Origin of the sequence: Solitalea agri, from assembly GCF_023914155.1 — a bacterium.
Taxonomy (GTDB): Bacteria; Bacteroidota; Bacteroidia; order Sphingobacteriales; family Sphingobacteriaceae; genus Solitalea; species Solitalea agri.
Genome location: NZ_JAMWYS010000028.1, coordinates 57672 through 115083 on the forward strand (window position 1 = coordinate 57672; position 57412 = coordinate 115083).

The window sequence follows — 57412 nt, forward strand, 5'->3', positions numbered from 1 at the left end:
TATACTGAGCCTGTTGCGACGAAGGGAACCATTAAGCTGCGTGTGTTTGATGCGAGGGGAAGAGGTGGAAGAACTGTAGAAGTTCAAAATAAATAATGGATTGTATTGGTTTATTATATTGAGGGCCCGCAAGGGCCTTTGTTCGTTTTAAAACTTTATATAAAATTATGTGTTTAAACAATAAATCTGTCAAATTGGCGATGGTATTATAATTGTCTAAACAATAAGTAAAATAATAAGATATGAAGGTAGAGATCTGGTCGGATATAGCTTGTCCTTTTTGTTATATAGGAAAAAGGCGCTTGGAGAATGCATTGGAGCAGTTTCCGAATAAAGAACATGTTGAAATTGTATGGCATAGTTTTGAGCTCGACCCCAATGCTAAATACGAACAGGGGAAAGATATCCATGACATTTTAGCTGAGAAATATGGAAGAGACCGCGAATGGGCAATTCAAATGAGCGAGCAAGTTGCTGCTTTAGCGGGTGAGGAAGGCTTATCATTTGATTTCAGTAAGAACGTGCCTGCCAATACATTTGATGCACATCGTTTAATTCACCTTGCTGATAAACAGGGCTTGCAAGATGCAGCTAAGGAGCGCTTATTAAAAGCTTACTTTACAGAAGGAAGAGACGTTGCGGATCACCAAACATTGGTTGAGTTAGGAGCTGAAATTGGGCTTAATTCTGAAGAAATTAAGAATATGTTAAGTTCTGATGAGTTTGGCTATGATGTCAGGGTTGATGAGCAGGAAGCAAATCATATCGGTGTTCGGGGCGTTCCTTTTTTTGTGATAAATCGTAAATACGGAATTTCGGGTGCTCAGCCTTTGGAGGTTTTTACCGATACACTGAATAAAGCCTGGAGCGAAGAACATCCTCTTGAAGTTGTTAATGATAATGGAGCAGGAATGTGCTCTCCGGATGGGAATTGTGAAGTATAATACTAGTTAATATACAGCCCGACTTGGTTCGGGCTTTTTTACAATAATTATTTTCTAAACTTTCAATAATATTTGAAAGTTTAGAAAATTATTTTACATTTGGATCATGAACTTAGTTGAAGGTAAAGAACAATTTATACAAGCATGGGGCACATTAGGCTCTAAATGGGGGATTAATCGTACAATGGCTCAAGTTCATGCTTTGTTAATGATCTCCCCTGATCCGTTAAGTACAGAAGATATTATGCAGGAGTTAAATATTTCCCGGGGAAACGCGAATATGAATGTTCGTGATTTGATCGATTGGGGTTTAGTTGAAAAGGTGCATAAATCGGGCGATCGCAAGGAATATTTTTGGGCCGAAAAGGATATTTGGAAGGTAACTACTCAAGTGGCTAAAGAGCGCAAGAAACGTGAGTTGGAACCGGTTCTTAAAGTGCTGGATCAGCTAAGTAATGTAAAAGGTGATCGAAATGATAAAAATGTGAAAGCATTTGTTGAAGGTATTTCCGGAATTAAACGTATGGCCACCAATGCCGACAAAACCTTAGAAACAATGATAAAAGCTGAAGAAAACTGGTTTTTTGGAGCAATTCTTAAACTATTTAAATAGCGAGAGCTATTTTTTTTAAATATATATTTCAATAAATATTGAAAGTTCTGAATATAAAATAAAAATGAAAACACTTTTAAATAAGATAATCGTATATGACAGCAACTGTAGAATATGTACAGGACTAAAAGACAAGTTGCTGCAGTTTACCAGCATTGAAGAAGAACGGGTGGTAGCGTTTGCTCTTCTTAACGATGAGTTAATAAGGAAAATTGATTCGGATCGATTTAAAAATGCAATGGCTTTAATAGATGTTCAGAATGGTGATACCATTTATGGAAGTCAGGCGATAGCTTACATCTTTTCAACTCAAAATCAACTAATTGAAAAGCTGCTATCGCTCAAACAGGCTTATCGATTGTTTAATTTTCTTTATCAAACACTGGCCTACAATCGTTACATCATTGCAACACCTAAAAGCCAATTTGCATGCGATTGTTTTCCGGACAAAGTAATCCGTTTTCGAATCGCTTACATTTTACAAGCAACCAGCCTCTCCGTTTTTCTTACTTGCATATTTGGCATTTCACTAAAAGGCTTCTTCCCTGCCCTTTCGAATGGACAAGCTGCTATGCAGATGTTACTGATGGCAGGAACCGGTTGGGTTATTCAAATTGCCCTTGCAGCAATATGCTTAAGAGATAAAGCCATTGATTATATCGGTCATCTGGCAAGTATAATGGTAGTTGGTTTATTGATACTGGTTCCCTGGATGCTGATTCATTTTATTGCAGGCGTCAATCTTTATTACCTGCCTTTAATAAGTGTTTTATTCAGTAGTTGGTATATGTTGAAAATGCACCTCCATCGAATTAATTACTTACAACTGCCTAAATGGCTTTCTGTTAGCTGGTTCATTTTGCTTCAGATTACGGCTGTGTGTTGGGTTTACTATTTCCACTTTAATAACTAAAACCATGAACATATTAAAAAGAATACCGATCAAGTACCATGGAGAATTGCACGACATCCGTTTGATAAACTTCACGGTTGATATAGATGAAGTAAAGGAGCTTGTTCCCCATCAGATTAGGATCCGTGATTTTGATGGAAGAGCAATGATATCAATGGTTGATGTAAAGCTTAAGAATATGCGACCTGCTTTCGCACCAAAGTTTTGCACGTTTTCTTATCGGCACATTGCTTTCCGCTTATTGGTGGAAGATGAACACCTTAATGCGGGAAGTAACAAGGGCATCTTTTTCTGCAAGGCTTTTACTAATAATCCAATAATGGTTATCGGAGGAAAAGCATTAACCGAATATCGTTTAGAAAATGCTAGAATAATGGAGAATGGAGACACAGTTAAGGTTAATAATGGTAAACATAAAGTTGAGTATACATTGAGCAATAAGCTATGTGAAAGCACTTTTTTTGAGAATCAAGAATTAAGAAAAATGATTGGAGCAATTGATCGAGCCTATTCAACACTTGATAACAATGTTAGGGTTACTCAAATTCAACGCGAGAAATGGCCTATTCAACAAGTGGAATGTTCGTCTTTTTCAACCAACTTTTTTAAGTCGGCAAAGTTTATTGGCGCTTTCAGAGTTTTTGAGACGATTTATTATCAATGGCTTCCACCTAAATCAATCTGATATGAAAATTGTAATACTTGGAGCAAGCGGGCAAATTGGCAGCTTAATTTTTGAAAAGTTGAAGGTGGATTTTGATGTAATGGGTACGGCGAGAAGAGGGACAGATGTCCTTTATCAATTTGATCCATTTACGGATGATTGGGAGAAGCTCGGGAAATGTGATGTGTTGATCAATTGCATCGGGCAAATTGAAGAAAAACGGTCGAGTTCTTTTCTAAGGATACATTACGACCTAATCAATATCATTATTAAGAATAGAGAGCTGATTGGAAACCCCAGAATTATTCAACTTTCTGCCTTGGGCGCTTCAACGAATCATACTATTGAATTCTTCAGAACCAAAGGACTCGCTGACGATTACTTAATTCAGTTGGATAACACGGTGATAGTGCGTCCGTCAATTGTTTGTACACATCTTACCACCTTGGTCCGAAAGTTAAAAATACTTCAAGCCATAGCACGAGTAACTAATGGGCTATTAGTTCTGCCTCGTGGATTCAAAGAACACCTAATACAGCCAATTATTCCTTCGGATCTGGCTGAGCTGGTGAAACAGTTGTGTGCGATTAAAGAATTACCACAATTAGTGGATGCCGTTGGACCTGATCGAATAGCGTTTAACACATTGATCAGCATTGCTCTTAAGAATAAGATCAGAATGGTTGAGGTTCCTAAACTGGTTTTTGATGGATTGGTTAACGGAATCATTGCAAGGGTTTTTCCGAAGCTCATTAATAAACAAGAGTATCAATTGCTATTTACGGATAACCTTGCAAATCCAACAGGTATTCAGGAACTACTGAACAAACCGTTGAGTTCTACTTTAAATTTCTGGGAAACAGAGTTAAACTAAAATTAAAATGCCAATTATACATCTCAGCACCGAAATAAAAGCTCCAATTCAAATCTGTTTTAATCTGGCCCGAAGTATTGATCTGCACCAATTATCGATGAGGCATACCAATGAAAAGGCCATTGCAGGAAGAACCTCCGGGCTACTTGAATGGGGAGAAAGCGTTACCTGGCAAGCAAAACACTTCGGTATTAAACAACAACTAACCTCAAAAATCACCGGATTTACGTATCCAATTTTCTTTAGAGACGAAATGACCAAAGGGGTTTTCAAACGGATTAATCACGAACACTGGTTCATAACTGAAAATGGACATACTGTTATGACCGATGTTTTTGAGTTTGAATCTCCTTTTGGGGTCTTCGGTAAAGTATTCAACAGCCTTATTCTTTATGATTATTTAAAGCAATTGCTCGAGAACCGAAACGCCCTTATTAAACTGATTGCTGAAGGCGGTCAATGGAAAAGTATTTTGAAGTATGAACAAAACAAGGTTTACTATGAACACTGAAAAATTTTATCGCCAATTATTTGCATGTGCAGCTATCTATAATATTGCCTGGGGAGTTATAGTCATTCTATTCCCAGATCTATTGTTTGAACTGCTCGAGATTCCTCCTTTAAACTACCCTTTTTTAATGAGCGGCATCGGTATGTTCGTTGGAGTATATGGCTACGGTTATTGGGTGGTCTCTAGAGAACCGCTGAAATATCCACAACTCGTTTTTATTGGGTTATTAGGAAAAGTTCTTGGTCCGATTGGGTGGTTCTACCACGTTTATTTAGGAGATATTCCGTTACGCAGCATGTGGATCAATGTGTTCAATGACCTCTTTTGGATTCCTTTTTTTATAGCATATCTGATTTGGGTAAGAAAGAATAGTATTAGCTCTTCAAAAATCTCAAACTAATTTCTATTGCTTCTTTAGTATGTTCTGGTAATTGCTTGTCAGTCCAGGGATGCTTACCGCCAAAGGTATGATTGGCCCCCTCAATAATTTTGAGGTCACTCGCAGGCATTCTGTTTTGGAGCAACTCAACTTCTGAAAGACTGACTGCCTCATCGTTGCTGCCATGGATAAATTGAACCGGAACATTGACTTGCTGAGCGTTTGCCAATAAATCAAGTCGATGTCGGTTAGCGTAGAAATCAGTATAGAGTTGATAGTACTGAGGCAGCTGTTGTTTGGTGCGGGCATTTAAGATATATTCAACCCCTTCCTTACGCCAATGTTCTTCATTAAATGCAGTTACTCTTTTTTCAAAATCGCCAACAGAAGCCCAGGCCAATACCTTTTTAACGCGTGCATCTTCTGCAGCTTTAAGAAGGGAGATCCCTCCTCCCATACTGTGTCCCCAGAGATACAATTGGCCGCTGTCAATCTCATCTGCAAAAGTGTTTTCGTTAAGTATAAAATCGATTATAGCTCCTAAATCATCTAACTGGATAGAATAATTGTTGTTTCCAAAAGCGTCTAAGTCCACAAAATCGGTTTGCTTATCAGGAGTAGTGCCGTTATGAGAGTAATTGAAGGCTACAACAAAAAATCCTTCGTTAGCAAATCGTTTAGCTAATTGAGGAAAATTTCCCCAATCTTTAAAACCCTTAAATCCGTGTGAAAAGATTAAAATGGGTTTTGGCTGCTGGCTGCTAACAAAATGGATATTAGTTGCCATTTGTTTACCCGATGAATGAATTAAGAGCGAAAGTTCTTTCATTTATTTTAAGGTTGAGATAAGCATTTTGCTATGATGATGCTCCACATGATAAATCGTAAAGTAGAGCATTTCTCGCAAAGTTAGTTTTCCCAATATCGGATGAGGTAGTAAGTATGAATCCAGTTGGTCCTCATCATAACTGTTGATCCCCTTTTCTAGTTTATCTAATGCTGATATTAAACTATTTATCAAACGTACTTTTTCGGCCAGAGGCACTGCTTTAGGAATGAATTTAGAAGGTGCCTTAGCTCCATTTGAAAGTTTTAACTGGTATCGATTAACCAATTCGGGATAGGGACGCGAAGTGCGATCAGGCTTTCCGAATAATAATCTAAGCAAAAACTTCGGAAGCAGAAAAGCCGGGGTAACCGCTGAAACAGATATTAAAATATGATCCAGCTGTTGCCCTGCAGTCCATTTTTCGTTTACTGAAAGCATGAAAGCATAATCATCTAAACCGTGTAAAGTCTCAATAAACTTTTGATGGTTTACCTGTAATGCTTCTATAATTTCATTCCGAGTAAGAATGGTAATAGTTGATGTTGAATTATTCATTGACAAATTTTATAGCTCCCCATTTTTCAGGAATATGCATATTGACTACACCCATTGGGCTCCAAACCCAATTGTATTCGGGTAATGAATGCCCGGTTTTTGGATCTTTACGTTTTAAATAGCTCCCATCTACAGTATCAAAACGCCACTGTACTCTGGAGAAGTTCATCTTCCATGATTCACCCAACTGCGGAGCCTGGTTTTCCTTAAATGAATTCCAAGGGATAAACATTTCTACTGACCAGCCATTATCCACATCTGTTGGATTGTTTAAGCTACCCATTAACGCAACGGCAGTTTCTAACCCGGCTGCAGTCCAGTTATTGTCAGGTCGGCCTCCCTTGCTATAGGCCTTATCAAGCTTCAAATCCCAAACGGTATTTAATGCATTAACCTCAATTTCATAATAATTTAAGCCATCATTTCCAGGATCTATAAAAACTTCAAAATCATTATCGTGAAAAATGATAGCATCATGTTTGGTTAATGAAGCCTGAAGCTGAGGTTCTTCAAGCTGAGCATAAATATAGAGTCCTTGGTCACTCCAAAGCATTTTAAATCGTGTGGTATAAAATGGAGCTGGTTTATTTTTCCCTTCTATGTCGGTGAAATAATCGCTCCAATCTGCATTTTCCCAAGCAGATTCATCGGCTTTTCCGTCAACTGTAATTGCACTATTTGTCTTTTTGCAATTGAAATAGGATGATTTAGCCGGAGTCTGGGTTTGTGCTGACGAAGTATGAGAGGAGGCGCAGAAGGAACAAAACAGGCAAATTGTAAGAACAAGGGAATTATAGGGAAACATCGATAAAATCTAAATAATTGATGCTTAAATATACTCAGAACTTGCAAAAGCGATCATATAATCTTCAAATTCCTGATAGTGAATTGTAAAATCAACCGGGCAGTTTTGCTCAAGTATATTTGCCTGCATTTGCCCTTTAGGCTTATAGTCGAAAGGCTTTAATCGGATATGTTCCTGCAGACTTACTGATTTTTTTCCAAACAATTTATATAATGCTTCTTTGCCAGCCCAACAGGCATATAAATGTTTCGTTCTTTGTTCTGGATTAATAAAGGCCTGCTCATTTTTGCTCAGAAACTTATCTTCAATTCTCAGAATTTTGTCCTTAATCAACTCAATATCAATGCCCACTTTTTTGCTTTTGCTAATCATTACAGCGGCATAATCAAAAGAATGGCTCAATGAAAAATGGTGAGGCAGGTTAACCAGGTAAGGCTTGTGATGTTCGTCAAGCGCCGTTTTTATAAAATCGGGTGTATTGATTAAACTTCTTAGAAGAACGCGACTGCTGAGCCAATGCAATTCTCGTTTACCCTTGCTTAAACTTTCATAAACCTCTTTTTCTGATTGATCTAATTGAAGTTTTGAATAAAGTAACTCGGCCGGTTCTTCAATTTTCCAAACGGCGTATTCGGTATCAGTATCAATAATTTTATGGAGCACAATGGCCATTACTGTAGATTTATGTAATGAGTATCTTGTTATTACTAGTTAATATAGTTTACTTAGCTAGCAGCTAAAATAACAGTAAACTGAGCTCAAAGATCGCTCATAAAACGACTTATAAAAATTATATTTTTGGTCCTTAAATTAACATAGATGATTCTTTCCGATAAACTTATTTTGCAAGAGATTGAAAAAGGAACAATAGTAATTGAACCATATGATCGAAAATATTTAGGCACAAATTCTTACGATGTGCATCTTGGGAAGTATTTGGCCACTTATAAAGATCGCGAACTTGATGCGCGCAAGCATAACGAAGTGGTGCATTTCGAAATTCCGGAGGAGGGTTTTTTACTTCAGCCTAATACACTATATCTTGGGGTAACGGAAGAATATACCGAAACGCATGCACACGTGCCTTTTTTAGAAGGTAAATCAAGCACGGGTCGTTTGGGTATCGATATTCACGCAACAGCAGGAAAAGGCGATGTTGGTTTTTGTAACACCTGGACGCTTGAAATTTCATGTGCGCAGCCGGTTCGTATTTATGCAGGTATGCCAATTGGCCAGCTAATTTATTTTGTGGTTGAAGGTGAAGTAGAAAACCTTTATAATCATAAACAAAATGCTAAATATACAGGCAGAACAGCAAAACCTGTAGAGTCTATGATGTGGAAAAATAGCTTTTAGTGAGAATTCGCTAAAAGCTACTTTGTTTCTTTACTAAACTTATAAAACTTTGACAGCAAAGTCTTTATATTGTTTTTTTTACACTTACCTTTCTCTTTCTCTTCTCCTTTTTCGTAAATTATATTTAAGTGATTTAACTAAGGGTTGCTATTAACCCAATCTGAAACTAAAGACCTTTCAGTACGCGCTTTTTTTTGCATAGTTTATTCCTAATCTAATCTTGCGACTATGAAAAAGTCTCTCTTCGCTATCGTTACCATTATAGGTTTGGCTGCCATAGCCTTATCAGCACGCTTTCCGAGTGATGGAAGCCCTTTAATAAAAAAAATCTCAAAGAATCTTGAAGAGCTTTACCTTAAAGTCCCCCAAGAAAAGGTATATGTTCAGTTTGATAAGCCTTATTACGCGGCAGGGGACAATATATTTTTTAAAGCCTATGTGGTAAACGCGAACGATCACACTCCTTCCCAGTTAAGTAAATTGGTTTATATCGATATTTTAAATGGGGATGAACAGATTGTTAAGCAGCTGATGCTAAAGAAAGACCATGGTGAATACAATGGAACCATTGGATTGACAGATTCAATGCCTGAAGGTACTTACCGTTTAAGGGCGTATACCAATTGGATGAGAAATTTCGATGAGGACTATTTTTTCACCAAGGAGTTAAAGATCGGAAACTCGAGGCTTACCAATGTTTATAGTTCTATTGACTACGAGTACGATAAAGCGCAAAAAAATGACGAAGTAATGGCGGTAATTAAGTTTCAGGATGAGAAAGGCCAGCCGATTAAAAGCAAGAATGTAAGTTATGAGGTGATTATGGTAGGCAGAAGCGGCACTAAAGGCAAAGCCGAAACCACTGAACAAGGAGAAATCAAGATACCGGTGGAGAATATTAACAATGCCAACTACGCTCACAAACGGATTATTACCTCAATTAACTATGATGGACTGCCATTTGTAAAATCATTCTATCTGCCATATTTCTCTTCGGATATTGATCTTCAGTTCTTTCCTGAAGGTGGCTACCTGGTGGAAACAATCCCCAATATTGTTGCATTTAAGGCCGTTGATGTTCATGGAAAAGGTGTAGATATACAAGGATATATTACCGATCAGAATAATAATAACATAACTGATTTCAATACAAAATATTTGGGAATGGGTAAGCTAGCCCTGATTCCCGAACCCGGCAAGAAATACACCGCTCACTTCAAAAATCGTGGAGGAACAGAACAAACAGTTGCCCTGCCCGGAGCTGTTTCTGATGGCATTGTGTTAAATCTGCGTACACAAACCAAAGATCGGATTCAGGGAATGCTAATAGCTTCAAAAGCTTTTCAGCAGACCAGTAAAGAAGTGGTGGTAATTGGGCAGTCGCATGGTGTAATTTATTATACAGCTAGTGAAAAACTAGAAGATAAGGCCTATCAAATTGCTATCCCTAAGGATAATTTTCCTAGCGGGGTTGCACAAATTACTGTGTTTACAATTGATGGAACTCCGTTAGTGGAACGATTGGTATTTATTAATAAAAATGACGGACTGAATATTGAAGTAATCAGCGATAAGCAAGTGTACGGTCAGCGAGATAAAGTTGACATGTCTGTAGCGGTTAAAGACAAATACGGAAATCCTGTTGAGGGCGACTTTTCAATTGCTGTTACGGATGATCAGTCTGTAACAATCGATCCGCACTCCAACAACATACTTTCCAATTTATTGCTTACATCAGATTTAAAAGGAACCATTGAGCAACCCGGATATTACTTTGATTCAAAGAATACCGATGCTGATGCCAATTTAGATTTATTAATGTTAACTCAGGGCTGGAGAAGGTTTGAATGGAATGATATAATTGCTGGGAAAACTCCCGAAACCAACCATCCGATAGAAGTTGGAATGTCAGTAGCAGGGAAAGTGACCTCAATGTCGGATAATACGGCAATTAAAAATGGCGCGATTACCTTCTTTAGTGCTAAAAACAAAGAGATTTTTGAAGTTTCAAAAACTGATGAAAAAGGCAAATTCTTAATCACGGGTTTAGAATTCGCAGATAGTACCCGGTTTATTCTTCAGGCACGCAATGAAAAAGGTGGCAAAGCAGTCGATATTGAAGTTGAAGACTCTTTTCATCCTGCCCCGCTTAATCATTTGGTTGTTCCTGAAAATGTGAATGTTCAATTGGCACAGTACATTAAATCGAACAGGAAGCCATTTGAATATGAAAGAGCTAAGTATGGATATAAAACTGTGTTGTTAAGCGAGGTGGTGGTAAGAAGTACAAGATTGAGAACCAGTGAGCCATCGGTTATGAAATTATATTCTCATGCTGATGCTGTGCTTACTGCCGATGATATTGCCAAATCATCTGCCCTCAGTTCGGGTAATCTTTTGGATGCAATAAGAGGTCGCGTGGCCGGCGTTCAGGTTATTGGTAATGATGTATTAATTCGTGGTCCGAGCACTATTTTCGGAAGTACAAGTCCACTTGTTGTGCTTGATGGCACCGAAACAGACGTTGGCTGGCTTTCAATGATAAATCCGAATGATGTGGCATCCATTGATTTCTTAAAAGGTCCGAGTGCAGCAATTTATGGCTCAAGAGGAGCTAATGGTGTAATCGCGGTTTACACAAAAAGAGGTAAATTTTTAAGTGGTGCTTATTACAAAAAAGGATTATTAAGCTTTTATCCGATAGGTTATCATGTTGCTAAAGCATTTTATGTTCCTAAGTACGACCAAGAGAACAAAGCAAGTGTTCCTGACTTTAGAACAACCATTTATTGGAACGGAATGGTTAGAACAAATGCCGACGGGATGGCTAAGGTTTCATTTTTTACAGCCGATAATACAACCACTTATTCCACCATTATTGAAGGTGTTGCCAACAATGGTGACATTGGTCGTGGTACTCATTCAATGAAAGTAGTTTCAAAGAATCCTTAATTACGTATAATAAATTATGGCTTAAAATGGAAGAGCGACTTACTGAGTCGCTCTTCTTTTATTTTCAATAGTTTAATTAACTGAAGTGGTTAATATTTTGGTGTGAAACCCATATTCCAGAACATGAATGACCATTGGTCAGTAGCCTCCTCAATTATTTTTGAAGTAGGTTTTCCTGCTCCATGCCCAGCTTTTGATTCAATTCGGATTAAAATTGGGTTGTCACCTGAATGCTTTTCTTGTAAAGTGGCTGCAAATTTAAACGAGTGTGCCGGAACTACACGGTCGTCATGATCGGCAGTAATGATCATGGTTGCCGGATAATTGATACCTGGTTTGATAGTATGTAATGGTGAATACTTGATCAAATAATCAAATTGTTCTTTTTTATCACTTGAACCATATTCAACAGCCCAGCCCCAGCCGATGGTAAATTTATGGTAACGAAGCATATCGAGTACTCCTACCGCCGGAAAGGCAACTTTGAACAAATCAGGACGCTGAACCTCGCAAGCACCAACCAGTAAACCTCCGTTAGAGCCACCGGCAATTGCCAGGCGAGAAGATGATGTATATTTTTCTTTAATCAAGTATTCGCCGGCTGCTATATAATCATCAAACACGTTTTGCTTTTTTTCCATCATGCCGCCTTTATGCCAGTCTTCTCCATATTCGCCCCCACCTCGAAGATTAGCCAATGCGAATACACCGCCATTTTCCAGTAAGATTAATCTCGAAACACTGAACGAAGGAGTTAAACTGATGTTAAACCCGCCGTAAGCATATAAATAAGTTGGATTGCTTCCATCCAGTTTCAAGCCTTTTTTATGCACAATGAACATTGGCACTTTAGTGCCATCTTTGCTGGTATAAAACACCTGCTTGGTTTCGTAATCGGCAGTGTTAAAGTTGATCTCTGTTTTACGGAATACGGTTGATTTACCTGAGCCAATCTCATAGCGATAAATAGTTCCCGGATTGGTAAAGCTGCTGAATGTATAGAAAAACTCGTTATCCTCTTTTTTGCCAGATGGCAAAGACGCTGTTCCAATGCCCTCCAGTTTAATTTCACGAACTAGTTTTCCATTTAATTCGTGCTCATATAAGCGGGTGCTGGCATCTTTAAGATAAGAGGTGAATAGTTTACCTCCTCCGGTTGAAGCTCCGTTCAATAAATCTTTAGACTGTGGAATGATTTCTTTCCAGTTGGCCTGATCAGGATTATTAGGGTCAACAGAAATAACACGGAAATTCGATGCATTGTTATTCGTTAATACAAGCAAACGGTCGCCATCATTATCAATAACATCATAATCGAATTCAAAACCTTTAAATAGTAATTTGAAGTCACCGCCTTTTGTTAAATCTTTCCAATAAACCTCGGTTCCATGGGTTCCTTCCGAAGAAACTACAATTAAAAAGCGCTCATCTTCTGTAACTCCTGCACCAAAGTAACGCAGCGGATGATCCTTGTCCTGATAAATCAGTTCATCGGCCGATTGTGGTGTGCCCATTTTATGATAGTAAATTTTTTGAAACTGGTTCTGGTTCGAAAACTCTTTGCCAGCAACAGGTTCGTCGTAGCGACTATAATAAAATCCATCTTTACACCAGTTTGCTCCCGAAAACTTTACCCATTTGATCACATCGCCGGTAGGCTGTTGAGTAGCTACATCAATTACTTTTATTTCCACCCAATCCGATCCTGATGCAGTGGTCCCGATGGCAGCATATTTATTGTCTTTAGAAAAATTGATGTTATTTAATGCAACGGTTCCATCTGCAGAAAGCTTATTCGGATCGAGGAAAACTTTTGGAGTTCCGGTAAGCCCTTTCTGATAGTATAAAACAGCCTGATTTTGTAAGCCATCGTTTTTATAGAAAAAGTAGTTATCCCCTTTTTTAAAAGGTGCCGAGTATTTCGGATAGTTCCACAGTTCAGTTAATCGCTGTTTGATCTTATCACGGTAAGGGATTTGAGAAAGATAGCCTTGTGTAACCTGATTTTCGGCTTTCACCCATTCCTTAACATCAGCAGCAGTGTCGTTTTCTAACCAGCGGTAAGGATCAGCAATGGTGGTTCCGAAATAATTGTCTGTTGTGTTGTCTTTTTTAGTGTCGGGATATTTGATCATATTTTTTTGTTGGGCATTGGCAGAAATACCTGCTATTAATGCCATCAGTAATAGATAATGTTTTTTCATGAAAAAGAGTTTTGATTAGCGGATTAAAAATAGAACTTTCCTTCAAAACTTAGGTAGTACTTGCTAAGCAATGAATTTAGGCTTGTGTTATGTTTTTTTACCTTTGCAAAAAAATAATCCATTGCAAGAAAAGAAAAAGATCTATTTCGCATCCGATTTTCACCTGGGCGTTCCTACTTATGAGAAAAGCAGGGAACGCGAAGACCGTGTGGTTCGTTGGCTTGATTTTATTAAAAACGATGCTGCTGAAATTTACCTGTTAGGTGACATTTTTGATTTCTGGTTTGAATACAAGACGGTGGTTCCAAAAGGCTATATACGCCTACTAGGGAAGCTGGCCGAGTTGGCTGATAGCGGGATTAAACTCACGTTTTTCAAGGGTAACCATGATATGTGGATGTTTAATTATTTCGAAAAGGAACTGGGCGCCACCGTTATTTCTAATGAAAAAATTATAGAGCAGAACGGCAAAAGGCTGTTTGTTCATCACGGCGACGGACTTGGCCCTGGCGATTCGTTTTATAAAATGCTGAAGAAGTTTTTCAGAAGCAGTGTTTGCCAATGGTTATTTGCGCGCCTGCACCCAAATTTAGGAATTGGTATTGCCGATAAATGGAGCCGTGGTAGTCGTATTGCTAATGATAAAAAAGAAGAGTTTTTAGGAGAGGAGAATGAATGGCTCGCGATTTATTCAAAGGAAATGTTGCAAAAAGAGCATTTCGATTACTTTATTTATGGCCATCGTCATTTGCCTTTAGATATTAAGCTTTCAGCATCAAGCCGATACATAAACATTGGCGAATGGATTCACTTTAACTCGTATGCTGTGTTTGACGGTGAAAATGTGGAGCTTAAGTATTTCGAAAAGGAAAATCTTTAACCATCTAAACATCAGATACATTTCGCTGTTTAAGTATAAAAGCTTAATTTTGCAGCCCTAAAATAATCCCTAAGGATTTAAGAATATGATTGATAAACTGGATGCCATCAAGCAACGTTGGCAAGATGTAGAACAACAATTGTCGAGCCCAGAAGCAATGAGCGATATGAAACGCTTTGCTGCGCTTAACAAAGAATATAAAGAATTAACCAAGGTGGTGGAAAAAGCTGAGATCTATAAAAAAGTAGTCAGCAATATAGAAGCCAATAAGGAAATGTTAGCCACTGAAAAGGATGCAGAGATGAGAGAGATGGCTAAGCTGGATTTGGATGAATTACTTCCACAGAGAGACGAGCTGGAGGAAGAAATTCGTGTGATGCTGATTCCTAAAGATCCGGAAGACGCCAAGAATGCTATTCTTGAGATTCGTGGTGGTGCCGGAGGTGATGAAGCAAGTTTATTTGCAGGCGATTTGTATCGTATGTATATGCGTTTTTGCGAAGCCAAAGGGTGGAGAACCGAATTGGTGGATGAAACTGCAGGAACTGCCGGGGGTTATAAAGAGATCGTGATTAATGTTAGTGGTGAAGATGTGTATGGTCAGTTGAAATACGAATCGGGTGTTCACCGCGTACAACGTGTACCTTCAACTGAAACTCAAGGACGTGTTCACACTTCAGCAGCATCAGTGGTAGTTCTTCCTGAAGCTGACGAGTTTGATGTTCAGATCAACATGAATGATATTCGTAAAGATTTGTTCTGTGCTTCTGGTCCGGGTGGTCAATCGGTAAACACAACTTATTCGGCTGTTCGTTTAACACACATTCCTACAGGTGTTGTAGCTCAGTGTCAGGATGAGAAATCGCAGATCAAGAACTTCGAAAAGGCATTAGGTGTACTTCGTTCACGTATTTATGAGATGGAGTTGCAGAAACATTTGGAAGAAACTGCCAAGAAACGTAAAACCATGGTTTCTACCGGAGACCGTTCAGCTAAGATCCGTACTTATAACTTCCCGCAAAGCCGTATTACCGAACATAGAATTGGATTAACTTCCCACAATCTTTCGGCAGTGATGGATGGAGATATTCAGGATATTATTGATGCGCTGCAATTAGCGGAAAACGCAGAGCGTATGAAAGAAGGAACAACCGTATAAGGTTTTTTACATAAATTATTAAGAACCGGCTTATGGCCGGTTTTTTTGTGGCTTGGGGTCATTAAGTAATCGTATTTCTTAATGTTCCATAAGATTCAGAAAGGCAAATAGAATAGTTAATAGCTTCTTTTAAAGATAATTCAAAAAATCTATTTGACTTATGGGTAGCACCTAGGAATAGTTTATAATTAGCAATCACTTTTTTTAGAAAAGGCATAAACAAAAAAAGCCTCACATTTGTGAAGCTTTTTGCGGACCGGCTCAGCCGGGAGGACTCGAACCCGTCTCGGCTCAGCCGAGACCGTGGCAGTAAGGCATTCTAACCCTTAATCAAAATATTTGTGGGCTGTTTACAAAGCCATTCGAAGTATTCCTTTTTACATTTTTTGAGCTTTCGTTCCCGGATCAATGCTGATTGTTTATTGGCATGCTCTTCAACATAAATTAATTCCCATGGAGTTTTTGTCGAAGTGAATTGTGATAGGCCGAGGTTATGTTCCTCTAATCGTTTGCAATAATCTTCAGTGAACCCTTTATAGAAAGATCCATCTTTTCGGCTTTTTAAAATGCAGATGTAAAAAGGCATAAACAAAAAAAGCCTCACATTTGTGAAGCTTTTTGCGGACCGGCTGAGCCGGGAGGACTCGAACCCGTCTCGGCTCAGCCGAGACCGTGGCAGTAAGGCATTCTAACCCTTAATCAAAATATTTGTGGGCTGTTTACAAAGCCATTCGAAGTATTCCTTTTTACATTTTTGAGCTTTCGTTCCCGGATCAATGCTGATTGTTTATTGGCATGCTCTTCAACATAAATTAATTCCCAGGGAGTTTTTGCCGAAGTGTATTGTGATAGGCCGAGGTTATGTTCCTCTAATCGTTTGCAATAATCTTCAGTGAACCCTTTATAGAAAGATCCATCTTTTCGGCTTTTTAAAATGTAGATGTAAAAAGGCATAAACAAAAAAAGCCTCACGTTTGTGAAGCTTTTTGCGGACCGGACGGGACTCGAACCCGTCTCGGCTCAGCCGAGACCGTGACAGGGCGGCATTCTAACCCTTGATCAAAATATTTGTGGGCTGTTTACAAAGCCATTCGAAGTATTCCTTTTTACATTTTTTGAGCTTTCGTTCCCGGATCAATGCTGATTGTTTATTGGCATGCTCTTCAACATAAATTAATTCCCATGGAGTTTTTGTCGAAGTGAATTGTGATAGGCCGAGGTTATGTTCCTCTAATCGTTTGCAATAATCTTCAGTGAACCCTTTATAGAAAGATCCATCTTTTCGGCTTTTTAAAATGTAGATGTAAAAAGGCATAAACAAAAAAAGCCTCACATTTGTGAAGCTTTTTGTCCCGGCTGAGCCGGGAGGACTCGAACCCGTCTCGGCTCAGCCGAGACCGTGACAGGGCGGCACTCTAACCTTGATCAAAATATTTGTGGGCTGTTTACAAAGCCATTCGAAGTATTCCTTTTTACATTTTTTGAGCTTTCGTTCCCGGATCAATGCTGATTGTTTATTGGCATGCTCTTCAACATAAATTAATTCCCATGGAGTTTTTGTCGAAGTGAATTGTGATAGCCCGAGGTTATGTTCCTCTAATCGTTTGCAATAATCTTCAGTGAACCCTTTATAGAAAGATCCATCTTTTCGGCTTTTTAAAATGTAGATGTAAAAAGGCATAAACAAAAAAAGCCTCACATTTGTGAAGCTTTTTGCGGACCGGACGGGACTCGAACCCGCGACCTCCGCCGTGACAGGGCGGCATTCTAACCAGCTGAACTACCGATCCAAGAATTTTTAATTTGTTTCAGAAACCGTTTGTTTCTGAATTTGAAGCCTCTGCTTCGTTTTTAGCTGCGGACCGGACGGGACTCGAACCCGCGACCTCCGCCGTGACAGGGCGGCATTCTAACCAGCTGAACTACCGATCCAAGATTTTTAATTGATTCAGAAACCGTTTGTTTCTGAATTGAAGCGTCTGCTTCTTTTTAGCTGCGGACCGGACGGGACTCGAACCCGCGACCTCCGCCGTGACAGGGCGGCATTCTAACCAGCTGAACTACCGATCCAATCCCCTTATTTTGGGACTGCAAATATAGAGTCTTTGTTTTAAACTACAAGAAAAAAATCAAAAAAGGAGTAATCGGCTCTAAACGATTAAGTTTTTTAACTTTAAACACAGGTTAAGCTCATTAAGATTTACAATAATTGATTAATGCTTTAGTGGGATACTAATTAATGTGCGGACATTGCCTTTAATCCAATAATGGACGCAATTAAGGTGGTAATGAAAAACAAGCGCCAGAAATCAGCAGGTTCGTTAAAGAAAATTATACCCATAAGTACGGTTCCAACTGCTCCAACACCCGTCCACACGGCGTAGGCGGTTCCAATAGGTAAGGTTTGCGTAGCTTTCACCAGCAAGATCATGCTAATGGTCAGGCAAATAAAGAAACCTGTATACCAGGCGATCGCTGTATTTCCTGTGGATACTTTGGCTTTTCCAAGGCATGACGCGAATCCAACTTCAAATAACCCTGCAATAATTAAAATAACCCAATTCATTTCGTTTCAGTTTTAGAACGGCAAAGATCACAACTGAAAGCTTCAATTCTTTTTACAAATGATAAAAAGTCATTTTATCTCGGCCCGTATTCGACTTAAAGTAACCTGGGAAACACCTAAGTAAGAAGCGATATACCCTAACTGTACCCTTTGTATTAGTTCCGGTTGACGTTCAATTAGCTCCTTATAGCGTTCAATTGCCGTCTTAAACTGTCGTGAAATTAATCGTTCTTCCGTTTTAACCAATTCATATTCCGCAAGTTTTCTGCCCCAATTACTGATATGTATATCTTCATTATACAGCTCCATCAGATCAACGGTTTTTAGTCTGTATAATTCCGAATCCTCTAATAACTCAATGGTTTCATATCCTGGCTTGTTATGGATATAACTGTTATACGAAAGCACCGTGTCCCCTTCTTTGCCAAACCAAAATGTTATCTCATGGGCTTCCGTATTTAGAAAAGCTCTTGCCATTCCTTTTGAAATGAAATACAGGTCTGTTTCGATTTTTCCAGTGTTAAATAATCGATGGCCTTTTGGAAACCGGGCAGGCGAAATTCTTTCAATAAGTTTGTTTAACGAGGCATCGCGTAAATCATAAATGGATCTAAGGATATCTTCTAGTTTCACCTTTATTTTTCAATATGTAAACGACAGTACTATTTCCTATCTTTGCCACCTGTTCTCAGACGGGTCTTGCCCTAAAGATAAAGTCTGATTACGAATACATTGTCATAAAATTAGGGATCTTCTTAAAAAACTATGAATATTTTACTTCTCGGATCAGGTGGCCGTGAACATGCTTTCGCCTGGAAAATTTCTCAAAGTAACCATTGCAGCAAATTATACATTGCTCCAGGAAATGCCGGAACGGCTTCATGTGGTCAGAATGTAGATATAAAAGCTACAGATTTTGAAGGTATAAAGCAATTTGTGTTGCAAAATGCAATTGAATTAGTAGTTGTTGGTCCTGAGGATCCTTTGGTTAAAGGTGTTCATGATTTTTTTTTAGCAGATGATCTGTTAAAAAAAGTGCCGGTAATTGGTCCGCAGAAGTTAGGCGCAACACTTGAAGGAAGTAAAGACTTCTCTAAGCAGTTTATGAAGCGTCATAATATTCCAACAGCAGCTTATGCAAGTTTTACTGCCGAGCAGTTGGAAGAGGGTTTAAAATACCTGGAAACCCAATCGTTGCCTATTGTTTTAAAGGCAGATGGTTTAGCTGCTGGTAAGGGTGTATTAATTTGTGAAACACTTGAAGATGCTAAAACAGAACTTACCGCAATGTTGGCTGATGCTAAATTTGGCGCTGCCAGCAGTACAGTAGTGATTGAGCAGTTCTTAAAAGGTATCGAACTTTCAGTATTTGTTTTAACAGATGGTAAAAGCTATAAATTGCTTCCATCAGCAAAAGACTATAAACGAATTGGCGAAGGCGATAAAGGTCTAAACACCGGAGGAATGGGTTCTATTTCGCCTGTCCCGTTTGCCAATGAAGAATTTATCAAGAAGGTGGAAGAGCGTATTGTTATTCCAACTGTTGAAGGACTTAAGAAAGATAATATTCCATACAAAGGATTCATTTTTATTGGGCTGATGAATGATGGTGGTGAGCCGTATGTGATTGAGTACAATGTGCGCATGGGCGATCCGGAAACGGAAAGTGTGTTACCTCGTATTAAGTCAGATTTAGTAGAGTTGTTTTTGGGTGTTGCTCATGAAAACTTAGCAGAAAAATCATTTGAGGTTGATGATCGTACCGCTACTACTATTATGCTGGTTGCAGGAGGGTATCCGGGTGATTATGAAAAAGGCAAAGAAATTACCGGTTTTGATGCTATTGAAGATAGCTTAGTATTTCATGCCGGAACAACACAAAAGGACGGTAAGGTTGTAACCGCAGGTGGACGTGTGATTGCCATAACAACACTGGGAAAAGACATCCCTTCAGCTTTAGCTGTTTCGAACGCTAATGCGCAGAAGATTAAATTTGAAGATAAATACTATCGTCGCGATATCGGATTCGATCTGCAATAAGCAACGTGAAATCAAAATATTTAGAGACCTGCAGCCGAAACTGCAGGTTTTTTTATGTCGATGAGAAAGAAAATGACTAAATTAATGAGTACAAAACAGTAAGTATGAAGCTACCTTTATGGACCATAGTTATTTGCTCATTGCTATGCATAACTACAACATTTTGTTCGAGGGAGCTTACCTTTGTAAGAGTTCAACCAAATGAACAATCCACTATTCGTGAAATGGAGCCCATGAAGAAAGATACTTCTATTAACAAAGTTGAAATAGAAGAGGCGAGTAGTTCCGCTGTTCTAAGCAAACCAGCTCTTTCTAATTCATATAAGGTTAAGCAAAAGCGATCAGGTTATGTTCCCCAAACAAGCACTTCAAGAAAATCGCTAACTGAGATCTACACAAATGCAGCTCACCAGAGCAAAAAAACGACATTAAGCCATAATGTAGCTAAATACAGCAAAGCATTACTCCCACCCTCTAAACCGCAAAAAAGCAAAACATATGGTGGTGCTATCCTTATGGGTTTGGGAATAGCAGCCGTACTAATAGGAGTTTTTGCTAATCCTGCTAGTTGGTGGGTAATTGTCCTTGGTGCTCTTATGTTCTTATTGGGAGCGGCGCTTTTAGTTTCTGGATCAATGAGTGGTTGGGGGCGATGAACCAACTTTTGCCTAAATAAGTTTCTGGAAAGTTCTCCACCATCTGTCAGGCATATCTCCGTTGCTGGCTGTTTGATAGTCAGCATAGCTGCAAGGCACTAAATAGAAACGTTCGTTTTTGGTATTATTTGGAAAAGGAATCTGCATCCACCAGCGACCCGTTTTAGGACTTTTGTAGAATACCACCTCATGACTCGTATCGCTCAAGAATGCCCTGTATTTTGTCATTTCTTCGGTAGGATTAAACGGATAATCCTGCTTACGATTATAATAACCTTCAATAAAACACCAGATCATTTGAGCTACCAGATGTGCTGAATGGCCGTATGGATCATGTTTCGGATTTAACTCATAAAACCCAATCGATAATAGCTTGTCGCTCATTCCGGCATAACGGCACATTTGGCAAGCCTGTTCGCCATAAAAACCATTAGGGGTTGCATTGCCATTACCCGGTGCGTCGCTCTGTCTAATCGCAGAAATATCAATGCTGATCATGTTGGCATTTCGGATAATAGGTTCCGAATCCTGAAGCTTATGGGTGATTTCTCCCAAACGATGGGTGTCAAAATACATCTTGTCCATCAAGCGTAAACTCTCCTGGCTTACGAAATAGGTTTGATAGCCGATATTACTATAGTTGAACAGGTTGTTTGGTTCATGAAGGATAATGCTGTTTAAATAAGATTTCGAAGAATTTTCATGCTCTTCAGAAGTGGCATCTAAATCAAATTGATTATCGATAGCAACGAGGTCAACACGTTGTTCAATGGCTTCATAAGCTAAATATTGAGCAAAAGAAAGATCCTGACCACCTCCTAAAATTATAGGAACTATGTTTAGCTTCATTAACTCTTCGCAAACAATGCGAAGGGCAACGTAGGTATCCTTTATTGTTTCTCCGGCCTTAATATTTCCCAGATCAGCAATGTTACTGCTGTAATTACCTTCGGTAAGCTTATATAAAAAAGAGCGAACACTATCGGGAGCTTTAGAACATCCGGCATTATTAATTGCCAAACGATCTTCTTCAACGCCAACCAATGCAATGTTTAATCCTTCAAAATCAGGAAATTCACTTCCTTGCGCATAGATTTTAATCGTAGAGCCCAAATTAAAAGCTTCATAACCGTTTGCAGGTATTATTGAATCAATATTAATGGGAGAAAGAAAGTCAGACAGGTTCATGGGGTATTATGGTTTTTGCAGCAACAAAGTAACAAAGGAATTCGGAAAAAGGAAATGACAATATTCAATTGATGCTGTTTGATGCAGGCACATTTTTGTTTATCGCCCTCATCACGTACTTTCGCAGTAAAACAGAATAATTTATGATTCTTATAACAGGTGCAACAGGATTCCTTGGCTCACAACTTGCACTCGATTTACTAAAACAGGGGAAATCAGTTAGAGCAATAAAACGGTCTTCTGCTGTTATTCCTGAAAGTTTAAAGAATAGCACAATTGAATGGGTTGAGGGTGATGTGCTGGATTATTTTTCAATAGAAGATGCACTTGAAGGCGTTAATTATGTATACCATTGTGCGGCAAAAGTGGCGCTGAATCCAAAGTACAAGGCCCAGATGTATCGCACCAATATTGAAGGAACCGCCAATGTGGTAAACGCATGTATGGTGAAAGGTGTAAAAAAGTTAATGCACGTTAGTTCAATTGCCGCAGTAGGATTTACCAAACCTGGAGAACTGATTACAGAGAACAATAAATTTGAATATGCGCCAACAAACTCCCCCTATGCAGTAAGTAAGTACGAAAGCGAGAATGAAGTTTGGCGTGGAGTTGCGGAAGGGCTAAATGCGATTGTCGTTAACCCGAGCATTATTATTGGGATGGATGATTGGGAGCGTGGAAGCGGACGTATATTCGGGATGGTTAATAAAGGCAATAAGTTTTATGCTGATGGTGGCTGTGGCTATGTGGATGTTCGGGACGTTAGTGCTTGCATGATCAAACTGATGGAGTCGGATTTGAAGAATGAACGATATGTGATTAATGCTGATAACCTCAGCTTTAAAGAGCTGCTGTCGTTAATAGCTCAAAACTTAAATAAACCTGTGCCTTCATTTAATGTAAAAAAATGGCAGTTGGCAATTGGCTGGCGCATCGCTAAACTAATATCCATTTTTACTGGAAAAGAGCCTGCACTAACTAAAGATACAGCGACCTCGGCTCCGGTTACTCAATTTTATTCCAATAAGAAAGTGTTGAATGCAATTGATCATCGATTTATACCTATTGCCCAAAGCATAAATGATATTGTTCAAAGGTGCAAAAAATAGGTTTTTGTCTGTTGGATATTGTAAAATAAGGCAATGATTTTTTAAAAATTCGAAATGAATACTGATTTTTGAGTATCCATTAACATTGCAAGCTGATATATTTTGAAGAACCGTTATATTATTGATTTCGACAGCACGTTTACTCAGGTAGAAGCGCTTGACGAGTTAGTGAAAATTTCGCTTAAAGGTCATCCCGACAAAGACCTTGTGCTAAAGCAAATCGAAGATTATACCAATGCGGCTATGGAAGGTCGCATGTCGTTTACTGACAGTCTTCGTGAACGAGTAAAATTGCTTGGAGCGACTGATGATCATTTGCACAAGTTGGTAAAGGTGCTTAAGAAAAAGGTTTCTTCTTCATTTTCCCGTAACCGTAAATTTTTTGAGAAGCATGCCGATGAAGTTTTTATCGTTTCAGGTGGTTTCAAAGAGTTTATTACACCAGTTGTAAGCGATTACAGGATCAAACCGGAAAATATCTACGCAAACACCTTTGAGTTTAATGAGGAAGGTACTATCGTAGGTTATGATACAACAAATCCCTTGTCGCAGGAAGGTGGTAAAGTAAAGCTTCTCAAACAACTAAATTGGGAAGGGAACCTTTATGGCATTGGCGATGGTTACTCTGATTTTCAGCTTAAAGAATCAGGACTTATTAAGAAGTTCTTTGCCTATACCGAAAATATTGCCCGCTCGAGTGTTGTTAAAAACGCAGATCACGTGCTGCCTAGCTTTGATGAGTTCTTGTATGTGAACAATCTTCCAATGGCTATTTCGTATCCTAAAAACCGAATCTTGTGTTTGTGTATAGGTGACATTCCAGAGGAAGCAATAGCGATTTTAAAAAAAGACGGTTTCTCGATCCGGCATAAATCATCTTTTGAAGAGAAATATGTGGCCGATGTGGGTATGATGCTTTTGGGTAATGGTGAAATAATAAAGATCGAAAAGTTAAAAAGAGCTACTACCTTGAAAACAATTGGCTATTTGGGCAATGCCAAGGAAAAGCTTGATATGGAATTATGTACCAAAATGGGTATTGTAGTTTTTGATGATCGTAAGAATAACACCAATAATGGTTTGTTTATTCCTAAGCGCATGGCTGATTTCATCAATTCGGGGGCCAGTTATTTAAGCTGCAACTTTCCTAATATTCAACTTACACTACAAAAGAATGCACATCGTTTAATTCATATTCATCATAATGTGCCCGGAATTATGGCACAGATCAATAGCGTAATGGCCGATCACGGTATCAACATTTTAGCACAGTACCTTAAAACCAATGAGCAAATTGGCTATGTGATTACTGATGTTAATGCCGAGTATGATAAAAAGGTAATTAAGGCGCTGAAAAAGATTGAGCATACCATTAAATTTAGGTTGTTGTATTAATTACCAAAATTGAATACCAAGTCATTTTTGCGAAAAGAATATCTTTTAAAACGGAAACAGCTTTCTGAAAGAGCGTTCGGTCAGGCTAATCTTGATATTTTATCACAGTTTAAATCGATTGACCTATCTGGTATTAAGGTTATTCATTTGTTTTTATCGATTACTGAAAAGCATGAAATTGATACTCAATTAATTGTTGATTACTTAAAGCAGCATCACCCGCATATAACTATTGCTGTTCCTCAAAGTAATTTCTCTGCATTAACGCTAACTCATTTTATCATCGACGATGATTTGGTGATTGAGAAAAACAAGTGGAATATTCCGGAACCCATTTCCGGAACCCAACTATCTCCTAAAGAAATTGATATGGTTTTGGTGCCTTTACTGGCAGTTGATAGTAAGGGTTTCCGAGTTGGTTATGGAAAAGGTTTCTACGACCGGTTTTTAGCTGAATGCAGGCCAGATATTCAAAAAATAGGCTTGTCTCAGTTTGAACCAATTGAGGCAATTGAAGACTTAAACGAATTCGATTTGCCTTTAGATGTTTGTTTAACCCCCACTAAAGTTATTCAGTTTTAACTACTGCTTTTATAAAATCACTTACCAAAAACGCGATGGTTTTTGACACCCTGTTATCATTAGGGTTATTTGCTAAACTTGGCGCTCCTTCGGCTATGTGTAAATAGGCTGGCTTAAGGTGACAAGCCACTTTATGAACAAACTGTCGAGCCTCGTTTACCGTAAAGCCACTCGGTGTTTCGGCGCTAGAAGGAATATAAGCTATTGTATCCAAGTCGATTTCAACACCTGCCGGACTTTCTTTTACAAAGTTAATGCCTTCCAGTACCGCAGACCCAAAGTCGGTTTTTGAATGAAGATAGATGCCTTCAAATGTTATATAGCCGATATCCGGGTTAGTTTTTAACGTTTCCCAAACGGTTTGCGATTGATAGTTTTGCTGTAATCCCAGCATGAAATATCGTTTCAGCAAACCTTCGTTATAGGCGTAACTAAAACCATTTCCACTATGTCTTCCTTCAAGCGGTCTGAAATCGGAATGAGCATCGAGGTTAATGCAATTGATATATTTTTCGGTTCTTTGTCCAGATTCACTTAATCCTTCGGAAACTGCCTTAATAATCGGATAAGAGTTGTTATGTCCACCGCCTATAACCACCGGAATTTTTCCAGCCTTTGCAATTAGCTTTACAATTTTGATTACCCTACGATCAACTTCCTCAACCAGTTTTCTTAGCTCTGTTGCCTGTTCATGGATCTGTGGGTTGAGTTTTTCTGCTGAAGTAAGTAAGTCAGTGAAATCGATATGTCCCAAAACGACAATCTCTCCTCCGTGAAAAAACTCATTGCTCTGGATATTTAAAATGGCTTTTAGAGAAGATGTCCAGGCGCTTTGCGCGCCACCTCTACCCATGTTTGCTCTAACTCCAATGTCTTCGGGTAGGCCCAGCAAAACAAATCGAGCCGGTGAATTAACCAACTCTTCAAACAAGGTTGTTACTGAGTTAATGGTCAATACTCGTTCACCAATTTTAGTCTCCTGGTCCCTGATTGATGTCAATCCCAGTATGTATTCATCAGAATATAGCTGTAGTTTCATGGAGTGCGTAATGCAGTATTAGTTAAACGCCGCCCATTTGGGATGCGTGATATGTTAAAGTTAAAGGTATTTGATGAATGCGAAGAACCTTCGGGTTTTTAGATAGTTCGAATTCAAATCATTTAAATAAGCTTCTTTTTCGAAGCAGATGGCATGATAAGCATCATTGGCATTTTTCTCTTTGGTCCACCGGATCAAAAACTCTATGGTGTACCATAAGTAAAAGCCGATAAGTAGAAGCTCTAATTGTTGCCGTAAATGAATTCGTTCATGATTAAGCAACGAATCATCCGTTCGTAACTCTTTTGATTTTAATATCACAAATGGCCATAATGTTATTGCCTGGGCAAAATTCCCGGTAAAAAACTTCAGAAATCGCTTCGATACGATAACCATACAGGTGATGAATTGTTAGGCTATTATACGACTTTTCCGTTAATTAAAACCTTCTCTATTAAGTTTGAGCCAAAAGCATATGGTAAATAATTAACCGATGGAACAGCTTTCGTAATAATCAGGTTTGCCTGCTTGCTTTTAGTAATACTGCCGTGAGTTGCCGAAAGATCCATTGCGTAAGCTCCGTTTAAGGTGGCCGCGTTAATGGCCTCATTTGGCAACATCTTCATTTTCATACAAGCAAGAGCGACTACCAAATTCATATTTCCCGACGGTGTGGTTCCAGGATTAAAATCTGATGCTAAGGCAACTCCTAAGCCTGCGGCAATCATTCCGCGGGCGTTTGCAAATGGTATATTAATAAATAGCGAACAAGAAGGTAATAAAGTTGCCATAGTAGCGCTTCCTTTTAAAGAGGCGATAACCTCATCATCTGTTACTTCCAGATGGTCGACAGAAAGAGCCCCTTTTTTAACACAAGCCTGTGTTGCCCCCGCATTTGTAAATTGATTCACATGGATTTTGGCCTTTAATCCGTAGCGAGCTCCGGCATCAATAATTCGTTCAGTTTGTGCAATTGAAAAATAATTCTGCTCGCAAAAAGCATCAATAAAGTCAGCCAGCCCTTCATCAGCAATTGTTGGTAATAGCCGGTTTATTAACAGATCTATATATCCTTCCTGATTTTGTTTGAACTCTTGAGGGAAAGCATGCGCGCCCAAAAAGGTTGCCTTAACAGGCAATGGAAATGTTTCCTTTAGTCGACGAATTACTTTCAGCATTTTTAATTCAGCTTCGTAGCTTAGTCCGTAACCACTTTTTATTTCGATAGCCCCTGTGCCTAGCTGCATCACCTCTTGCAAACGTTCTGCTGCTGAATCATACAGTTCGTTTTCTGAAGCATTTGCCAGTTTTCTGGCCGAATTTAGAATCCCTCCACCTGCCGCCGTAATTTCCTCGTAGGTTTTCCCCTGAATTTTCATTAAGAACTCTTCCTCGCGAGAGGCCGCAAATACTAAATGAGTATGTGAATCATTCCATGCAGGCAGAACCAGCTTGTCTTTTAAATCAATTACTTCAGATGCTCCTCCTGAAACCATCGACGAAAGTTGATGGTTGTCGAGTTCATTCATTGAGCCAAAATCAGCGATTTTGCCATGCTCAATTTTTAACCAGGCATTTTCAATTGATGGCAGAGCAGACATCTCTGCTCCTTCCAGCCTTAATTTTTCTTCTGCGTGAACACCGAGAAGTTGTTTTATATTGATGAGCAGCATGATTGGTTTATGTTTATTGATTAGGAGGTTTTGATTATCAAATCTCCAGCAAAATCGGACAATGATCAGAATGTTTGGCTTCCGGTAAAATTGCAGCTCGTTTAAGCTGTGGTTCTAACTCTTTTGTAGCCATATGGTAGTCGATACGCCAACCTAAGTTCTTGGCCCTTGAATTGGCCCTGAAACTCCACCATGAATAATGGTGAGGCTCTTTATTGAAATGACGAAAGGTGTCTATAAATCCGCTTTCAATGAACTGTTCCATCCATTCACGCTCCGCTGGTAAAAAACCTGATGAATTAGCATTTGATTTCGGATTGTGAATATCAATGGCGCGATGGCAAATATTGTAATCACCGGAAATAATCAGTTTTGGATACTTCCAGCGGGTTTGAGTAGCATATTCCATAAAGAAATCCAAAAACTCAAACTTAACTCCTTGTCGCTCTTCTCCACTCGATCCGGATGGTAAATAAACACTCATGACCGATACATCCGGAAAATCAGCTCTGACTACTCTTCCTTCAAAATCATATAACTCATGACCACAACCATATTCAACAGATTCAGGTTGAATTTTTGAAAGAATAGCCACGCCGCTATACCCTTTTTTTTGTGCCGGATACCAGTATTGATATTTATAACCCAGGTTTTCGAGCAGAACAATTTCTTGAGGGATATTTTCGGGATGAGCCTTAATCTCTTGTAAACAAACCACGTCGGCATTGGTAGCCTGAAGCCAGTTTAACCAACCTTTTGATATTGCCGAACGTATTCCGTTTACATTATAGGATATAATTTTCATTTTACTCGTATTCTTAAGTTTAAAGCGCAGAAATTGGCTTTTTCTCTTTTTTTAGCTTTTTCTCAAATCGACGAACCTCTTTTTTTGATAGCAATTCTACCTTCATTCTTATATCCTGAACTGGTCGATCGGATTTATCCGTTTTAGTAGAAGCGATTTTGTCAACCATTTCTAATCCTTCAGCCACTTCCCCATAAACGGTATAGTTCTGGTCAAGAAAAGGAGTTCCTCCTTCCGTTTTATATATTTCCCGCTGATAAGCCGGAATCTTGTATCCATTTAATCTTTTTTGCTCAACACGGTCAATATCGGCTTCGGTGTATTTTTTTCCCTGAACAATATAGAACTGGCAACCACTCGATGCTTTAGCTGGATTGTTGTCTCTGGCGGCAGCCAATACTCCTTTTCTATGAAAAAGACTATCCTTGAATTCCGCTGGTACAGTATAACCAACATCGCCGTCACCTAGAGTTTTGTCCGAAGTTGCATTTTTTGAGGTTGGGTCACCTCCCTGAATCATAAAGCCTTTAATAACGCGGTGAAACAACAAACTGTCGTAAAAATGTTGCTCGGTTAGCTTTATAAAATTGTCACGATGTAGTGGTGTCGAATTATATAAACGGATGATACAAGAACCAGAGTCAGTGCTGAGCTTGACGTAATAGTTCTTTTGTTTTTTCTGAGCAAATAAGTCTGAAGATGTGAATGAAAGAAGCGCAATAACAAAAAGAAATAGATTTCTCATATACTGTTAATGAAATTAGAAAGTGATATCGTAGAGCTGCTCAAAATAGTGAACAATTAATGATTTCATAAGTAATTCTTGTTCAAGTAAAGTGTAATTAGGAACCTTTTTTACCATTTTCCAGTGTGGCCAGCCATCTTGGTCCAAGCCTTCAAGTTCATAGAACCCCATTTCACTAAAAAGACGGCAGGTAGCAATGTGCATAAGCTCTTCCTTCTGACGCTTGGAATATTTTTGAGGGCCTTTTCCTAATTCCTGAACCCCAATTAAAAAGAGCAGGACCTTTAAATCTGGTTTTTCATTGTCGAAATCATCTGCAATACGCTGTTGTAACTTCAACCATTTATTATTTATTTCTGATGGAGTCATTTAATTTATATGAAAGCCGGGTTTAATTGATTTTGAACCACTATTTACGATCAATAGTTTTCAATCGGCTAAATTATCTATTTAGTTTTAATTCGGAATTAATTATCTGTCGGTATTAGTAAAACAAACAGGCAATCACTTTTTACTATGATTGCCTGTTATCTGATAATGGAAATGCCTTTAATGCGTAGCTTTAATATATCCCCATCCCTGATGTTGCTTTGAAATGATCTCATAAATACCATCAGGAACCATCTCTACCCCATCAATCAATTGACTTTTATCAATATTTTGGTTCTTCATCGCAATTTCACAAACTTTGAATTTGACATTGCTGTTAGTGGCAAATCCTGCTACCTCTTTTTCTACTATCGATTTATTTTTAAGTGCCAACTCAAGTCCTTTGGCGTACATTACAACTTCCAATTTTGCAGTTGGGGTTGATTTGGAAATTTCATTGATCCATCTCATAACTGCTTTCTGATCTAGAGAGTCTTTACTGGTGAGGTCAAAAACCACTTTATAATCTTTGGTTTGGGCCATTAAAAAACAAGGCATCAACAACCCAACAAGTACAACTAATTTTTTCATAGCATTTATTTTTTGGGTTATTAAAATTACATAATAACTATTATAATTAGTTGGTTTATTACTACTAAATCATTGAGTAAATAGTTGTAAATCAGTATATTTAAGTGGCCTGTTGTGTGTAACAGCGGCAAATTTTAATCTGTTTTCGGTAAAATCATTAAAGACTAGGAGGTTGTATGCCAAAGTTTGTTATCGAAAGAAATATTCCAAACGTAGGAAATCTTTCTAAAGAGGAGTTGACCGGAGTAGCGCAAAAATCATGTTCAGTACTCAACTCAATGGGGCCTCAAATTCAATGGGTTCAAAGTTATGTTACCGGCGACAAGATTTACTGTGTTTACATTGCACCCGATGAAGAGTCGGTTAGGAAACATGCCGAATTGGGTGGTTTTCCAGCTAATAGCATTTCAAAAGTGATGCATATAATCGATCCCACAACCGCTGAACCCTTTGCATAAGTTTATTGATGAAAATATAAAGATCAGAGGAAAAAGAAAAGGCTAACACGTGGTTAGCCTCTCTCAATATGATTTTTAGTTTTAAATGGTTTCTTATTCAATTCGGCCACCTTTAAAAAAGTAGCGTTTAAAATACGGATCGTTTAGGTCAGAGATGTTAACGCCTTTTGAAGAAGAGGAATGGGCAAATTTTCCGTTGCCTAAATATATACCTATGTGAGAAATATATTTTTTACCTATTTTAAAGAAAACGAAATCGCCTTCTTTTAAATCTTCTTTATTTACAGGTTTAACATTTTTATATATATCACGAGAGTTTGCTCCTCCAAGGAAAGTACTGTAAACAGCATCATATACTTTGTTTACAAAACGAGAACAGTCAATTCCTTTGCGACTATCACCGCCGAAACGATATGGAGTACCTAGCCAATCGTAAATGAAATCGAACAATTTAGTGTTCGCTTTTGAGGCCAGACTGAATCCAAATAATTGTGAATAATATAAATATCCTAACGAATCAGGATCAGAAATTTCTTTTTTATCCGGGCTGGAAGAAAATAATTCTTTTAGCCCTTTCGACTGCGCACTCACAGCGTTTGCCGAGATAAAGAAAACTAAAATAAGTAATAGTTTTTTCAAAGCCGCTATGTTAAATCGTTACAAAACTAAGGTTAATTAATTATTCCTTCAAGTTATTCGTTAAAACCATGCCGATTTTAGCTCAAAACCCAAGTGTATGGCTTTCTACGATTTAGGCATATAAAAGTTACACATTGATAACATTTTCAGAAACTTAATGAATTTGCAACATTGCCTAAAACGTAGCTTTATTTTGGAATATTGTTTACAAAAGCAGATTAAATCATTCAAATTTACATTTTGCTTTTTTATTGATACATTTGCCATCACAAAAAATTAAGCTTATAAACTTTAAGAATGAGTTCTGTAGCAATCACTAAAGAGACTTATCTGCAATGGTACGAACAGATGTACCTTATGAGAAAGTTTGAAGAACGTTCGGGTCAGCTGTACGGTCAACAAAAAATCAGAGGATTTTGTCACTTATATATTGGCCAGGAAGCTGTTGCTGCCGGTGCATTATCTGCAACGTTACCTAAAGATGGTTTTATTACTGCCTACCGCGATCATGCCTTAGCATTAGGAAAAGGTGTTTCTGCGCGCGAATGTATGGCTGAACTTTATGGTAAAGAAACCGGTTGTTCTAAAGGAAAAGGTGGTTCAATGCACTTTTTCTCTAAAGAACACAATTTCTATGGTGGTCACGGAATTGTCGGAGGACAAATTCCTTTAGGTGCAGGTATTGCGTTTGCATCTAAATACAAAGGTGACGATGCTGTATGTTTATGTTTTATGGGCGATGGAGCTGTTCGTCAGGGAGCTTTGAACGAAACATTTAACATGGCAATGATCTGGAATATTCCTGTAATTTTTATTTGTGAGAATAACGGTTACGCAATGGGAACTTCTGTTCAGCGTACAACCAACATGCCAGATATCTATAAAATTGGTTTAGGATTCGATATGCCATCTGAGCCAGTTGACGGAATGAGCTGTGAAGCTGTTCACGAAGCAATTGATCGTGCTGTTCAACGCGCTCGTGCCGGAGAAGGACCGTCATTCTTAGAGATTCGTACCTATCGCTACAAAGGACACTCAATGTCTGATCCTGCTAAGTATCGTACAAAAGAAGAAGTAGAGGAGTATAAAGCAAAAGATCCTGTTGAACAGGTGAAAAGTACAATTCTTGAGAAAAAATATGCTGATGCCAAGTGGTTTGAAGAAATCGAGGCAAAAGTGAAAGAAATTGTTGAAGATTCAGTAAAATTTGCTGAAGAATCAAACTACCCTGATCCGTCGGAATTATATAAAGACGTTTATGTTCAGGAAGATTATCCATACATAATGGACTAATTTTAAAAACAAATTGCGGGTTACGGGTAAAACACTCATAACCCGCAACTTGTATTAGTAACAACCTTAGGGTTAAAAGTTTGTACTTGAACAGCTTTAACTCTTATCTTGTATAAGCACAACACTATTCTAATTAAAAAAATATGGCTGAAGTAGTACGCATGCCAAAAATGAGCGATACCATGACGGAAGGGGTATTGGCTAAATGGCATAAAAAAGTTGGTGATAAAATAAAATCAGGCGATGTAGTTGCCGAGGTTGAGACCGACAAAGCTACCATGGATTTTGAATCGTTTCAGGAAGGAACGTTATTATACATAGGCGTAGAAGAAGGCCAAGCAGTACCTGTTGATGCAGTTATTGCAGTTTTGGGTGCTGAAGGTGAAGATTATAAAGCCTTATTGGCATCTGGAGGGTCTGCGCCTGCCGCAAAACCGACTGAAACTGCCACTGAGCAAGCAACTCCTCCAGCAACGCCAGCTACTTCTGTAGCTCAAAGCGCACCAACAGTTACACCGGAATCTTTAGGAGCAACTGTAATTCGTATGCCTTTATTAAGTGATACCATGACAGAAGGTGTTATTAATAAATGGTACAAAAAAGTAGGTGATACAATTAAATCAGATGATACAATTGCAGACGTAGAAACTGATAAAGCTACAATGGAAGTTACGGCCTATGCTGAAGGCACATTATTATATATTGGTGTTGAGGAAGGAAAAGCTGCAAAGGTTAATGATATTATAGCCATTGTTGGTAAACCAGGAACGGATGTAAGTCCTTTGCTTCAAGCTACAACCTCTGCGCCTGCTACTAAAGCAGAAACCGCACCAGTTGCTTCAGCTACTGCTCCTGCTGCAGTTCCTGCAGTTGAGGAACAGTCTGGAACATCCTCTGATGGAAGAGTTAAAGCTTCTCCATTGGCTCGCAAAATTGCAGAAGAAAAAGGAATCAATCTGTCGCAAGTTAAAGGTAGCGCTGAAGGTGGTAGAATTGTTAAAAAGGATGTGGAAACCTTCACACCTTCTGCTGCTCCAGCTGCAAAATCTGCTTCGGCTCCTGCTGCAACTACCACAACCGCACCTGCTGTTTATGGTCAGGAAAGCTTTACCGAGGTGACAGTGTCGCAAATGCGTAAAACCATTGCCCGTCGCTTATCGGAAAGCTTATTTACAGCTCCGCATTTCTATTTAACCATGTCAATTGATATGGATAATGCTATCGAGGCACGTAAACGTATCAATGAACTTGGAACAAAAATTTCTTTCAACGATATCGTTCTTAAGGCAACAGCTGTCGCACTTAAGAAACATCCAAAAGTAAATTCTAGTTGGTTAGGTGATAAGATCCGCTACAATAACCATGTTAATATCGGTGTTGCTGTAGCAGTTGAAGATGGCTTATTAGTACCGGTGGTTCGTTTTGCAGATACTAAATCACTTTCTACTATCTCTGCCGAAGTAAAAGAATACGCTCAAAAGGCAAAAGATAAAAAATTACAACCTGCTGATTGGGAAGGCTCAACCTTTACCATTTCAAACTTAGGTATGTACGGAATAGATCAGTTCACAGCGATTATCAACCCACCTGATGCTTGTATTTTAGCCGTGGGCGGTATTAGTCAGGTTCCTGTTGTTAAAAATGGTCAAGTTGTTCCTGGTAATGTAATGAAGGTTACCCTGTCATGTGATCACCGCGTTGTTGATGGTGCTACCGGATCAGAATTCTTATTAACATTAAAAGGCTTGTTAGAAGAACCTCTTCGTTTATTAGTTTAAACTAGTTAGGTTCGAGTATAAAAAAAGACCGTTTCTATTTCAGAAACGGTCTTTTTTATACCTATAGCAGACCTATCAATGATTCGAGCTTCATTCCTCGAGATCCCTTAACCAAGATATGTGAGTTTCTAACTGGATGCTTCTTTAAATAGTCGACCGCTTCTTCAGTATTTTCAAAAAAGGTGTAGCCTGAATTATCTTTTAAAGAGTAGAAGTGTTTTCCTACCAATAATGCATTTATTAAACCTTGCTCTTTGAGTTGATTGATGACTTTCTGATGTTCTTCTTTGCTGTATTCACCCAGCTCAAACATGTCGGCTAAAATCACCAATTTGTTGGTCGATGAATTTTTTGCAAAATTGTCGATTGCGGCAGCCATACTACTAGGGTTTGCATTATAATAATCACAAATGAGTGTGTTGCTTTCAGTTTTAACCGCCTGTGAGCGATTGTTTGTTGGCTGATAGCTTAAAACACCTGCTTCAATTTGTTTAACCGTTAATCCAAAATAATTGCCTATACAAACCGCTGCTAATACGTTTTCGAAGTTGTAACCACCTACAAGGTTCGAGTTGACGGTGTTCCACTGATCATCATTTGACAATTTCCATTCTAGCGAAACCATTTCACCTTGTTCAATTCTTTTACCAATAACTGTGTTATCTTCAGAAGTTCCATAATAAACCTTTCTGTCTACTTTTGAGGCCATTTCCAATAGATGAGGGTTGTCATGGTTAATAAAGATCAATCCGCTGTTATTTTGAAGATGATCATATAGCTCTTTTTTGCCTTTCTTAACACCTTCAAAGCCTCCAAATCCTTCAAGATGTGCTTTACCAACATTGGTGATAATACCAAAATCAGGGTTGGCAATATCAGCAAGCAGTTGAATTTCTTTTTGATGATTTGCCCCCATTTCAATAATAGCAAACTCAATGCTCCCATCGATGGACAAAAGGGTTAGAGGAACGCCAATATGATTGTTTAAGTTGCCTATAGTTGCATAAGTTTTAAACTTTTGCGACAGAACAGCATTTATCAACTCTTTGGTGGTGGTTTTGCCGTTTGTTCCAGTAATTCCAAGAAAAGGAATATTCAATTGTGCACGATGATATTTTGCCAATAGCTGTAAAGTTTGAAGCACATCGTTCACTAATACAAAGCGATCGCCTTCACTATAGAGCTCTTCGTCAATTATTGCATAAGCAGCGCCATTTTCAATCGCTTGCTTAGCAAATTGATTTGCATTGAAACTATCACCCTTTAGGGCAAAGAAGATACAGTTAGGAGTAATTTTACGAGTGTCGGTACAAATAACCGGATACTCTTTATATAAGTTGTATAATGATTCTATTGTCATGGCCAAATTTGAAGCTAAGATAAACAAATGGAAGATTTTTGAAGCCTTTTGAAGTTGATACAAAAGAAAAAGGCTGTCCTTTTGGGAACAGCCTTTTAACTAATATTTGAGTTGATCTTATTTACTCTTAAAGTTAGGGCGTTTAGTTTTTCCAACACCTGGAGCTCCTACACGACCCATTGCACAACGGAAACCGACTTCTGCTGAAGATGAGTCTTGATCCATGAAGCGACGTGAACCCGGTGTTAACCAATATGCTCGGTCATTCCATGATCCGCCTTTATACACACGTGAACGATTGCTTACAAGTGATGTTTTGCTATATCCGTACATGCCCTTTTCATCATCATAATCACGCACATCAGCTTTTTTAGTAATTTTTGTACCATCAATTAAACGGCCAACAGTATCAGGAACTCTTGGAATACGACCTAAGCTGTCTTTCTTAGCATAAGATCCTTTAGCGTCTTTTTGTTTAACTGTATATTGGTTACCACGGAATGGATTCTGATCACTAATGTCTTCGAATGAAAGTGGACGATATACATCCTGAACCCACTCGTTTACGTTACCTGCCATACAATATAATCCGTAATCATTTGGAAGGTAGCTTTTAACAGACGCTGTAATGTCGGCGTTGTCGTTTAAGTAACCGGCAACCCCTGTATTATCACCTCTTCCACGTTTAAAGTTGGCCAAGAATAAACCTTGAGTTTTACCCTGTGCACTACGCATTGTTAGGCCATTCCAAGGATAAAGTTTTTTCTCTTCGATATTCTCGTATTTAACATTGCCTTTTAATGCTAGTGCCGCGTATTCCCATTCAGCTTCTGATGGTAAACGGTAAGCACCTGGAAGTAAAATACCATCTGAATAACGCACCGAACGAGTTTTGTTGGTAGCTATTGGATCAAGGTTTTTAACATTCTTTTTTACAACACCTTCATACTGTCCAGCATAATATGAATCAGTATTAAAGTTGTTGGCGTCGGTTTGATTAGGATCAGGTTTTAAGATGCCTTTATTAATTAAGATTGATTCGTTGGCGCGGTCAGTTCTCCAAATACAGTATTCGGTTGCCTGGGTCCAATTAACCCCAACTACAGGATAATCAGCAAAAGCCGGGTGACGAAGGTAGTTGTCTACATAAGGCTCATTATAAGCTAATGGTTTTCTCCAAACCATTGTGTCAGGTAATGCGCGTTCATAAACTTGTGGATGACCTTTATAAACACGAGCTAACCAGTACAAGTATTCTAACCAGTCGATGTTGCGAACTTCAGTTTCGTCCATATAAAATGAAGTAACTGTAACTCGTTTCTCAGTGTTGTCATTGTCATATCCCAGATCCTGTTCTAGAGAACCCATTACAAATGTTCCTCCTTCAATGGCTACGAGACCAGGGCCTAACTGGTCTTTTTTATAGGTTATCTTTTGAAAACCACCGTTTTTAGGATCGTTATAGTTCCATCCGGTTGTTGACGATCGTTCTTTCTTGTTACATGCAACGAACGATAAAGGCAAACCTAATGCGCAAGCCAGTATAAGATATCGTGTAGTTCTTTTCATCCTGCTTGTGAATAGTTGTGGTTATTTAGGTTTTGATTTAATTTAATTATTAACTCAAAGCTATAAATTTTCTTTATAGTTTAAAAAGTGTTCCAACCCAATTATACGCACATATCCTCAAATTGTTGCAAATTATTCCAAGGATTTTATAAAATAATCCAGCAGAGATTATGTTTAATATTATAGCTATGGTATTGGAAAAGTGTAGCTCTAATAAAAAAGGTATTCTATTGTTGGATAAATTTAATACAATTAACACTTTTGGTGATAAGTTTATACAAACTTTAAGCCAAAGAAAGTTATTTCTTTACGCCTAATTATGAGATTTTTAAGCTTTATTAGTTCCGTTTCCCTAGTGTCTTTCTCCTTACTCTTTGAGGTTTCAGAAAGTTGGGCTCAAAATGTTCAAACAGATGGGAGAACTGGCAATTCTATCACAACAGCGGTGCCTTTTTTATTGATTGGCCCCGACTCAAGAGCGGGTGGAATGGGCGATGCCGGAGGAGCAACAAGTCCAGATGTGAGCTCAATGCATTGGAACCCTGCCAAATATGCCTTTTGTGAAAGAAAGGCAGGAGTAGGTTTAGATTACAGTCCATGGCTTCGTTCGTTGGGTATTCAGGATATTACATTGGCCTATTTATCGGGATATTATAAAATTGATGATCAACAAACTTTGGCATCCTCAATTCGTTATTTTTCACTGGGGGAATTAACTTTTACTGATAACACCGGTCAAGCGTATGGTCAGTACAGTCCTAATGAATATGCAATAGATGCATCCTATATCCGTAAGCTGAGTGAATACTTTTCGATGGCTATCGCAGCTAGGTTCATTCATTCGAATCTAGGTTCCGGAAATATCAGCACGATCGACTATAACCCTGGAAGTGCCTTTGCTTGTGATGTTGCTGTTTACTATAATAAGGATGTTTCGCTTTTTAATACGGATGCCAATGTTGCCTGGGGAGCCAATATTTCTAATATCGGAACAAAGATGCAGTATGGTACTGAAAAAAACTTTCTGCCTACTAACCTAAGACTTTCCGGCGCTACTACATTTAAATTTAACGAAGCAAATTCATTAAGCCTTACGTTAGATATGAATAAGCTTTTGGTGCCCACCAACCCGATTTATGATGATCAAGGAAATATTATAGTAGGTGAAGATCCTGATAAAACTGTACCTGAAGGTATTTTCGGTTCCTTTAGTGATGCACCCGGCGGATTTAAAGAAGAATTGCAGGAAATTAATTTTGCAACCGGTTTAGAATATTGGTATAATGATATAATCGCTCTTCGAACAGGCTACTTCTATGAAAACCCATACAAAGGAAACAGACAATATGTAACATTGGGAGCAGGTTTAAAGTATGAAGATCTTTGTTTTGACTTCTCTTATTTGATTCCGGGTAAACAAAACAACCCTCTCGAGAAAACATTAAGGTTTTCTTTGCTCTTTAACTTCGGAAGGAAAAAATCATAGAATTCTATGAAATAAAAAAAGCCAACCGAGGAAAGTTGGCTTTGGGATACTGTAATGTTTGTTTTACCACTGGTAGATGTGAGAAATGTAACATTCAAAATCAATCTGTTTCAAATCTAGCTAGTTAATAAGTTTGGTAGAGTATTTTTTTTCACAAAATGACTTTTTTGTCATTTTGGTCGTTTAAGGAGTTGATTGTAAATTTATTATAGACGTAATTTGCAAATTCGTATAATTCGTTTAAATGGAGCTTATATAAATAAATCTAATTATGCTCAATACTGATTTTGATTATCTGGAAACCACTGATGCCAAGTTTAGGTTAAGGATTGCTTTGGAAATAAAACGGGCCCGTGAAGTGAAGCGCCTTAGCCAAAAGGATTTCTATGAGCTTACAGGAATCAATATTGCCAGGGTTGAAACAGGGAAACAACATCTTTCTGTTAAAACACTTCGAACAATATGCTATACATTGGATATTTCAATGGGAGGGCTTTTTAATTGTATCAGAATCTGAAATAAAAACAAAAGGGGAAATCACTACACTCCCCCCCTTTTTTGTTAAGCAGCTGACATTAACACTTATTTGTAAAGTAAATCAAACTCGATTGTAATTTCATTACCTGTTTTCAAAAACTCCAATAAAATAGTTGGGGGTTGCACCGCGAAATCAAGCATTTTTATTTCTTTCGTTCCTTTAATCCTAATTGAGTTGTTAGCTGTTTCAGCTGTAACTTTTACCGGAAGTTCTTTTCTTACGCCATGAATAGTAACAATTGCAATAGCATCTATAACCGCTTTTGGTCCGATGATATTAATTGCTTTAACCTGTTTTAATGATATTGTTATCTCAGAATATTTGTCAGCTTCTAGGGAACTCCAAATACGGCCATCCATTACATCATCATAATAAGCTCCCTTTTCATCAATGCTTCGAATCGATTTTGAAGAGATCTTCAAACTTAAACTTTGGATAGTTTTAAAGCTGGATTTATCTGTTAATGCAATTAAGTCTCCTGATTTGTTATCACATTGCGCTGTCCAGTCATGAACACTTGAGGTGCCATGTATTAGTACCTTGCTTTCTTTAGCAGAAAGTTTTAGCGCAGGCTGTTGGGCGTAAGAATTAAGAGAAGTTAGTAAGAAAGCGATTAAGGTGATGAGTGTGAATTTGTGCATAATTACTATTGATTATTATTGTTCTACAAAAGACCCAATAATTACCTAATAGTATTATGATGTAAATCATAGTTATTTTGCCAGCTTTTTTGAAGATGAGTTTTGGAGTAATAAAAAACCGGCTTACTTCCCAGTAAGCCGGCATCCAATCCAATGTATATGAAGAAAATACTGTTCTTTTTGACATCACAAATGTCATGTTACTATATTAATTGAGTGTTAAATTCTCGTAATAATGTTATGATTTTTTAGATTACTTAATATTTCATATAAACAGTTGCATATAAAAAACTGATTGATTAATTCACAAATGGTTTTTATTCCAGTTTATTCTGTTGTCTATGTCCAAATTTTAAATAGTTCATAGGATGGATGTGAATATTTAAAACTTTTAAGCGGTTAATATTTTTTATACAGATTGTTAAGAATCATTTTGGTCGAATCGGTAACAACAGGACCAATATCGGTTTGTATAAAATGTCTTTTAAATGCTATTACCGCAGCATTTGAATCTCGGGTGTCGTATCCTATTATGTGTAATGCTTGTTTAATATTAAAACCTGTAGGTACGGTATCTAAAGGCAACGAATACCAAAGTCCATATCCTTTGTCGGCGAGTTTTTTCCATGGAAATAATTCACTTGGGTCGGGTTTACGAACTGGGGCAATATCTGCGTGGCCGATAAAATTGGCTGCTGGAATATTATAGGTTTTCTTAAGTTTTTCCAGCAAAATTAACAAACTATTAATTTGAGCTTCTGAAAATGGTTCTTTGCCATTATTGTCCAATTCGATACCGATTGACGTTGAGTTGATATCTGTACAAGCTCCCCAACGAGCATTGCCCGCATGCCAGGCACGTAAATAATCATTTAGCATATGAACCACTTTTCCATCCTTGCTAACAACATAATGGGCACTCACCTGAGTTTTAGTAAGAGTAAAGGTTTTTATGGTTTGCGCCAATGAATCTTGCGCCGTATGGTGGATAATTACATAATTAGGTTTACGTAGATTAAAATTTACTGTAGAGATCCATTCTGATGAAGGAATTGAATCAGATGCAAATGGTTCTGTTTGTTTTAATGTTTTTATTAAGGCTTTAAGTTGTTGTTTATATGCTTTTTTACTTTCGGCATATTTATCCGAGCAGGAAGCTATCAGCAATAACGTAGTTAAAAGAAATAAGTATTTGTAATGGTCGAATTTCATATGAAATAAGTATTTGATCTGAAATTAGTGATTAGAATTAACAGAAGAAATCAGGGAGCAATAGGTATTTGAGATACTTTAAGTCCTATTTAAAACTAGCATATAAAAATGGCCCGCTATTTGAGCGAGCCAAATCTTTTTAAAGTTGCTTTATTATTCTGCTAATAAATCAAGGAAATGATTTACGCGCTCAATGGTTTCTTCTTTACCAATTAAAGCAGCAATATCGAATACTGCTGGTCCAAATTTTCCACCCACCAGCATAATTCTAAAGGGCAGCATCACATCGCCAATTTTTAATCCTTTTTCAGCGGCCAATGCCTTAAACTCATTTTCTAGATCAGTTGAATTCCAGGCTGGAGATTGTGAAAAGGCTACTGTTAACGCTTTGAAGAAATCAGTTTTATCCTGATTCCATTTAGGTTTTACTGCATCTGTATCAAATTCATACGGACGACGGAAAAAGAAAGATGCCTGTTGCCAGAAATCGGAGATCAAAACGCAACGTTCTTTTACAAGGGCAATAACACTGTCAAGATAATTCTCATCAGAAATCACAATACCATTGTTGTCCAACACCTCATTAAATAGTGTTCTTAAGTCAGTAATAGAAGTTCGTTTTATCCATTCGGCGTTATACCATTTGGCTTTTTCAAAATCAAACTTGGCTCCTGCTTTGCTCACTCGTTCAATTGAAAACTTTTTAATCATTTCTTCCAATGAAAAAACCTCCTGATCAGTTCCATCGTTCCAGCCAAGCATTACCAATAAGTTAATGAAAGCCTCAGGCATAAATCCTAATTCTCTAAAACCTTTAGTTAGGTCGCCAGTTTTAGGGTCGGTCCAGTTCATGGCGTAAACTGGAAATCCCAAACGATCTCCATCGCGTTTACTTAATTTGCCATTTCCATCTGGTTTTAAAATCAATGGTAAATGCGCCCATTGAGGCATATCGGCTTCCCATCCAAGATATTTCCATAATAAAATATGAACAGGAGCAGATGGTAACCACTCTTCACCACGAAACGCATGTGAAATCTTCATCAAATAGTCATCTACAACCACAGCTAAGTGATAAGTAGGCATTCCGTCGGCTTTTAACAATACTTTGTCGTCAACCAGGTTCGTGTCGAAACTTACCTCAGCGCGAATCATATCGTTAAAGGTGACAGTTTCGTTTTTAGGCATCTTGATCCGCACAACATGAGGTGTGCCTTGTTCTATTAATCGCTTAACCTCATCGGCAGGAAGCGACAATGAGTTGCGCATTTCATGACGATAATCGTGACCATATTGGAAATTCGGGATTGTTTCTCTTTTTGCAGTAAGCTCTTCAGGAGTGTCAAACGCATAATAAGCATAACCGCTATTAACCAACTGTTCGGCGTACTGACGATAAATGGGTTTTCGTTCACTTTGGCGATAAGGGCTGAAAGGACCGCCCTGTTGCGGACCTTCATCAGGATTTAACCCGCACCATTTCAAACACTCAACAATGTATTCTTCAGCACCCTCCACATAACGGGTTTGATCGGTATCTTCAATACGTAATACAAACTCACCATTATGGTGTTTGGCAAATAAATAATTAAACAAAACAGTGCGTACACCACCAAGGTGCAGCCCTCCGGTTGGACTCGGAGCAAAGCGAACTCGTACTTTAGTAGCCATAAAATTTTCGGGGATAAAAGAATTGATAAAATTTAGTTCATCTTTCAATTCTAAATCGGCGCAAATATACCTTAAATTATCCTCACGCCGTTTTAATCAAAGAGACAATTTGAGGCATATTCCTCACAATTATTCATTTTAAAATGGTAGTTCGGGTAGGTTTTGTAATTTGGCATTAATGAGAATGGATGTATACAGCCAAAAAAGGCGCTGGAAATTACTGTTACTACTTTTTGCTCTTTCAATAGGCGTTATGTCGTTGATGTATACGAACTATTTGGTACGGTCGATGGCTGAAAGCGAACGACGCAATGCTGAACTATGGGCCTTAAGTACCAAGCTTAAGATTGAAGCGGAAGATGAACACTTTCTGGATTTCTTAACGGAGATTCAGAATAAGTATACGCAGATCCCAGCCATAATTGCCGATACGCACGATAAGATTTTGGCCTACAAAGAGCTGGATTCATTAAAAACAAATAACCCAAATGACAAGAGCCGCAGTTATGATCCTAAATACTTTACAGAGCAATTAGCAATAATGAAGGAGCAGCATGTTCCTATAATTATTTCCATTGGCAGTGGTGATGAGTTGTATGTTTATTATAAAGATTCGGAATTGCTTACTTCATTAAAGTATTATCCATATAGGCAACTAACCGGTATAACAGTGTTCTTAATACTTGCGTACCTGGCATTTAGTTCGTCTAGACGCTCGGAACAAAACCAGGTTTGGGTAGGAATGGCTAAGGAAACAGCCCATCAACTAGGAACCCCAATATCTTCAATCATGGCATGGATTGAACTTTTAAAAGAAAAGTATGGAGAAAAAGACGTGGAATTGCTCGATGAGATGGAAAATGATGTCACGCGTTTGCAAATTATTGCTGATCGATTTTCTAAAATCGGCTCTGCTCCAGTTTTAGAAAAACACAATGTGAAGGAGGTGGTTCGTAATTTTATCGATTATCTCGAAAAACGGATTTCCAAAAAAATTAAGTTTGAGGTAAATGGCGATCCAGTTGGGGCTGAGCTCAGTGTGCCTTTATTTGAATGGGTGATTGAAAATTTATGCAAAAACGCAGTGAATGCAATTGGGACTAATGAAGGGAAAATTTCATTGAACGTGTCTCAAAACAAAACCCATGTTTATATTGATATTACTGATACAGGAATGGGAATTCCAAAGTCGAAGTTTGAAACGGTTTTTCAACCTGGATACACCACTCGCAAGCGTGGTTGGGGTCTTGGCCTTTCGTTAACACGCCGTATCGTTGAAAATTATCACAAGGGACAGGTTTTTGTTAAGGATTCGGAGCTTGGCAAAGGAACCACCTTTAGAGTGATATTAAACGCAGGTCGTGAAAAACCTACAGCTTAAATCCTCCAAGTGTTTCTTATTTTTGCAACCCTGGGTTAATAATATAGGTATTGATGGAACAACTAATAGAACTGAAAATTGATAATATCGACTTACTCCCTAATGCAGCAAAACAACTCATTAGTTTTGCGAACTCTGACCGCGTGATTATTTTCAATGGAGATTTGGGAGCAGGGAAAACCACTTTTATAAAAGATATTTGTAAAGAGTTGGGCGTAGACGAAATCGTTTCAAGTCCTACTTTTTCGTTAGTTAATCAATATGATGGGAATGAATTCATTGTTTATCATTTTGATTTTTACAGGTTGAAAAATGAAATGGAAGCTTTTGACATGGGTTATGAAGAGTATTTCTATAGCGGAAATTATTGTTTTGTAGAATGGCCTTCAAAAATTCCCAATCTACTTCCTGAACAATATACCGAAGTAATAATCAAAGAGCAGGAAAATGGTGTCCGAAATATCCAATTTATTAAGCATGGGCGGTAGTTGTGCGCTAATTTTCATTGTTTAATAGATCAATTGTCGTTCAATAGGGTATTATTGCTTTCAATATTAATCTCCGAACTATTATTTTACTATTTTTGATGTTAGGGTTAATTTATATTTAGAGATAATTGATGAGTTCAACATCCATGCAGGGGTTTAGTGAAGTGGCCAAACAGGCACTTTTGCAACCACAAGAGTCATTGCTGAAGCTTAAGCAAAAGAAACAAGAATTAGTTATTGCTATCCCCAAAGAAACGTCTTTTCAGGAAAAACGAATTGCAATTACCCCGTCTTCTGTTGAAGTGCTGGTAAATAATGGTCACGAAGTGCATGTGGAGGCCGGAGCTGGCGAAGGAGCGCGATTTTCGGATAAAAAGTATAGTGATGCAGGCGCCCAGATCATTTATGACCGCAAAACGTTGTTTCAGTCTGATGTTTTAATGAAGGTGGCCCCACCTTCAATGGCTGAGATCGAACTCATGAAACCCGGACAAACCTTAATTTCAGCCTTAAACGTATCGAGCCTTAAAGTTGAAACTGTCAAAGCCTTGGTAGCAAAGAAAATAACTGCGCTTGGATATGAATATATGAAGGACGATGACGGTAGTTATATGGTCGTTCGTTCAATGAGTGAAATTGTGGGAAACACAGCTATCCTTATCGCAGCCGAATACCTTAGCAATAGTAAACATGGCAAGGGTATGATGTTTGGTGGGGTAACCGGTATTCCTTCTACCGAAGTTGTGATCTTAGGAGCAGGAACAGTAGGTGAATTTGCAGCAAGAGCAGCGCTTTCCTTAGGTTGTGAAGTTAAAGTATTCGACGACTCGTTGTATCGTTTGCGTCGTTTGCAAGGCAATCTTAATCAGCGTGTATTTACATCTGTAATTCAGCCCAAAGTTTTATTAAAAGCATTAAAAACCTGTGATGTGGCCATTGGAGCGATCAGAGCTAAAAACGGATCTGTTCCTTGCGTGGTTAATGCCGAAATGGTTGGACAAATGCCTGCCGATTCGGTAATTATTGATGTAAGCATTGATCAGGGTGGTTGCTTCGAAACATCGCATGTCACCAATCATGATGTGCCGGTATTTATGAAAAATAATGTTATTCATTATTGTGTTCCAAATATTGCTTCTAGAGTAGCCCGGACGGCCTCCTATGCATTAACCAATATTTTCACCCCGATTTTGTTGGATCTTGGCGATCATGGAGGTATCAAAAACTTGCTCTGGAGCAGACCAGGGGTTCGACATGGCGTTTATATTTATCAGGGCCATTTAACCAATAAATATATGGCCGAACATTTTAATATTCCATTTAAAGACCTTGATTTATTAGTTGCTGCTCAAGTTTAATCATTGAAATTGACGAAGGAATTTTTTGCATTACCCCTTATTGCATTATTTTTCAGTGGTCCCGGATTTTGTCAGGATGTACCTCAGAATAAATATGGACTGAAAGTAGTTGCCAATATTGGTTTGTATCAGCAACAGGTGAACAATGACTCGGCAAAGGCATTGATAGAGATTCAAAAAGAAATCCCCAACATTGCTTTGGATATACGTTATGCATCAACCAATAATTTTATGCACGAAAAGATGTATAATCTAGCCAAAGCTTATACCCGCTTACCAGTTTTGAGTGCACTGAAAAATGTGCAGAAAGAATTAAATGAAAAGGGTTTGGGTCTTAAAATTTTTGATGCATATCGTCCGTATACTATCACAGTTGCATTTTATGAAAAGCAGAAAGACTCGATATTTGTGGCTACACCATGGAAAGGCTCACGCCATAATCGTGGATGTGCCATCGATCTAACAATTATCAATCTTAAAAATGGTAAAGAACTGGAAATGCCCACGCCATTTGATGATTTTACCGAGAAAGCCAATACTGATTATCCTCATCTTCCTAAAAAAGTTATTGAAAACAGGCAGTTGTTAAAAGACATAATGACAAAAAATGGATTTACCGCTTATAAAGATGAGTGGTGGCATTTTGATTTTAACGGCTGGAAGGAGTTTGACGTAACAGATATTAGTTTTGAAGATCTACAGCGGCTTCAAACACTCAATTAATGCTGATGCCAAAAGTTCTATATCATTAATTGAGTGAGTGCTATTGATTACTGCCCGGGTAATTGGTTCACTTTGGGGCTGTGGATAAGGGAATGAGGATAGAACAATTTTCTGCTTTAACAGGTGCTCATAAACCTTTTTGTTATTAATAAAATAAACGGGTAGGCCATCTGAATAATACACAGTTTTATTGGTCCGAATTTGATTGCTGAAATGAGTAATTAACTTTTTTAAGCGCTCTCTCGCATCACTATAAATTCCGTTAGCATGTAAAAAAGCATACAAATAGGCAGGAGTAGTCGGAGAGCTCCCTCCGAAAAGCCCATCAAATTTTATTTTATTTATCCGAGATACATTGCCTGCAATCACTCCTGCTGGAATACCCATAGCTTTTCCCAATGATGATATCATAATTCGCTCGATGTTTGGACCTTTGGGAAGAAGTGGCCAATAGCCTTCTCCTTTCTCTCCTATTACGCCGAAACCATGCGAATCGTCAATCACAATTATCAGGTTTAAATCGTTTGGTAATTCATGAAGCCAGGATAGATCGTACCGCCTTGCGTGTAAGATATCAACGGTGTTGATGAAAATTACGGCCTCCGGAAATTTATGTGTATGAAGCTCTGAAAGAACCTGTACGGACCATTGTTCATACGAATAGTTTCGGGATGGATGGTTTAAAGGCTTTAATGCCGGGTGAATTCCAGGGGCAATAAACAAGTGAGCATGATCTTCAAACTGACGTAAAACCATTTGTCCTGCTAACATACCTGAAGAAACAGTGAGCGCTTTTTCTGAACCAATTATTTCTGCCAATCTGTTCTCCGCAGTTTCGAATATATCCAGAGCAACGTTGCCTATGCGTGAACTGCCAAAGTTGTTTCCATACAGTTCAAAACCTTCTATTAGATAATTTCTGAATTCGGTATTGTGAGCAATTCCTAAATAAGAGGTGCCCGCAAAAACCAGGTGCTCCTCATTATTTAATAAGGCATTACGACCGTTATAACCCGATATGTTAAGACTGTTGAACATATTTTCGAAAATAGTAATCTTCTTAATAAGAAAAGATTAACTTAATAGTTAATAAGTAACATCTACCAGTTACCAATTTACAACTATAATCTACTGCTACCTATGCTTGTTAAAACCTTCGGCAGCACCGTCTTCGGTGTTCAGGCCATTACAATTACTGTTGAAGTCAATGTTACTGCAGGAACCAAATATTTCATTGTTGGGCTACCAGATAATGCGGTTAAAGAAAGTTATCAGCGTATTGAGGCCGCAATAAAGAATACGGATTTTCATTTACCCAGGATGAAAATTGTGGTGAATATGGCTCCGGCTGATATTCGGAAGGAGGGTTCAGCCTATGATTTAACAATAGCTACTGGGATTTTGGCTGCCTCAGGGCAAATTGTCGATGCCGACGTTGTGGGGCAATATGTTATTATGGGGGAGCTTTCGTTGGATGGAGGTGTTCAACCTATAAAAGGGGCATTACCTATAGCCATCCAAGCTAAAAAAGAAGGATTCAAAGGAATAATTCTACCTAAGCAAAACGCAAGGGAGGCTGCCATTGTTAGTGATTTGGATGTTTATGGTGTTGAAACCATAGTTGAAGTAGTTGACTTACTAAACGGAAATACTGCATTAGAGCCAGTTAAGGTAAATACCAGAGAAGAGTTTTTTAATAACATCAATAACTACGAGTTCGACTTTTCGGATGTGAAAGGTCAGGAAAACATAAAGCGTGCTTTAGAAATTGCTGCTGCCGGTGGTCACAATTTAATATTGATTGGCCCTCCCGGAGCTGGTAAAACGATGCTTGCTAAACGTCTACCAACCATTCTTCCTCCATTAAGTTTATATGAGGCTTTAGAAACCACTAAGATTCATTCAGTTGCCGGTAAATTAAAAGCAAGCGATTCGCTGTTAACAATACGACCGTTCAGGTCTCCGCATCATACGGTTTCAGATGTCGCACTTGTCGGCGGAGGCGGTAATCCACAGCCGGGAGAAATCTCTCTTGCGCATAATGGTGTTTTATTTTTGGATGAGCTTCCTGAATTTAAAAGAACTGTTCTTGAGGTTATGAGGCAGCCATTAGAAGAGCGAAGAGTTACTATTTCCCGGGCAAAGATCTCTGTTGACTATCCTGCGAGTTTTATGCTCGTGGCATCTATGAACCCTTGTCCTTGTGGTTTTTATAACCACCCTGAAAAGGAATGTGTTTGTGCCCCAGGAGTAGTCCAGAAGTACTTGAGCAAAATTTCAGGACCATTGCTCGACCGAATAGATATTCATGTAGAGGTAACCCCTGTTTCATTTAAGGAACTTTCTGGTGAACGATTGACTGAGAAAAGCTCGATTATTCGCGATCGGGTTATAGTTGCGCGAGATCTTCAGCACCTAAGATTTGAAGGGAAAAAAGAGGTGTACTGCAATGCACAAATGAGTTCTAAAACCGTTAGAGAGGTGTGCAAAATTAGTGAAGAAGGTCAACAATTGCTTAAAACAGCCATGGAACGACTAGGTTTATCGGCACGTGCTTATGACAGGATTCTAAAAGTAGCAAGAACAATAGCCGATTTAGCAAATTCGGATGATATTAAAGTAGAACATTTGGCAGAAGCTATACAATTTAGAAGTTTAGATCGGGATGGCTGGGCTGGGTGATCTTGAATCATAGTTTTTTAGTATTAAATCGAATTCTTTTCAAACAATTAGGCCTGAAAAAGTGTTTTTTCTACTGTTTTGGTAACAAAAATAATAAGTACCGCTATAATTTACTTTATTAACTTAGAACCTCTAACCAACATTATTATCATGAGAAAAACTATTCTTTCAATGTTAGTACTTGCTGCAATGGCAATTACCAATTTAGGTGCTATGGCTCAGGGCGTTAAAATGCCTGCTCCAAGCCCAACTCAAACAATTAAGCAAGATTTTGCGCTTTCATCAATTGAAATTACCTACTCTCGTCCGGGTGTAAAGGGACGTAAAGTTTTTGGTGACCTTGTTCCTTATGATAAGTTATGGAGAACAGGTGCAAACGCAGCCACTAAAGTAACCTTTGGCGAGGATGTGAAAGTGAATGGAATTGCTGTGCCTGCAGGTGACTATGTTTTATACACCATCCCAGCAGCGAAAGGTGAATGGGAAGTAATTCTTAACAAGGGCTTAAAAAATTGGGGAATTGATGGCTATAAAAAAGAAGAAGATGTTGCTCGATTCAAAGCCAAAACGCGCACTTTGCCTTTCAGCGTAGAAACTTTTACAATGACCATTGATAATATAAAGCCTAACTCGGCTGATATAGATTTGATGTGGGACAATCTTGAGGTGTATTTTACAGTCACAGCTGATATTGATGCTAAAATCATCACTTCAATTGATGAAGCGATGAAAGGTGAGAAAAAGCCATATTTCCAGGCTGCTGCATACTATTATGAAACCGGTCGTGATTTGAAACAAGCACTTGCCTGGTCAGACGAGGCGATTAAAGCGCAACCTGATGCATTTTGGATCATGCATTTAAAAGCTAAGATTCAATATAAAATGAACGACTTTAAAGGCGCTATTGCAACAGCGGAGCAATCAAAAACAGTAGCAGCCAAAGCCAATAATAACGATTATGTTGCTTTAAACGACAAGTTAATTGCCGAGGCAAAAGGAAAATAAATTGTAATAATCTAATAATAATACTAGAGAGGGCCGGGTCTTAACACCCGGCCCTCTCTAGTATTAGGAATACAAAACTCTACGCCTTTGAACTTAACATCACAAAAGGAATAATCATTTCTTCAAGTGAAATACCTCCGTGCTGAAAAGTATTGTTATAATAGTTTACAAACTGATTATAGTTATTAGGATAGATAAAATACTCATCTTCTTTAGCGAAAATAAAACTCTGACTTACATTAAGCTTTGGTAAAAAGGCATCAGCGGGGTTTTTAACATGAAAAACCTCTTTCGGTTCAAATGCAAGATTTTTGCCTTGTTTGTAGCGTAAGTTGGTATTGGTATTTCTGTCACCAACAACCTTGCTTGGCGTTTTTACACGAATAGTTCCATGGTCGGTGGTAATGACAAGTCGAATGTTCTTTTGTGACAGTTTTTTTAGTGTTTCCAATAATGGAGAGTTTTCAAACCATGATAAGGTTAATGAACGATAAGCTTTTTCATCCGAAGCCAGCTCACGAATCATTTCCATCTCGGTGCGCGCATGTGAAAGCATATCAACAAAGTTGTAAACGATTACATTAAACGGAGTATTAACCAATGTATGAACATTATCAACCAGGTCTTTTCCTTGCTCATAGTTTAAAACTTTAGTGTACGAAAACTTAACATCTTTTCTGGCACGCTTTAGATGCTCTCCCAAAAACTCCTCCTCATACATGTTTTTTCCGCCTTCGTCATCATCATTTTGCCACAGGTTAGGGTGACGTTTCTCCATTTCAGAAGGTAGTAACCCAGAGAAAATAGCATTTCGGGCGTACTGAGTTGCGGTTGGCAAAATGCTGTAGTAACTTTCTTCGCTTTCAATTCTGAAGTACTCGCCTACAATCGGGCTAATGATCTTCCATTGATCATAACGAAGATTATCAATTAAAACAAAGAAGGTAGGTGTAGAATCCAGGAAAGGGAAAACCTTAGTTCGCAATAACTGATGCGATTGTGTTGGTGCCGTATCAGGGTTATTGAGCCATTTTATATAGTTTCTTTCTACGAACTTAGAGAACTGCGTGTTTGCTTCGCGCTTTTGTTGGGTTAAAATTTCATGCATCCCCTGATCTTCCAGATTTTGAAGTTCAAGCTCCCAATATATTAGCTTCTTATAAACATCGGCCCATTCTTCGTATGAAAGGTTATCATTCAGGGTCATTAACAGGTTCCTGAAATCCTGTTGATAAGCCGAAGCTGTTTTCTCTCCCACCAATCGTTTGTTATCGAGAATTTTTTTGATTGTCAGCAGTATTTGCTTAGGATTAACCGGTTTAATCAGGTAATCGTCTATCTTTGATCCAATCGCATCTTCCATCAGGTACTCTTCCTCACTTTTAGTGATTAGTACCACAGGGATATCCGTATTAATATTTTTAATTTCAGTTAACGTTTCAAGTCCGGTTAAGCCAGGCATGTTTTCGTCTAAAAATATAAGGTCAAAGTGCTCGGCTTTAAAAGCGTCAAGAGCGTCACTGCCATTGGTTACAGTTTTAATGTTATAGCCTTTATCTTTCAAAAAAAGGATATGCGGTTTTAATAAATCAATTTCATCATCAGCCCAAAGAATTGTTGGTTCCTGCATATTTTGTTGAATTAAAGTGGTTAAAAAAAAATGACTAAAAGGCTTTAGTGCACAAACAGGAAATCGCTTGCTGCGTTTTCACCCGTAAATTTACCAAATTTGTAGTCTAATAGTAGATATGCTCAATAAGAAGAAAATTGTAAACGACCCAGTTTATGGGTTCATTAATATACAATACGAAATTATATTCGATTTATTGTCTCATCCCTGGTTTCAGCGGTTAAGAAATATAAAACAATGTGCAATGACCCATTTGGTTTATCCTGGAGCAATGCACACCCGTTTCCAGCACGCACTTGGGGCAACACATTTAATAAGCCTGGCTATTGAAACGTTGCGATCAAAAGGTCATGAAATTACGGAAGAAGAGGCAGAGGCGGTGACAATTGCCATTTTATTGCACGATATCGGGCATGGTCCTTTTTCACATGCACTTGAGAATTGCATTATTGAAGATGTTCATCATGAGACTATTTCAGCCTTAATAATGGATAAACTCAATAAAGAATTTAACGGACGGCTAACGCTGGCGATCGATATTTTTAACGACCGCTATTCCAAGAAGTTTTTACACCAGCTAGTATCAAGTCAGTTGGATCTCGATAGGATGGACTATCTTAATCGGGATAGTTTCTTTACGGGTGTATCTGAAGGAGTAATCAGTTATGACCGCATCTTAAAAATGTTGAATGTGGCTAATGATCGGATTGTTGTTGAGGAGAAGGGTGTTTATTCAGTGGAGAAGTTCATTATTGCACGCAGACTTATGTATTGGCAGGTTTACCTGCATAAAACTGTTATTGCCGGAGAAACCATGCTGTTTAAGATTTTAAAGAGAGCAAAGGAACTGGCGTTGAATGGCGTTGAATTGTTTACCACACCATCCTTCCGTTTGTTTTTATATAACCGGATTGCCCACGAACGATTTCTTTCGGATGAAAAATACCTGCAGGAATTTGTAAAGCTCGACGACCACGACATTAATGCCTGCATTAAAATTTGGGCTGACCATGAAGACAAGATCCTTTCCTACTTGTGCAAATCATTAATTAATCGCAAGCTGTACAGAGTAGAAATACAGAAGGAGCCTATTGGTAAAACCCGAATTGAAGAGATTAAACGACAAGTGAAGCAGCACTTTGGAATTAACGATGATGAAGTGCATTATTTTGTTTTTTCGGATTTGATATCAAATAGTGCCTACAAAAAGGTGGATAGGATAGAAATTTTGCGAAAAGATGGTTCTGTAATCGACTTAACTGAAGCTTCTGATAATTTTAATATTGAAGCCCTGGCAAAAACAGTTGAAAAGTACTATTTGTGCTCTGTGAAAATTTAGAATAGAGTAATGTGACAAATCAGAAAAAAACTGTGCAAGGTATTCTGCAAATGAAGCAAAGTATCAATGAATTATCTTTTCTTTGCAATCTGAATTGATATTAGGCAAATTATTCATTTGTTAATGTGAGGGAAATTTCGTCACCTTTGTAAAATTTTTAAAGTACAAATTATTTACATGATCCGGTTTACCGCAGCGGAATTAGGCAAATTATTAAATGGGGTTGTTGAAGGCAATCCGGATGTTACAGTTTCAGAACTCGCTAAAATTGAGGAAGGTACAACTGGCTCTCTTTCTTTTTTAGCAAATCCTAAGTACGCGCCTCATTTATACACTACAAATGCTTCAATAGTTATTGTTAACAAGGATCTGGTGCTTACTGATGAAGTTAAAAGCACATTGATTAGAGTGGATGATGCCTATTCGGCGTTTTCAATTTTACTTGAAAAATATAATTCTATTAAACAAAATAAATCCGGGATAGAACAACCTTCTTACATTGGCCAGTCGGCAACAGTTGGTGATAATTTATATCTGGGAGCATTCGCATATATTGGTAATAATGCCAAGATTGGAAACAACGTAAAAATTTATCCACAGGCATACGTTGGTGATAACGTTAAGATTGGCGATAATTCAGTGATTTTTGCCGGAGTAAAGATTTATGCTGATTGTGTAGTTGGCAGCAATGTAACCATTCATTCGGGAACAGTAATTGGAAGCGATGGTTTTGGTTTTGCTCCGCAAGCCGATGGTACCTACGCAAAGGTAGCTCAAATTGGAAATGTTATTATAGAAGATAATGTAGAGATTGGAGCTAATACAACTATTGACCGAGCTACTATGGGCTCTACCATTATTGGTAAAGGAGTTAAAATGGATAACCTAATCCAGATAGCACACAATGTTGAGTTAGGAGCCAATACCGTAATTGCAGCTCAGGCTGGCGTTTCGGGCAGTACAAAAGTTGGCGAAAACTGCGTAATCGCTGGACAAGTGGGTATTGTTGGTCATATTACTATTGCTAAAGGATCGCAATTTGGTGCCCAGTCAGGTGTTCATCGCACTATTTCTGAAGAAAATAAAAAATGGAACGGTTCCCCTATCGATCCTTATATCAATTCTCTAAAAACTATTCAGGTTTTATCTCGTCTTCCAGAGCTGGAAAGAAAAGTGTATGAACTTGATAAGGCCCTAAAAGCGTCAAAAGAAAACAAATAGTGCGTTTTTATACCGTAATTAAAAACGGTTTACCATCATTCCGTTAAAAATTCTATTTTTAATAACTTAAAAGCTAGTTTTTAGTAATTTTGCAGGCTGAAATAATTGGCGCTGTGTTAAATCTATAATAATAAGATATGACCTTATTGTTGCAGCCGAATAAAATTACTTTGAATGAACGTTAAGCAAAGAACTCTTAAGGCTCCTGTATCGGTATCTGGCGTTGGCCTGCATACCGGAGCAAGTGTAACTCTTACCTTTAAACCTGCCCCTGAGAATCACGGTTATAAGTTTCAACGTATTGATTTACCCGGTAATCCGATAATTGATGCCGACGTAGATAATGTTGTTGATACCTCACGTGGAACCACTTTAGAACAAAATGGCGGCCGTATTAGTACTATTGAACACGTTTTAGCGGCTTTGGTAGGGTCAGAGGTGGATAATGTTTTAATTGAGGTGGATGGACCGGAAGCTCCCATTATGGACGGAAGTTCTATTCAATTTATTGAATCATTTGAGAAGGTCGGTTATGAAGATCAAAGAGCCGATCGTGAATATTTCCATATCAATCAAAATATTCATTATGCAGAGGCTGATCGTAAAGTGGAAATGATTGCTATGCCTGCCGATGATTATCGATTAACTGTTATGGTTGATTATAATTCACCGGTTTTAGGAACACAGCACGCGAATATTTCTCATATTTCTGAGTTCAGATCAGAAATTTCTTCTTGTCGTACATTTGTTTTCTTGCATGAGCTTGAGCTTTTATTAAAGCATGGCTTAATAAAAGGAGGTGATTTAAATAATGCAATTGTTATTGTTGATCGTGAGGTTAATGATGATGAGCTAACTCACCTGGCTAAATTATTTAACCGCGAGAAGATTGCAGTAGCCAGAGAAGGTGTTTTAAATAATATCTCTCTTCGTCATCAGAATGAGCCTGCTCGTCATAAATTGCTTGATGTTATTGGCGATTTAGCTTTAGCAGGTATGCCTTTGAAAGCGCATATTATGGCAGCACGTCCTGGTCATGCTGCTAACGTTGCGTTTGCCAGAAAAATCAAAGCGATGATCAAAAAAGAACGTCGTGGTAAATCCATTCCATTGTATAACACCAATGCCAAACCGGTTTATGATGTAAACGAGATCATGGCTCGCTTACCACATCGCCCGCCGTTTTTGTTGGTAGATAAGATTCTGGAAATTTCTTCTAATCACGTTGTTGGGGTAAAGAATGTAACCATGAACGAGCCGTTTTTTGTGGGCCACTTCCCGGGTAGTCCGGTAATGCCTGGAGTATTGCAGGTAGAGGCATTGGCGCAGAACGGTGGAATTTTAGTGTTAAATACCGTTCCGGATCCTGAAAACTATCTTACTTACTTTATGAAGATAGAAAGCGTAAGGTTTAAGGAAAAAGTTCTTCCTGGAGATACCCTTGTTTTAAGATGTGATTTAACAGCTCCAATCAGACGCGGTATTTGTCAAATGAAAGGCGTTGTAATTGTTGGCGATAAAGTAGTAACTGAAGCCGAAATGATGGCTCAAATTGTAAGAAAACCTAACGTATGATTCAACCATTAGCATACATTCACCCACAGGCTAAAATTGCTGATAATGTGGTGATTGAACCATTTGTAACCATTCATAAAGATGTTGAAATTGGTGAAGGTACTTGGATTGGCTCAAATGTTACCATCATGGATGGTGCCCGTATCGGGAAAAACTGCCGTATTTTTCCGGGTGCTGTAATTTCAGCAGTGCCTCAAGACCTTAAATTCGGCGGTGAATATACTACAGCCGTAATCGGAGACTATACAACTATTCGCGAATGTGTTACCGTCAATCGTGGTACCACTGACCGTAAAGAAACCCGTATCGGTAAAAATTGTCTGTTGATGGCCTATGTTCATATTGCTCATGATTGTATTATAGGCGACAACTGTATTCTGGCTAACTCAGTTCAGGTAGCAGGTCACGTTACTATTGATGATTGGGCAATTATCGGAGGTACTTCGGCTATCCATCAGTTTGTTTCTATTGGGGCCCACGTAATGATTTCAGGTGGTTCTTTAGTGAAGAAAGACGTTCCTCCTTATACTAAAGCCGGTCGTGAGCCTCTTTCATTTGTTGGTATAAACTCTGTAGGGTTACGTCGTCGTGGTTTCAACTCTGAGCAAATCAGTCAAATTCAGGAAGTTTACCGTATTTTATACATGAAGAACTTCAATAATACAAAAGCATTGGATATTATTGAAGCCGATATTACTCCTACTGAAGAACGCGATGAAATTGTAAACTTCATCCGTAACTCAAACCGTGGTATTATGAAAGGCTTCTCTAGTAATTAATGGAGATTAGCCTGCAAAATATTGGCAGACGCTTTAACCGCGACTGGATTTTTAAAGGAGTTGATTATCAATTCGAACAAGGTAATTCTTATGCCGTTTTAGGTCCGAATGGATCGGGTAAATCAACTCTTGTTCAGATAATAGCGGCAAGTTTAAGTCCTTCAGAAGGAACTATTACCCACCAGTATAA

General features: G+C 38.3%; 60 protein-coding genes and 3 tRNA genes (2 of these 63 only partly in view). 33 read left to right on the forward strand and 30 right to left on the reverse strand.

Translation table 11 applies throughout. From position 1 onward, the window contains the following. The 8 genes from NF867_RS07845 to NF867_RS07880 form a co-directional block, all read left to right on the forward strand. A protein-coding gene (locus NF867_RS07845) for a family 20 glycosylhydrolase (protein WP_252587263.1) crosses the window boundary here: on the forward strand, window positions 1-96 show its 3' portion. The gene continues 2466 nt to the left of window position 1, outside the view; only the last 96 of its 2562 coding nucleotides appear in the window; its start codon lies off the left edge, out of view; the stop codon is at window positions 94-96. Window positions 97-242: 146 nt separating this feature from the next. Next, the gene (locus NF867_RS07850) at window positions 243-944 is read left to right on the forward strand and encodes a DsbA family oxidoreductase (RefSeq protein ID WP_252587264.1); all 702 of its coding nucleotides are present in this window, start codon (window positions 243-245) and stop codon (window positions 942-944) included. 106 nt (window positions 945-1050) lie between these two features. Continuing rightward, window positions 1051-1557 (forward strand): GbsR/MarR family transcriptional regulator, encoded by a 507-nt coding sequence (locus tag NF867_RS07855; RefSeq protein ID WP_252587265.1) that lies wholly within the window; start codon window positions 1051-1053, stop codon window positions 1555-1557. Window positions 1558-1621: 64 nt separating this feature from the next. Continuing rightward, the gene (locus NF867_RS07860; protein ID WP_252587266.1) at window positions 1622-2470 is read left to right on the forward strand and encodes a DCC1-like thiol-disulfide oxidoreductase family protein; all 849 of its coding nucleotides are present in this window, start codon (window positions 1622-1624) and stop codon (window positions 2468-2470) included. A gap of 4 nt (window positions 2471-2474) precedes the next feature. Then, a complete protein-coding gene (locus NF867_RS07865) occupies window positions 2475-3155 on the forward strand; it encodes a DUF2071 domain-containing protein (RefSeq protein WP_252587267.1) in 681 nt (226 codons plus the stop codon). Between the two features lies 1 nt (window position 3156). After that, the gene (locus NF867_RS07870; protein WP_252587268.1) at window positions 3157-4008 is read left to right on the forward strand and encodes a Rossmann-fold NAD(P)-binding domain-containing protein; all 852 of its coding nucleotides are present in this window, start codon (window positions 3157-3159) and stop codon (window positions 4006-4008) included. Window positions 4009-4015: 7 nt separating this feature from the next. Continuing rightward, window positions 4016-4519, forward strand: coding sequence for an SRPBCC family protein (locus NF867_RS07875; RefSeq protein ID WP_252587269.1), 504 nt, complete (start codon window positions 4016-4018; stop codon window positions 4517-4519). Then, window positions 4509-4919, forward strand: coding sequence for a hypothetical protein (locus NF867_RS07880; RefSeq protein ID WP_252587270.1), 411 nt, complete (start codon window positions 4509-4511; stop codon window positions 4917-4919). The genes NF867_RS07875 and NF867_RS07880 overlap by 11 nt, the downstream gene beginning before the upstream one ends. On the opposite strand, the gene NF867_RS07885 is transcribed toward NF867_RS07880, so the two are convergent. The 4 genes from NF867_RS07885 to NF867_RS07900 are packed head-to-tail and all read right to left on the reverse strand — an operon-like array spanning window position 4894 to window position 7759. Further along, the gene (locus NF867_RS07885) at window positions 4894-5727 is read right to left on the reverse strand and encodes an alpha/beta hydrolase family protein (protein ID WP_252587271.1); all 834 of its coding nucleotides are present in this window, start codon (window positions 5725-5727) and stop codon (window positions 4894-4896) included. The genes NF867_RS07880 and NF867_RS07885 overlap by 26 nt on opposite strands. After that, window positions 5728-6282: a DinB family protein gene (locus NF867_RS07890; RefSeq protein WP_252587272.1), complete on the reverse strand. Its 555-nt coding sequence runs from the start codon at window positions 6280-6282 to the stop codon at window positions 5728-5730. Further along, complete coding sequence (locus NF867_RS07895; protein WP_252587273.1) at window positions 6275-7087, reverse strand: carbohydrate-binding family 9-like protein; 813 nt, start codon at window positions 7085-7087, stop codon at window positions 6275-6277. Before NF867_RS07895 ends, NF867_RS07890 begins: the two co-directional genes overlap by 8 nt. A gap of 24 nt (window positions 7088-7111) precedes the next feature. Further along, window positions 7112-7759 (reverse strand): 4'-phosphopantetheinyl transferase family protein, encoded by a 648-nt coding sequence (locus NF867_RS07900; RefSeq protein ID WP_252587274.1) that lies wholly within the window; start codon window positions 7757-7759, stop codon window positions 7112-7114. Window positions 7760-7906: 147 nt separating this feature from the next. Here NF867_RS07900 and dcd point away from each other — a divergent pair, with 147 nt between their 5' ends. Then, window positions 7907-8443 carry a dCTP deaminase gene (gene dcd / locus NF867_RS07905; RefSeq protein WP_252587275.1) on the forward strand — a complete coding sequence of 179 codons (537 nt, stop codon included), beginning with the start codon at window positions 7907-7909 and terminating at the stop codon, window positions 8441-8443. Between the two features lie 228 nt (window positions 8444-8671). Then, the gene (locus NF867_RS07910) at window positions 8672-11395 is read left to right on the forward strand and encodes a TonB-dependent receptor plug domain-containing protein (RefSeq protein WP_252587276.1); all 2724 of its coding nucleotides are present in this window, start codon (window positions 8672-8674) and stop codon (window positions 11393-11395) included. Window positions 11396-11484: 89 nt separating this feature from the next. Here NF867_RS07910 and NF867_RS07915 read toward each other — a convergent pair whose 3' ends face one another. Further along, complete coding sequence (locus tag NF867_RS07915) at window positions 11485-13599, reverse strand: prolyl oligopeptidase family serine peptidase (RefSeq protein WP_252587277.1); 2115 nt, start codon at window positions 13597-13599, stop codon at window positions 11485-11487. 121 nt (window positions 13600-13720) lie between these two features. Here NF867_RS07915 and NF867_RS07920 point away from each other — a divergent pair, with 121 nt between their 5' ends. Both NF867_RS07920 and prfA read left to right on the forward strand, forming a co-directional pair. After that, entirely contained in the window at window positions 13721-14479 is a 759-nt protein-coding gene (locus NF867_RS07920) for a UDP-2,3-diacylglucosamine diphosphatase (protein ID WP_252587278.1), read from the forward strand. A gap of 85 nt (window positions 14480-14564) precedes the next feature. Next, entirely contained in the window at window positions 14565-15638 is a 1074-nt protein-coding gene (gene prfA, locus NF867_RS07925) for a peptide chain release factor 1 (protein ID WP_252587279.1), read from the forward strand. A 319-nt stretch (window positions 15639-15957) separates the two neighbouring features. On the opposite strand, the gene NF867_RS18470 is transcribed toward prfA, so the two are convergent. From NF867_RS18470 to NF867_RS07955, 9 genes are all read right to left on the reverse strand, one after another. Beyond that, a complete protein-coding gene (locus NF867_RS18470; protein ID WP_380724766.1) occupies window positions 15958-16224 on the reverse strand; it encodes a GIY-YIG nuclease family protein in 267 nt (88 codons plus the stop codon). A gap of 113 nt (window positions 16225-16337) precedes the next feature. Next, window positions 16338-16592 (reverse strand): GIY-YIG nuclease family protein, encoded by a 255-nt coding sequence (locus NF867_RS07930; protein ID WP_252587280.1) that lies wholly within the window; start codon window positions 16590-16592, stop codon window positions 16338-16340. Window positions 16593-16686: 94 nt separating this feature from the next. After that, window positions 16687-16953: a GIY-YIG nuclease family protein gene (locus tag NF867_RS18475; protein ID WP_380724768.1), complete on the reverse strand. Its 267-nt coding sequence runs from the start codon at window positions 16951-16953 to the stop codon at window positions 16687-16689. Window positions 16954-17025: 72 nt separating this feature from the next. After that, window positions 17026-17319, reverse strand: coding sequence for a GIY-YIG nuclease family protein (locus NF867_RS18480; protein ID WP_380724770.1), 294 nt, complete (start codon window positions 17317-17319; stop codon window positions 17026-17028). A 35-nt stretch (window positions 17320-17354) separates the two neighbouring features. Further along, a tRNA-Asp gene (locus NF867_RS07935) sits at window positions 17355-17428 on the reverse strand. A 68-nt stretch (window positions 17429-17496) separates the two neighbouring features. Next, window positions 17497-17570: transfer RNA gene (locus NF867_RS07940), tRNA-Asp, on the reverse strand. Window positions 17571-17634: 64 nt separating this feature from the next. After that, a tRNA-Asp gene (locus NF867_RS07945) sits at window positions 17635-17708 on the reverse strand. Window positions 17709-17874: 166 nt separating this feature from the next. Next, window positions 17875-18204: a DMT family transporter gene (locus NF867_RS07950; protein ID WP_252587281.1), complete on the reverse strand. Its 330-nt coding sequence runs from the start codon at window positions 18202-18204 to the stop codon at window positions 17875-17877. A 69-nt stretch (window positions 18205-18273) separates the two neighbouring features. Continuing rightward, window positions 18274-18837 carry a Crp/Fnr family transcriptional regulator gene (locus tag NF867_RS07955; RefSeq protein ID WP_252587282.1) on the reverse strand — a complete coding sequence of 188 codons (564 nt, stop codon included), beginning with the start codon at window positions 18835-18837 and terminating at the stop codon, window positions 18274-18276. A 132-nt stretch (window positions 18838-18969) separates the two neighbouring features. Here NF867_RS07955 and purD point away from each other — a divergent pair, with 132 nt between their 5' ends. Beyond that, window positions 18970-20244: a phosphoribosylamine--glycine ligase gene (gene purD, locus NF867_RS07960; protein ID WP_252587283.1), complete on the forward strand. Its 1275-nt coding sequence runs from the start codon at window positions 18970-18972 to the stop codon at window positions 20242-20244. A gap of 104 nt (window positions 20245-20348) precedes the next feature. After that, window positions 20349-20900, forward strand: coding sequence for a hypothetical protein (locus tag NF867_RS07965; protein ID WP_252587284.1), 552 nt, complete (start codon window positions 20349-20351; stop codon window positions 20898-20900). A gap of 12 nt (window positions 20901-20912) precedes the next feature. Here NF867_RS07965 and NF867_RS07970 read toward each other — a convergent pair whose 3' ends face one another. Next, on the reverse strand, window positions 20913-22088 hold the full coding sequence (locus NF867_RS07970) for a formimidoylglutamase (RefSeq protein ID WP_252587285.1): 1176 nt from the start codon (window positions 22086-22088) through the stop codon (window positions 20913-20915). Window positions 22089-22231: 143 nt separating this feature from the next. Between NF867_RS07970 and NF867_RS07975 the strand changes: the two genes are divergently transcribed. The 3 genes from NF867_RS07975 (at window position 22232) to NF867_RS07985 (ending at window position 25174) form a co-directional block, all read left to right on the forward strand. After that, a complete protein-coding gene (locus NF867_RS07975; protein WP_252587286.1) occupies window positions 22232-23197 on the forward strand; it encodes an NAD-dependent epimerase/dehydratase family protein in 966 nt (321 codons plus the stop codon). A 102-nt stretch (window positions 23198-23299) separates the two neighbouring features. Then, window positions 23300-24592, forward strand: coding sequence for an HAD-IB family phosphatase (locus NF867_RS07980; RefSeq protein WP_252587287.1), 1293 nt, complete (start codon window positions 23300-23302; stop codon window positions 24590-24592). 9 nt (window positions 24593-24601) lie between these two features. Then, the gene (locus tag NF867_RS07985) at window positions 24602-25174 is read left to right on the forward strand and encodes a 5-formyltetrahydrofolate cyclo-ligase (protein ID WP_252587288.1); all 573 of its coding nucleotides are present in this window, start codon (window positions 24602-24604) and stop codon (window positions 25172-25174) included. On the opposite strand, the gene NF867_RS07990 is transcribed toward NF867_RS07985, so the two are convergent. The 7 genes from NF867_RS07990 to NF867_RS08020 all read right to left on the reverse strand — a co-directional run bounded on the left by NF867_RS07990 (window position 25161) and on the right by NF867_RS08020 (window position 30396). Next, window positions 25161-26213 carry a formimidoylglutamase gene (locus NF867_RS07990; RefSeq protein WP_252587289.1) on the reverse strand — a complete coding sequence of 351 codons (1053 nt, stop codon included), beginning with the start codon at window positions 26211-26213 and terminating at the stop codon, window positions 25161-25163. The genes NF867_RS07985 and NF867_RS07990 overlap by 14 nt on opposite strands. A gap of 60 nt (window positions 26214-26273) precedes the next feature. Then, window positions 26274-26609: a hypothetical protein gene (locus NF867_RS07995; RefSeq protein ID WP_252587290.1), complete on the reverse strand. Its 336-nt coding sequence runs from the start codon at window positions 26607-26609 to the stop codon at window positions 26274-26276. A gap of 23 nt (window positions 26610-26632) precedes the next feature. After that, window positions 26633-27886, reverse strand: coding sequence for an imidazolonepropionase (hutI, locus tag NF867_RS08000; protein WP_252587291.1), 1254 nt, complete (start codon window positions 27884-27886; stop codon window positions 26633-26635). Between the two features lie 37 nt (window positions 27887-27923). Continuing rightward, on the reverse strand, window positions 27924-28691 hold the full coding sequence (locus tag NF867_RS08005; RefSeq protein ID WP_252587292.1) for an exodeoxyribonuclease III: 768 nt from the start codon (window positions 28689-28691) through the stop codon (window positions 27924-27926). A 19-nt stretch (window positions 28692-28710) separates the two neighbouring features. Beyond that, on the reverse strand, window positions 28711-29436 hold the full coding sequence (locus NF867_RS08010) for a peptidylprolyl isomerase (RefSeq protein ID WP_252587293.1): 726 nt from the start codon (window positions 29434-29436) through the stop codon (window positions 28711-28713). Between the two features lie 15 nt (window positions 29437-29451). Beyond that, window positions 29452-29805, reverse strand: a complete 354-nt coding sequence (locus NF867_RS08015) for a hypothetical protein (RefSeq protein WP_252587294.1) — start codon at window positions 29803-29805, stop codon at window positions 29452-29454. A 180-nt stretch (window positions 29806-29985) separates the two neighbouring features. Further along, window positions 29986-30396, reverse strand: a complete 411-nt coding sequence (locus NF867_RS08020) for a DsrE family protein (protein ID WP_252587295.1) — start codon at window positions 30394-30396, stop codon at window positions 29986-29988. A gap of 176 nt (window positions 30397-30572) precedes the next feature. Between NF867_RS08020 and NF867_RS08025 the strand changes: the two genes are divergently transcribed. After that, entirely contained in the window at window positions 30573-30854 is a 282-nt protein-coding gene (locus tag NF867_RS08025; protein WP_252587296.1) for a DUF4242 domain-containing protein, read from the forward strand. Window positions 30855-30947: 93 nt separating this feature from the next. On the opposite strand, the gene NF867_RS08030 is transcribed toward NF867_RS08025, so the two are convergent. Beyond that, window positions 30948-31493 (reverse strand): C40 family peptidase, encoded by a 546-nt coding sequence (locus tag NF867_RS08030; RefSeq protein WP_252587297.1) that lies wholly within the window; start codon window positions 31491-31493, stop codon window positions 30948-30950. A gap of 297 nt (window positions 31494-31790) precedes the next feature. On the opposite strand from NF867_RS08030, the gene pdhA reads away from it, so the two are divergent. Both pdhA and NF867_RS08040 read left to right on the forward strand, forming a co-directional pair. Then, window positions 31791-32786: a pyruvate dehydrogenase (acetyl-transferring) E1 component subunit alpha gene (pdhA, locus tag NF867_RS08035; protein WP_252587298.1), complete on the forward strand. Its 996-nt coding sequence runs from the start codon at window positions 31791-31793 to the stop codon at window positions 32784-32786. Window positions 32787-32929: 143 nt separating this feature from the next. Beyond that, complete coding sequence (locus NF867_RS08040; protein ID WP_252587299.1) at window positions 32930-34564, forward strand: pyruvate dehydrogenase complex dihydrolipoamide acetyltransferase; 1635 nt, start codon at window positions 32930-32932, stop codon at window positions 34562-34564. Window positions 34565-34625: 61 nt separating this feature from the next. Here NF867_RS08040 and NF867_RS08045 read toward each other — a convergent pair whose 3' ends face one another. Continuing rightward, window positions 34626-35924, reverse strand: a complete 1299-nt coding sequence (locus NF867_RS08045; protein ID WP_252587300.1) for a UDP-N-acetylmuramoyl-tripeptide--D-alanyl-D-alanine ligase — start codon at window positions 35922-35924, stop codon at window positions 34626-34628. Between the two features lie 117 nt (window positions 35925-36041). Continuing rightward, entirely contained in the window at window positions 36042-37493 is a 1452-nt protein-coding gene (locus NF867_RS08050) for an SUMF1/EgtB/PvdO family nonheme iron enzyme (protein ID WP_252587301.1), read from the reverse strand. A gap of 319 nt (window positions 37494-37812) precedes the next feature. Here NF867_RS08050 and porV point away from each other — a divergent pair, with 319 nt between their 5' ends. Beyond that, window positions 37813-38979 carry a type IX secretion system outer membrane channel protein PorV gene (gene porV / locus NF867_RS08055; RefSeq protein ID WP_252587302.1) on the forward strand — a complete coding sequence of 389 codons (1167 nt, stop codon included), beginning with the start codon at window positions 37813-37815 and terminating at the stop codon, window positions 38977-38979. 271 nt (window positions 38980-39250) lie between these two features. Further along, window positions 39251-39496: a helix-turn-helix domain-containing protein gene (locus NF867_RS08060; protein ID WP_252587303.1), complete on the forward strand. Its 246-nt coding sequence runs from the start codon at window positions 39251-39253 to the stop codon at window positions 39494-39496. 65 nt (window positions 39497-39561) lie between these two features. On the opposite strand, the gene NF867_RS08065 is transcribed toward NF867_RS08060, so the two are convergent. The 3 genes from NF867_RS08065 to gltX all read right to left on the reverse strand — a co-directional run bounded on the left by NF867_RS08065 (window position 39562) and on the right by gltX (window position 43041). Continuing rightward, the gene (locus NF867_RS08065; protein ID WP_252587304.1) at window positions 39562-40158 is read right to left on the reverse strand and encodes a YceI family protein; all 597 of its coding nucleotides are present in this window, start codon (window positions 40156-40158) and stop codon (window positions 39562-39564) included. Window positions 40159-40557: 399 nt separating this feature from the next. Further along, a complete protein-coding gene (locus tag NF867_RS08070) occupies window positions 40558-41370 on the reverse strand; it encodes an N-acetylmuramoyl-L-alanine amidase (RefSeq protein ID WP_252587305.1) in 813 nt (270 codons plus the stop codon). A 153-nt stretch (window positions 41371-41523) separates the two neighbouring features. Further along, entirely contained in the window at window positions 41524-43041 is a 1518-nt protein-coding gene (gltX, locus tag NF867_RS08075; RefSeq protein ID WP_252587306.1) for a glutamate--tRNA ligase, read from the reverse strand. Window positions 43042-43225: 184 nt separating this feature from the next. Here gltX and NF867_RS08080 point away from each other — a divergent pair, with 184 nt between their 5' ends. The 4 genes from NF867_RS08080 to NF867_RS08095 all read left to right on the forward strand — a co-directional run bounded on the left by NF867_RS08080 (window position 43226) and on the right by NF867_RS08095 (window position 46991). After that, complete coding sequence (locus NF867_RS08080) at window positions 43226-44422, forward strand: sensor histidine kinase (RefSeq protein ID WP_252587307.1); 1197 nt, start codon at window positions 43226-43228, stop codon at window positions 44420-44422. Between the two features lie 53 nt (window positions 44423-44475). After that, a complete protein-coding gene (gene tsaE, locus NF867_RS08085) occupies window positions 44476-44910 on the forward strand; it encodes a tRNA (adenosine(37)-N6)-threonylcarbamoyltransferase complex ATPase subunit type 1 TsaE (RefSeq protein WP_252587308.1) in 435 nt (144 codons plus the stop codon). Between the two features lie 131 nt (window positions 44911-45041). Next, window positions 45042-46268 (forward strand): alanine dehydrogenase, encoded by a 1227-nt coding sequence (locus tag NF867_RS08090; protein WP_252587309.1) that lies wholly within the window; start codon window positions 45042-45044, stop codon window positions 46266-46268. A gap of 9 nt (window positions 46269-46277) precedes the next feature. Next, window positions 46278-46991 (forward strand): M15 family metallopeptidase, encoded by a 714-nt coding sequence (locus tag NF867_RS08095; RefSeq protein WP_252587310.1) that lies wholly within the window; start codon window positions 46278-46280, stop codon window positions 46989-46991. Here NF867_RS08095 and NF867_RS08100 read toward each other — a convergent pair. Continuing rightward, the gene (locus NF867_RS08100) at window positions 46965-48029 is read right to left on the reverse strand and encodes an aminotransferase class I/II-fold pyridoxal phosphate-dependent enzyme (protein ID WP_252587311.1); all 1065 of its coding nucleotides are present in this window, start codon (window positions 48027-48029) and stop codon (window positions 46965-46967) included. The two genes, NF867_RS08095 and NF867_RS08100, sit on opposite strands and share 27 nt — an antisense overlap. A 102-nt stretch (window positions 48030-48131) precedes the next feature. Between NF867_RS08100 and NF867_RS08105 the strand changes: the two genes are divergently transcribed. Together NF867_RS08105 and NF867_RS08110 are read left to right on the forward strand one after the other, a co-directional pair. Continuing rightward, window positions 48132-49673, forward strand: coding sequence for a YifB family Mg chelatase-like AAA ATPase (locus NF867_RS08105; protein ID WP_252587312.1), 1542 nt, complete (start codon window positions 48132-48134; stop codon window positions 49671-49673). A 150-nt stretch (window positions 49674-49823) separates the two neighbouring features. Next, entirely contained in the window at window positions 49824-50678 is an 855-nt protein-coding gene (locus NF867_RS08110; protein ID WP_252587313.1) for a DUF2911 domain-containing protein, read from the forward strand. Between the two features lie 79 nt (window positions 50679-50757). On the opposite strand, the gene porX is transcribed toward NF867_RS08110, so the two are convergent. Further along, the gene (gene porX, locus NF867_RS08115) at window positions 50758-52308 is read right to left on the reverse strand and encodes a T9SS response regulator signal transducer PorX (RefSeq protein ID WP_252587314.1); all 1551 of its coding nucleotides are present in this window, start codon (window positions 52306-52308) and stop codon (window positions 50758-50760) included. Window positions 52309-52426: 118 nt separating this feature from the next. On the opposite strand from porX, the gene NF867_RS08120 reads away from it, so the two are divergent. The 5 genes from NF867_RS08120 to NF867_RS08140 form a co-directional block, all read left to right on the forward strand. Further along, complete coding sequence (locus tag NF867_RS08120; RefSeq protein WP_252587315.1) at window positions 52427-53647, forward strand: HD domain-containing protein; 1221 nt, start codon at window positions 52427-52429, stop codon at window positions 53645-53647. A gap of 180 nt (window positions 53648-53827) precedes the next feature. Next, window positions 53828-54868, forward strand: coding sequence for a UDP-3-O-(3-hydroxymyristoyl)glucosamine N-acyltransferase (gene lpxD, locus NF867_RS08125; RefSeq protein ID WP_252587539.1), 1041 nt, complete (start codon window positions 53828-53830; stop codon window positions 54866-54868). A 174-nt stretch (window positions 54869-55042) separates the two neighbouring features. Then, window positions 55043-56443, forward strand: coding sequence for a bifunctional UDP-3-O-[3-hydroxymyristoyl] N-acetylglucosamine deacetylase/3-hydroxyacyl-ACP dehydratase (locus NF867_RS08130; protein ID WP_252587316.1), 1401 nt, complete (start codon window positions 55043-55045; stop codon window positions 56441-56443). Next, complete coding sequence (gene lpxA, locus NF867_RS08135) at window positions 56440-57222, forward strand: acyl-ACP--UDP-N-acetylglucosamine O-acyltransferase (protein ID WP_252587317.1); 783 nt, start codon at window positions 56440-56442, stop codon at window positions 57220-57222. Before NF867_RS08130 ends, lpxA begins: the two co-directional genes overlap by 4 nt. Next, a protein-coding gene (locus tag NF867_RS08140) for an ABC transporter ATP-binding protein (RefSeq protein ID WP_252587318.1) crosses the window boundary here: on the forward strand, window positions 57222-57412 show its 5' end (the start). Its footprint extends 433 nt past the window's final position; the window shows 191 of its 624 coding nt (coding positions 1-191); it begins with the start codon at window positions 57222-57224; the stop codon falls past the right edge of the window. Before lpxA ends, NF867_RS08140 begins: the two co-directional genes overlap by 1 nt.

Excerpts from the sequence above, each read along its gene's own strand:
- NF867_RS08045 (WP_252587300.1), bottom strand. The coding sequence starts at position 35,924 with ATGACAATAGAATCATTATACAACTTATATAAAGAGTATCCGGTTATT.
- NF867_RS07950 (WP_252587281.1), bottom strand. The coding sequence starts at position 18,204 with ATGAATTGGGTTATTTTAATTATTGCAGGGTTATTTGAAGTTGGATTC.
- NF867_RS07870 (WP_252587268.1), top strand. The coding sequence starts at position 3,157 with ATGAAAATTGTAATACTTGGAGCAAGCGGGCAAATTGGCAGCTTAATT.
- NF867_RS08060 (WP_252587303.1), top strand. The coding sequence starts at position 39,251 with ATGCTCAATACTGATTTTGATTATCTGGAAACCACTGATGCCAAGTTT.
- NF867_RS07885 (WP_252587271.1), bottom strand. The coding sequence starts at position 5,727 with ATGAAAGAACTTTCGCTCTTAATTCATTCATCGGGTAAACAAATGGCA.
- NF867_RS07875 (WP_252587269.1), top strand. The coding sequence starts at position 4,016 with ATGCCAATTATACATCTCAGCACCGAAATAAAAGCTCCAATTCAAATC.
- NF867_RS07900 (WP_252587274.1), bottom strand. The coding sequence starts at position 7,759 with ATGGCCATTGTGCTCCATAAAATTATTGATACTGATACCGAATACGCC.
- NF867_RS08065 (WP_252587304.1), bottom strand. The coding sequence starts at position 40,158 with ATGCACAAATTCACACTCATCACCTTAATCGCTTTCTTACTAACTTCT.
- NF867_RS07880 (WP_252587270.1), top strand. The coding sequence starts at position 4,509 with ATGAACACTGAAAAATTTTATCGCCAATTATTTGCATGTGCAGCTATC.
- NF867_RS08025 (WP_252587296.1), top strand. The coding sequence starts at position 30,573 with ATGCCAAAGTTTGTTATCGAAAGAAATATTCCAAACGTAGGAAATCTT.
- NF867_RS08010 (WP_252587293.1), bottom strand. The coding sequence starts at position 29,436 with ATGAGAAATCTATTTCTTTTTGTTATTGCGCTTCTTTCATTCACATCT.
- prfA (WP_252587279.1), top strand. The coding sequence starts at position 14,565 with ATGATTGATAAACTGGATGCCATCAAGCAACGTTGGCAAGATGTAGAA.
- NF867_RS08130 (WP_252587316.1), top strand. The coding sequence starts at position 55,043 with ATGAACGTTAAGCAAAGAACTCTTAAGGCTCCTGTATCGGTATCTGGC.
- NF867_RS08050 (WP_252587301.1), bottom strand. The coding sequence starts at position 37,493 with ATGAAAAGAACTACACGATATCTTATACTGGCTTGCGCATTAGGTTTG.
- NF867_RS08105 (WP_252587312.1), top strand. The coding sequence starts at position 48,132 with ATGCTTGTTAAAACCTTCGGCAGCACCGTCTTCGGTGTTCAGGCCATT.
- NF867_RS07990 (WP_252587289.1), bottom strand. The coding sequence starts at position 26,213 with ATGAAACTACAGCTATATTCTGATGAATACATACTGGGATTGACATCA.
- hutI (WP_252587291.1), bottom strand. The coding sequence starts at position 27,886 with ATGCTGCTCATCAATATAAAACAACTTCTCGGTGTTCACGCAGAAGAA.
- NF867_RS07975 (WP_252587286.1), top strand. The coding sequence starts at position 22,232 with ATGATTCTTATAACAGGTGCAACAGGATTCCTTGGCTCACAACTTGCA.
- NF867_RS18475 (WP_380724768.1), bottom strand. The coding sequence starts at position 16,953 with ATGCCTTTTTACATCTACATTTTAAAAAGCCGAAAAGATGGATCTTTC.
- NF867_RS08070 (WP_252587305.1), bottom strand. The coding sequence starts at position 41,370 with ATGAAATTCGACCATTACAAATACTTATTTCTTTTAACTACGTTATTG.
- NF867_RS07855 (WP_252587265.1), top strand. The coding sequence starts at position 1,051 with ATGAACTTAGTTGAAGGTAAAGAACAATTTATACAAGCATGGGGCACA.
- NF867_RS07915 (WP_252587277.1), bottom strand. The coding sequence starts at position 13,599 with ATGAAAAAACATTATCTATTACTGATGGCATTAATAGCAGGTATTTCT.
- NF867_RS07910 (WP_252587276.1), top strand. The coding sequence starts at position 8,672 with ATGAAAAAGTCTCTCTTCGCTATCGTTACCATTATAGGTTTGGCTGCC.
- NF867_RS08120 (WP_252587315.1), top strand. The coding sequence starts at position 52,427 with ATGCTCAATAAGAAGAAAATTGTAAACGACCCAGTTTATGGGTTCATT.
- NF867_RS07995 (WP_252587290.1), bottom strand. The coding sequence starts at position 26,609 with ATGGTTATCGTATCGAAGCGATTTCTGAAGTTTTTTACCGGGAATTTT.
- purD (WP_252587283.1), top strand. The coding sequence starts at position 18,970 with ATGAATATTTTACTTCTCGGATCAGGTGGCCGTGAACATGCTTTCGCC.
- NF867_RS07865 (WP_252587267.1), top strand. The coding sequence starts at position 2,475 with ATGAACATATTAAAAAGAATACCGATCAAGTACCATGGAGAATTGCAC.
- tsaE (WP_252587308.1), top strand. The coding sequence starts at position 44,476 with ATGGAACAACTAATAGAACTGAAAATTGATAATATCGACTTACTCCCT.
- NF867_RS08005 (WP_252587292.1), bottom strand. The coding sequence starts at position 28,691 with ATGAAAATTATATCCTATAATGTAAACGGAATACGTTCGGCAATATCA.
- NF867_RS08090 (WP_252587309.1), top strand. The coding sequence starts at position 45,042 with ATGAGTTCAACATCCATGCAGGGGTTTAGTGAAGTGGCCAAACAGGCA.
- NF867_RS18480 (WP_380724770.1), bottom strand. The coding sequence starts at position 17,319 with ATGCCTTTTTACATCTACATTTTAAAAAGCCGAAAAGATGGATCTTTC.
- NF867_RS08040 (WP_252587299.1), top strand. The coding sequence starts at position 32,930 with ATGGCTGAAGTAGTACGCATGCCAAAAATGAGCGATACCATGACGGAA.
- pdhA (WP_252587298.1), top strand. The coding sequence starts at position 31,791 with ATGAGTTCTGTAGCAATCACTAAAGAGACTTATCTGCAATGGTACGAA.
- porX (WP_252587314.1), bottom strand. The coding sequence starts at position 52,308 with ATGCAGGAACCAACAATTCTTTGGGCTGATGATGAAATTGATTTATTA.
- NF867_RS07965 (WP_252587284.1), top strand. The coding sequence starts at position 20,349 with ATGAAGCTACCTTTATGGACCATAGTTATTTGCTCATTGCTATGCATA.
- NF867_RS07850 (WP_252587264.1), top strand. The coding sequence starts at position 243 with ATGAAGGTAGAGATCTGGTCGGATATAGCTTGTCCTTTTTGTTATATA.
- NF867_RS07895 (WP_252587273.1), bottom strand. The coding sequence starts at position 7,087 with ATGTTTCCCTATAATTCCCTTGTTCTTACAATTTGCCTGTTTTGTTCC.
- NF867_RS07890 (WP_252587272.1), bottom strand. The coding sequence starts at position 6,282 with ATGAATAATTCAACATCAACTATTACCATTCTTACTCGGAATGAAATT.
- NF867_RS07970 (WP_252587285.1), bottom strand. The coding sequence starts at position 22,088 with ATGAACCTGTCTGACTTTCTTTCTCCCATTAATATTGATTCAATAATA.
- NF867_RS08015 (WP_252587294.1), bottom strand. The coding sequence starts at position 29,805 with ATGACTCCATCAGAAATAAATAATAAATGGTTGAAGTTACAACAGCGT.
- NF867_RS18470 (WP_380724766.1), bottom strand. The coding sequence starts at position 16,224 with ATGCCTTTTTACATCTGCATTTTAAAAAGCCGAAAAGATGGATCTTTC.
- NF867_RS08080 (WP_252587307.1), top strand. The coding sequence starts at position 43,226 with ATGGATGTATACAGCCAAAAAAGGCGCTGGAAATTACTGTTACTACTT.
- dcd (WP_252587275.1), top strand. The coding sequence starts at position 7,907 with ATGATTCTTTCCGATAAACTTATTTTGCAAGAGATTGAAAAAGGAACA.
- porV (WP_252587302.1), top strand. The coding sequence starts at position 37,813 with ATGAGATTTTTAAGCTTTATTAGTTCCGTTTCCCTAGTGTCTTTCTCC.
- NF867_RS08110 (WP_252587313.1), top strand. The coding sequence starts at position 49,824 with ATGAGAAAAACTATTCTTTCAATGTTAGTACTTGCTGCAATGGCAATT.
- gltX (WP_252587306.1), bottom strand. The coding sequence starts at position 43,041 with ATGGCTACTAAAGTACGAGTTCGCTTTGCTCCGAGTCCAACCGGAGGG.
- NF867_RS08020 (WP_252587295.1), bottom strand. The coding sequence starts at position 30,396 with ATGAAAAAATTAGTTGTACTTGTTGGGTTGTTGATGCCTTGTTTTTTA.
- NF867_RS08100 (WP_252587311.1), bottom strand. The coding sequence starts at position 48,029 with ATGTTCAACAGTCTTAACATATCGGGTTATAACGGTCGTAATGCCTTA.
- NF867_RS07930 (WP_252587280.1), bottom strand. The coding sequence starts at position 16,592 with ATGCCTTTTTACATCTACATTTTAAAAAGCCGAAAAGATGGATCTTTC.
- NF867_RS07860 (WP_252587266.1), top strand. The coding sequence starts at position 1,622 with ATGAAAACACTTTTAAATAAGATAATCGTATATGACAGCAACTGTAGA.
- lpxA (WP_252587317.1), top strand. The coding sequence starts at position 56,440 with ATGATTCAACCATTAGCATACATTCACCCACAGGCTAAAATTGCTGAT.